The 43,166-nt window shown below is 54.9% G+C and carries 31 protein-coding genes and 2 riboswitches (1 of these 33 only partly in view); of the genes, 22 read left to right on the forward strand and 9 right to left on the reverse strand.

Annotated elements, in window-relative coordinates; translation table 11 throughout:
- From D7024_RS05980 to D7024_RS05990, 3 genes are all read left to right on the forward strand, one after another.
- Positions 1-343 carry the end of an amidohydrolase gene (locus D7024_RS05980; RefSeq protein WP_435374056.1) on the forward strand. The gene continues 959 nt to the left of window position 1, outside the view, so 343 of the gene's 1,302 nt are visible here — the last part of the coding sequence; its start codon lies off the left edge, out of view; its stop codon occupies positions 341-343.
- A 26-nt stretch (positions 344-369) separates the two neighbouring features.
- Positions 370-1,545: a class I SAM-dependent rRNA methyltransferase gene (locus D7024_RS05985; RefSeq protein ID WP_121450974.1), complete on the forward strand. Its 1,176-nt coding sequence runs from the start codon at positions 370-372 to the stop codon at positions 1,543-1,545.
- 126 nt (positions 1,546-1,671) lie between these two features.
- A complete protein-coding gene (locus D7024_RS05990; protein WP_165859291.1) occupies positions 1,672-2,649 on the forward strand; it encodes a copper amine oxidase N-terminal domain-containing protein in 978 nt (325 codons plus the stop codon).
- A 276-nt stretch (positions 2,650-2,925) separates the two neighbouring features.
- On the opposite strand, the gene D7024_RS05995 is transcribed toward D7024_RS05990, so the two are convergent.
- From D7024_RS05995 to D7024_RS06005, 3 genes are all read right to left on the reverse strand, one after another.
- Entirely contained in the window at positions 2,926-3,747 is an 822-nt protein-coding gene (locus tag D7024_RS05995; RefSeq protein ID WP_243113830.1) for an aminotransferase class IV, read from the reverse strand.
- A gap of 72 nt (positions 3,748-3,819) precedes the next feature.
- The gene (pabB, locus tag D7024_RS06000) at positions 3,820-5,385 is read right to left on the reverse strand and encodes an aminodeoxychorismate synthase component I (RefSeq protein ID WP_121450977.1); all 1,566 of its coding nucleotides are present in this window, start codon (positions 5,383-5,385) and stop codon (positions 3,820-3,822) included.
- Positions 5,386-5,410: 25 nt separating this feature from the next.
- Positions 5,411-5,977, reverse strand: a complete 567-nt coding sequence (locus tag D7024_RS06005) for an anthranilate synthase component II (RefSeq protein WP_121452484.1) — start codon at positions 5,975-5,977, stop codon at positions 5,411-5,413.
- A gap of 368 nt (positions 5,978-6,345) precedes the next feature.
- Between D7024_RS06005 and D7024_RS06010 the strand changes: the two genes are divergently transcribed.
- Positions 6,346-7,059, forward strand: a complete 714-nt coding sequence (locus D7024_RS06010; protein WP_121450978.1) for a type 1 glutamine amidotransferase — start codon at positions 6,346-6,348, stop codon at positions 7,057-7,059.
- 103 nt (positions 7,060-7,162) lie between these two features.
- Positions 7,163-7,720, forward strand: a complete 558-nt coding sequence (locus D7024_RS06015; protein ID WP_121450979.1) for an O-acetyl-ADP-ribose deacetylase — start codon at positions 7,163-7,165, stop codon at positions 7,718-7,720.
- Between the two features lie 121 nt (positions 7,721-7,841).
- On the opposite strand, the gene D7024_RS06020 is transcribed toward D7024_RS06015, so the two are convergent.
- The 5 genes from D7024_RS06020 to bioF form a co-directional block, all read right to left on the reverse strand.
- Positions 7,842-9,638 (reverse strand): carbon starvation CstA family protein, encoded by a 1,797-nt coding sequence (locus D7024_RS06020; RefSeq protein WP_121450980.1) that lies wholly within the window; start codon positions 9,636-9,638, stop codon positions 7,842-7,844.
- Between the two features lie 505 nt (positions 9,639-10,143).
- Positions 10,144-10,917, reverse strand: a complete 774-nt coding sequence (locus tag D7024_RS06030) for a LytR/AlgR family response regulator transcription factor (RefSeq protein WP_121450982.1) — start codon at positions 10,915-10,917, stop codon at positions 10,144-10,146.
- A complete protein-coding gene (locus tag D7024_RS06035) occupies positions 10,892-12,619 on the reverse strand; it encodes a sensor histidine kinase (RefSeq protein ID WP_121450983.1) in 1,728 nt (575 codons plus the stop codon). Before D7024_RS06035 ends, D7024_RS06030 begins: the two co-directional genes overlap by 26 nt.
- Before the next feature lie 97 nt (positions 12,620-12,716).
- Positions 12,717-13,502, reverse strand: a complete 786-nt coding sequence (locus D7024_RS06040; protein ID WP_243113831.1) for a 6-carboxyhexanoate--CoA ligase — start codon at positions 13,500-13,502, stop codon at positions 12,717-12,719.
- Between the two features lie 90 nt (positions 13,503-13,592).
- Positions 13,593-14,762, reverse strand: coding sequence for an 8-amino-7-oxononanoate synthase (gene bioF, locus D7024_RS06045; RefSeq protein WP_121450985.1), 1,170 nt, complete (start codon positions 14,760-14,762; stop codon positions 13,593-13,595).
- Positions 14,763-14,965: 203 nt separating this feature from the next.
- A riboswitch (cobalamin riboswitch) is annotated at positions 14,966-15,158 on the forward strand.
- 172 nt (positions 15,159-15,330) lie between these two features.
- Positions 15,331-15,610: riboswitch (cobalamin riboswitch) on the forward strand.
- A 121-nt stretch (positions 15,611-15,731) separates the two neighbouring features.
- Between bioF and D7024_RS06050 the strand changes: the two genes are divergently transcribed.
- From D7024_RS06050 to D7024_RS06130, 16 genes are all read left to right on the forward strand, one after another.
- Positions 15,732-16,559 (forward strand): DUF2162 domain-containing protein, encoded by an 828-nt coding sequence (locus D7024_RS06050; RefSeq protein ID WP_121450986.1) that lies wholly within the window; start codon positions 15,732-15,734, stop codon positions 16,557-16,559.
- The gene (locus D7024_RS06055; protein ID WP_121450987.1) at positions 16,559-17,248 is read left to right on the forward strand and encodes a MotA/TolQ/ExbB proton channel family protein; all 690 of its coding nucleotides are present in this window, start codon (positions 16,559-16,561) and stop codon (positions 17,246-17,248) included. Before D7024_RS06050 ends, D7024_RS06055 begins: the two co-directional genes overlap by 1 nt.
- Positions 17,229-17,546, forward strand: a complete 318-nt coding sequence (locus D7024_RS06060; protein WP_243113710.1) for a DUF2149 domain-containing protein — start codon at positions 17,229-17,231, stop codon at positions 17,544-17,546. Before D7024_RS06055 ends, D7024_RS06060 begins: the two co-directional genes overlap by 20 nt.
- 19 nt (positions 17,547-17,565) lie before the next feature.
- On the forward strand, positions 17,566-22,287 hold the full coding sequence (locus D7024_RS06065; RefSeq protein WP_121450989.1) for a cobaltochelatase subunit CobN: 4,722 nt from the start codon (positions 17,566-17,568) through the stop codon (positions 22,285-22,287).
- A 210-nt stretch (positions 22,288-22,497) separates the two neighbouring features.
- Positions 22,498-24,114 carry an S-layer homology domain-containing protein gene (locus tag D7024_RS06070; protein WP_165859293.1) on the forward strand — a complete coding sequence of 539 codons (1,617 nt, stop codon included), beginning with the start codon at positions 22,498-22,500 and terminating at the stop codon, positions 24,112-24,114.
- A 118-nt stretch (positions 24,115-24,232) separates the two neighbouring features.
- Entirely contained in the window at positions 24,233-27,046 is a 2,814-nt protein-coding gene (locus D7024_RS06075) for an S-layer homology domain-containing protein (RefSeq protein ID WP_165859294.1), read from the forward strand.
- A gap of 257 nt (positions 27,047-27,303) precedes the next feature.
- Entirely contained in the window at positions 27,304-28,077 is a 774-nt protein-coding gene (locus D7024_RS06080; RefSeq protein ID WP_165859295.1) for a DUF4430 domain-containing protein, read from the forward strand.
- 12 nt (positions 28,078-28,089) lie between these two features.
- Entirely contained in the window at positions 28,090-29,019 is a 930-nt protein-coding gene (locus D7024_RS06085; RefSeq protein WP_121450993.1) for an energy-coupling factor transporter transmembrane component T, read from the forward strand.
- A complete protein-coding gene (locus D7024_RS06090) occupies positions 28,983-30,737 on the forward strand; it encodes an ABC transporter ATP-binding protein (protein WP_243113711.1) in 1,755 nt (584 codons plus the stop codon). The genes D7024_RS06085 and D7024_RS06090 overlap by 37 nt, the downstream gene beginning before the upstream one ends.
- Positions 30,704-31,327, forward strand: a complete 624-nt coding sequence (locus tag D7024_RS06095) for an ECF transporter S component (protein ID WP_121450995.1) — start codon at positions 30,704-30,706, stop codon at positions 31,325-31,327. Before D7024_RS06090 ends, D7024_RS06095 begins: the two co-directional genes overlap by 34 nt.
- A gap of 269 nt (positions 31,328-31,596) precedes the next feature.
- A complete protein-coding gene (locus D7024_RS06100; RefSeq protein WP_125185632.1) occupies positions 31,597-32,889 on the forward strand; it encodes an outer membrane protein assembly factor BamB family protein in 1,293 nt (430 codons plus the stop codon).
- Between the two features lie 444 nt (positions 32,890-33,333).
- Complete coding sequence (locus D7024_RS06110) at positions 33,334-33,768, forward strand: DUF3842 family protein (RefSeq protein ID WP_121450998.1); 435 nt, start codon at positions 33,334-33,336, stop codon at positions 33,766-33,768.
- A gap of 34 nt (positions 33,769-33,802) precedes the next feature.
- Complete coding sequence (locus D7024_RS06115; RefSeq protein ID WP_121450999.1) at positions 33,803-35,839, forward strand: putative cobaltochelatase; 2,037 nt, start codon at positions 33,803-33,805, stop codon at positions 35,837-35,839.
- Between the two features lie 27 nt (positions 35,840-35,866).
- Positions 35,867-36,934 (forward strand): magnesium chelatase ATPase subunit I, encoded by a 1,068-nt coding sequence (gene bchI / locus D7024_RS06120; protein ID WP_121451000.1) that lies wholly within the window; start codon positions 35,867-35,869, stop codon positions 36,932-36,934.
- Between the two features lie 70 nt (positions 36,935-37,004).
- Positions 37,005-37,844, forward strand: a complete 840-nt coding sequence (locus D7024_RS06125; protein ID WP_121451001.1) for an ABC transporter ATP-binding protein — start codon at positions 37,005-37,007, stop codon at positions 37,842-37,844.
- The gene (locus D7024_RS06130; RefSeq protein WP_013823280.1) at positions 37,837-38,577 is read left to right on the forward strand and encodes an ABC transporter permease; all 741 of its coding nucleotides are present in this window, start codon (positions 37,837-37,839) and stop codon (positions 38,575-38,577) included. Before D7024_RS06125 ends, D7024_RS06130 begins: the two co-directional genes overlap by 8 nt.
- A 30-nt stretch (positions 38,578-38,607) precedes the next feature.
- On the opposite strand, the gene D7024_RS06135 is transcribed toward D7024_RS06130, so the two are convergent.
- Complete coding sequence (locus D7024_RS06135) at positions 38,608-38,841, reverse strand: hypothetical protein (RefSeq protein WP_121451002.1); 234 nt, start codon at positions 38,839-38,841, stop codon at positions 38,608-38,610.
- Between the two features lie 325 nt (positions 38,842-39,166).
- Here D7024_RS06135 and cobN point away from each other — a divergent pair, with 325 nt between their 5' ends.
- Positions 39,167-43,060: a cobaltochelatase subunit CobN gene (gene cobN / locus D7024_RS06140; protein WP_121452486.1), complete on the forward strand. Its 3,894-nt coding sequence runs from the start codon at positions 39,167-39,169 to the stop codon at positions 43,058-43,060.
- Positions 43,061-43,166: the final 106 nt, after the last annotated feature.

A 43,166-nucleotide genomic window follows, 5' to 3' on the forward strand; every position in this document is an offset into this window, starting at 1 on the left:
CCAGAAGGTGGCCACCATGGATCCCACGGCCCTGGCTGCCTTTGATGCCCTGTCCATGGCCACGGCAAACGGTGCCCGGGTACTGGGACTTCATGATGTGGGCCTGCTTAAACCCGGTTATAAAGCGGATATTATTTTAATTAATCTTGACCAACCCCATTTCTACCCGCGGCATGACCTGGTGGCCCACCTGGTTTACGCAGCCCGGTCGGCGGATGTGGAAACGGTCATCATAGACGGCCGGGTGGTCATGGAGAAAAGACAGGTGCTGACCATGGACGAGGAAGAGGTATACCATGAAGTGCAGAAACGTTCCCAGAGGCTGGTGGGGACAGGTCTTTAAATTACGGAGCAGGTGAAGGTGACTGTATGGCAGTAGTTAAACTGACCCGGGGCCGGCATCACCGGGTCTTAAACGGACATCCCTGGGTTTACCGCACCGAAGTGGAAGATATTCACGGTCATTTTAACCCCGGCGATGTGGTGGAAGTGGTGGATCACCGGGGGCGGTTTGTGGGGCGGGGCTATATTAACCCCTCCTCCCAGATCCTGGTGCGCCTCTTCACCCGCGAGCAGGGGGAAAAGGTTGACCGGGAGTTTTTTCGCCGGCGCTTAATGGCGGCTCTGGAATACCGCCGCCGGGTGGTGCGGCATACCAATGCCTGTCGCCTGGTTTTTGCCGAGGCCGATTTTCTGCCCGCGCTGATCGTGGACCGGTTTGGCGATTACCTGTCCGTGCAGACCCTGGCCCTGGGAATAGACGTGCACAAAGATACGATTGTAGAGCTTCTGGATGAACTATTAAATCCCGCCGGTATTTACGAAAGAAACGACGTGCCGGTGCGGGAACTGGAGGGGCTGCCCCTGGTAACGGGCTTTCTTAAGGGTCCCTTTAACCCATTAGTGGAGATAGAAGAAAATGGGTTGCGCTTTTTAGTGGACCTGGCCGGGGGGCAGAAAACGGGTTATTTTTTAGATCAGCGGGAAAACCGGCTGGCCCTGGAGGGGCTGGCCGGGGGAGCCCGGGTGCTGGATTGTTTTTGCCACACCGGCACTTTTTCCGTTTATGCCGCCCGTTTCGGCGCCAGAGAGGTGCTGGGTATTGATGTGGCGGGCGACGCCCTGGAGATGGCCCGGAAAAACGCGGCCCGAAACGGGTTCGGGCAGGTTTGCACCTTCCGGGAGGGTAACGCCTTTGATGAACTGCGGGCCATGGACCGGGCCGGGGAACGGTTTGACTTGATTATTCTCGATCCGCCGGCCTTTACCAAGTCCAGGGAAGCGCTGGAGGGGGCCATCCGGGGCTACAAGGAGATCAACTTGCGCGCGATGAAGCTTCTGCCTGCAGGTGGTTTTCTGGTTACCTGCTCCTGTTCTTACCATATGACCGAAGAGCTCTTCCTGGAAGTATTGCTGGATGCTGCCCGGGATGTAGGGCGGCAGTTGCGCCTGGTGGAAATGCGCCGCCAGGCCAAAGACCACCCCATGCTTCTGGCTTCCCCCGAAACTTATTATTTAAAGTGTTTTGTTCTTCAAGTATGGTGATAAGATTCTCAAGCGCCTGTTGAAATCAGCAATAATCGGGAAAAAAGGTTGGTTCACCCCTTAAAACTGACTGGCCAATCGTATAAAATGTACGGAAGCAAAAAACAAAAGAATGGAGGGTGGTTCATGAAGAGGTTGAAAAAGTTTTTCTCCCTGGGGCTGGTTACCGTACTGATCTTTTCCCTGGCGGCCGGTGCGTGGGCTGCACCAAAAGGTTGGGGTCAGACCGGCCAGGCCAGAGGACACGCTGAACGGAACATGGAGCAAGAACATGAAAGGAACATGAATGAAGGGGCCACGGTTGAGGAACAGGAAATGAATGAAAAGGAGAAAGAACCGGAACAGGAGAAAAACAGGCTAAAAAAGCAGGAAAAAAAGAAGAGCGTGACAGAACACGTTTATAAGGGTGTAGAAAACGCCCTGCAGCATGTGAAAAACCCGGTGGCCCGGGCCGCTCTGCAGGCCATTTTGGAAGGGAGAAGCGTTGCCCAGGCGGTTTATGAAGCAAAGCAGTACCTTAAGGATTGGAACGACCAGAATGAGATCCTCATCGTAGCCGGGGAATTGAAAGAGGCGCTGGAAGAGGATGTGTCCGCCGATAGCCTTACCAGGGCACAAGGTTATAAGCACCTGGGCGAGATGCTCATTAAGGCCGGAAAAATGGAGGATGCCCGTTCGCTGTTGGAGCAGGCCCTCAGGAACAACCCGGGTGACGATGAAATCTATTCTATCTTAAATAAGGTTTTTGCTAAAGTAAAAGATAATAATAAGGTAAAAGTGTATATAAAAGGAAACATGCCCGTGTTTGATGTGGCCCCCGTTATTGAAAATGGCCGCGTCCTGGTGCCGCTCCGGGTACTGGCAGAGAGCCTCGGTGCCGCCGTTGATTACAAGGACAACACTATTAACATTCAACTCAACAATTCCACCGTTAAACTGGTAGTGGGCAGCGGGAAGGCATTGGTTGACGGAAACCCGGTTATGCTGGAGGTTCCCGCCAGAGTTGTTGACGGACGGACACTGGTACCTCTGCGCTTTATCGGGGAAGGTTTGAAAGCTAAAGTAAATTACTACCGGGAAGGCAATCTTGTGGCGGTAGAATAGTGAATAAAATGCTCACAAAAGCCACCCTGTCGGGTGGCTTCAATTATTATGATACCCAGAACTGGGGCCAGGTTGCCCCGCGATGAGTAAATATTCAGTGAACCCGGGGTGCTGTTACCGGCGCTTCGCAAGTCGTTCGCTCCGGACAGCGCCGCATCCTTGTCATAACGGTTTTACTGAATATTTACTGCGATGAGTACCGCCGGGGTAAGTGGCCTATGCTATGTTTATGGTCACTTACCGTTTATCCGGCCTTTCCCTACATCCACTCCCGGACTATGATATGTGGTCGCTTACCACCGTTTTTATCTCTTCGGTTATGACTCCTGGTTGTCCGCTTCCGATGGGGCGGTCATAAATTTTTACCAGGGGCATTACCATCATTAAAGAATTGGTCAGGAAACATTCGTCGGCATCGAGCAGTTCGTGCGGGGAAACCGGCCGCTCCTGTGCCGCAATGCCCAGCCGGCGGCAGGTTTCCAGCACCACCTGCCTCATGATGCCGGGCAGCAACCCCTGATCCGGAGAGGGAGTAATCACCTGGCTGTTTTTTACCAGAAAGATATTGCTCACTGCTCCTTCTGCCACATAGCCGGCGGTGTTCAAAAAAAGTGCCTCATCCCACCCTCTTTCCCGGGCTTCCTTTTTGGCCAGCACATTTTCCAGGTAGTTTAAAGTTTTGAATTTTACTAGAGGAGATTGTTCATTACGCCGGAAAGATGACCAGCCGGCCCGAAACCCCTTCTGATAGTCCAGGGTGCTGTAAGGCAGGGGGCGGGTGGAGATGACCAGGTTACCGGCGGCTTCGCCCGGGGCCGTTCCGGCGGAAAGGGTTAAACGCAGGGCGCCGTCAATGGTATTGTTTAGTTTTATTGTTTGATGTACCAGACTGCCCAACTCAGTCAGTAACAAGGGCAGGGTCATCCCCAGGGCTGTGCATCCCTTCTCCAGCCGTTTCAGGTGTGCTTCCAGCAACACGGGTTGACCCCTACGTACCAGAATGGTCTCAAAAAGGCCGTAGCCATAAAGGAATCCCTGATCCAGTGCGGGAATTTGAGCGCGGCTTGCCGGTAGAAACTGGCCGTTTATACATATCACGGTGTTCAATTATCTAGTCACCTCACCGCATCCTCGTCATTACGGTTTTGCAGAACATTCACTGATATTCTATCACCGGGTTGAACGATGATCCTCATGCACCACCGGCCTGACGGCCAGGGAAGCGAAAGCCTGCCGGTCATCCAGACCCAGCGCCCGTACCAGTGCCCGGGCCTTGTCCAGCGTTTCTACGTACTCCATGTAAGGATCTGAATCAATGGTAATGCCACCGCCAACCTGGAAATAGATTTGTCCCCCTTTAAATATCATCGTGCGGATCACTATATTTAAATCGGCGTTACCGTCAAAGCCGATGTAGCCGATGGAGCCGGTGTAAATACCCCGGCGTACCGGTTCCAGTTCCTCAATGATTTCCATGGCCCGGATCTTTGGCGCCCCGCTGATGGAGCCGCCGGGAAAGGCCGCCGCCAGCAGGTCCACCACATCTTTATCCGGGGCCAGTTCCCCTTCCACTGTGGAAACCAGATGAAATACGGTGGCGTACTCCTCCAGCCGGTAAAGTTCCGGCACCCGCACCGATCCCGTCCGGCAGACCCGTCCCAGGTCGTTGCGCTCCATATCCACAATCATCACCAGTTCGGCCCGGTCTTTTTCACTGTTCCACAACTCCTCCCTGAACCGCATATCGCTGGCCGGGTCTTTTCCCCGGGGGCGGGTTCCTTTAATGGGCCGCGTTTCCACGTGGCGGCCGGTTACTTTTAAAAAGCGTTCCGGTGAAGAGCAGACCACCTGGAATTCTCCAAAGTTCAGGTAGGCCGCCATGGGGGCGGCATTGATGGCCCGCAGGCGCCGGTACAGGGGCCAGGGCTCCACCACCCGGGGCAGGGAAAAGCGCTGGGACAGGTTGACCTGAAAGATATCCCCGGCGGCAATGTACTCTTTGGCCCGCTGCACCGCCCGGCAGTAGCTGATTTCGTCAAAATGGGCAAAAAGGGCGGGCGCGTTTCGTTTCCCGGGATGGCTTCCATGGTGAGAGCTGTTTACCCGCGGTATACCCGTGTCGCCGGTATGTGACCACGGTCTCCGGCTTGTTTCTACGGGAACGGTTACCATTTGTTGCCGTTGCAGCCCGCTGGCCAGCAAACTGCAGGTTTCAGCCAGCCTTTGCCGCGCCCGCCGTGCGGCAGCTGCGGGACCGGTTTCCGGAAAACCCGTGGAAACCACCCATACTTCTCCCGTAACCCGGTCTACCACCGTGACCACGTCGTAAAACCCCAGGCAGAGGTCGGGGGTTTGTAAATCGTCCACGGCCAGGGAAGGCATTTTTTCCAGTACCCGCCCCAGGTCGTAGCTGAAGTATCCCACCGCGCCGCCGCCGAAAGGAAGGGGACAGCTGCCCGGGGGCAGGCGATAATGGGCCAGTAAATCTTTGAGCTTTTCCAGAGGGTGGCCGGCTAAAGGAGTGGTTTCTCCTTCCCGTTCCAGCCATAAGCGTTTTCCCCGGGAGCGCAACACCAGAAAGGGATCTGCTCCCATCAGGGAGTACCGGCCCAGTCCCTGGACGATCAACCCGCTGTCCAGCAAAAAGCTGTAGGGGCGGGAGGATAGCCCTTCGAAGAGGGCCAATACGTCTGCTGTTACCGGTATTTTTTTTATTAGAGGTAAACACACCGGCATAATCGATCCGCCCTTTCATTGGGATTCAGGCCAGGGTCAGGAAATTTGCCAGCAGTTTTTTCCCTACCATCGTTAAAATGGATTCCGGGTGAAACTGTACCCCCTCCACCGGATATTCCCGGTGCCTCAAACCCATGATTTCCCCCTGACCGGTTTGGGCGGTAATGGTCAGGCAATCCGGGAGGGTTTCTCTTTCCACCAGCAGGGAGTGGTACCGGGCAGCGGCAAAGGGATTGGGTAACCCGCGGTAAATACCCGTGCCGTCATGGTAGACCAGGGAAGTCTTACCGTGCATGGGCCGGCCTGCCCTTACTACCCGGCCCCCAAAGGCCTGACCGATGGCCTGGTGGCCCAGGCATACGCCCAGGATGGGGATGCGTCCGGTAAAGTGTTTGATTGCTTCCAGGGATATTCCTGCTTCATCTGGTGTGCAGGGACCGGGGGAAATCACAATGTGGCTTGGAAAAAGATCTTCCATTTCCTCCAGGGTCACCCGGTCGTTACGGAATACCCGTACCTCTTGCCCCAGTTCCTGCAGGTACTGGACCAGGTTGTACACAAAGGAGTCGTAGTTATCGATTACTACAATCAATTTGCCACCCTCCAGTATACTGAAGAAAAACCTCAAAATCATACGCACAGTGTGCCTTCTTAAAAAACAAAAAACCAGCCCCTGGCTGGTCCTCACCCCAGAATCTCCGAGTCGTCTCAAGCTCCCCCTGGCTCTTCCCTGCTCAGCTCAAACTCAGCTTTCAGTTGCCAAGGTCAGCTTAGCACAGGTAATTAGCGGATGTCAAGATCGTTGTATCCGGTCCGGGTAAGGCTTGCCCGGTACGTGCGGTCATGGTAATATGGGAAGTAAATACGGCTGGAAGGCTTTGACCGTCACTAAAAAATAGCTGCTATTTCAGGGGACTTTAGGCTAAAAATAATTCAAAAAGCGGACTGGAGGTTTATGACTTGCGAGCGCTGGTAGTACAAAATGTGACCATTGAAGGGCCGGGTCTTTTGCAGCCGGCCATGGAGAAGGAGGGCTGGCAGCTTGATATACGGGTGATGGATCAACCGGGGGCACACTTGCCCGCCTCTTTAGATGACTATGGCGCCCTGGTAATCCTGGGCGGCCCGATGAACGTCTATGAAGAGGAGTCCTACCCGTATTTAAGGCAAGTTGATCAACTGATTAAAGAAGCAATCCAAAAAAGTTTACCCGTGCTGGGTATCTGTCTTGGCGGTCAGCTGATTGCCAAGGCCCTGGGTGCACCTGTTGTCCGCAACCCGGTTCCGGAGATCGGCTGGTATAAACTCCGGCTTACCGCCGACGGTTTGAAGTCGCCCCTGTTTGCCGGTTTGCCGGAAGAATTTTTTGTCTTCCAGTGGCACGGCGACACCTTTGCCCTGCCTTCCGGGGTTTCCCACCTGGCTGCCAGCGAGGATTGTGTTAACCAGGCCTTTTCTTTAGGGCGGCATATCTTTGCCCTGCAGTTTCATCTGGAGGTGAACCCGGAGATAATTAATACCTGGGCCGAAGCTTATGCCGATGAGTTGGAAGAATACGGCGGTCCCGGTGCCGCCGGCCGCCTGGTGCAGGAGACCGCGACTGTCTGGGAGGAGTACCGGCAGGTGGCCGGGCAATTTTTGACTAACTGGATGGCTATTTTGTCGAGGCACTAAAACAGGTGTTTTCAGGTTAAAATAGAACGCGAAAAAGAGAGGAAAACTTTGCCCGAACGCGAATTATTTGGGCAAAGTTTTCTGGTTCCGGGAGGGATTTTTCATGGAGGTGCGTTTGGGTTCAACCTTGCTGCGCTTGATGGTGGGGGATATCACCCAGCAGGATACCGAAGCCATTGTTAATGCGGCCAATTCCAGCCTGATGGGCGGTGGTGGTGTGGACGGGGCCATTCACCGGGCCGGTGGGCCGCAGATCCTGGAGGAATGCAAGCAGATTGTGGCCCGGCAGGGCAGCTTGCCCACGGGTCAGGCGGTAATTACCACGGGTGGCAAATTGAAAGCCCGGTATGTCATCCATACCGTGGGCCCCATCTGGTCGGGGGGCAACCGGGGAGAAGACGAGTTGCTGCACAATGCCTATTATAACAGCCTTTCCCTGGCCAGAGAAAAGGGTATCAGATCCATTTCCTTTCCCTCCATCAGCACCGGTGCCTACCGTTTTCCCATCGAGCGGGCGGCGACCATTGCCTTGAAAACGGTGCGGGACTTTATTTTAGAAAACAATTTCTTTACGGAAGTACGCTTTGTTCTGTTCCGTGAAGATGATTTCAAAATCTACCAGAGGGCCTGGGAAAAGCTTTCCGGTGGAGTAGTAGGTTGAAAAATACAGGCGCCAAAGAGGCTTTTCTGCCTAAAAAGCCCGGGATTTTCCCGGGCTTTTTAGGGATTTTTCCTTTTTTAATGTGGAGTAACCTGTCATGATCTATTACTTATTGGCCTGGTCATGCTGTGGGAGCTTTTTCAAGCGTGTGGGTAACTTGCTCCTTTTGGGAGAGCAGCTTTACCCACGTCCTCACGGAATCGGCGATAATCAGGATAACCATGATCAGCATGATTGCCGAAATGGCTGCCAGCAGGTAGTTATGCTTCGGCAGGTAGTTGATGACAATATTTTGATATCCGGCTGTAATGGTGGTTACTGTCAGGAAGACCATAGGGATGAAGGTGGTCCAGGCATACCGGGCCTTGCCCATCCTGATCAGCATGGTGGTGCCGATAGCCAGGGCCATGCTGCCCAGCAACTGGTTGTTCACACCGAAAAGGGGCCAGATGGTGGAAATGCTGCCGCCGTACAGCAGGTATCCCCAGGCCAGGGTGAAAATACCGCTGGTCAGGATGATGCCCGGCCACCAGTTGTGGTCCTTTAACGGCTTGTATACCGCACCGCCGATTTCCTGCATCAGGTAGCGCCCGACCCGTGTGCCGGCATCAATTAAAGTGAGGATGAACAGCGCTTCAAACATGATGGCAAAGTGGTACCAGTAGCCCATCAGATGCCGTAAGCCGCCGATTTTGGAGAAGATGTCGGCCATGCCCACGGCCAGGGACACGGCGCCGCCGGGGCGGCCGGCCAGGTTTTCTGATACCAGCTGGGAGAGTACGGGCAGGTCCTGTACCTGCATACCCAGCTTGGCAAAGACCTCCGGTGGGCTGTTGATGGCAAAATAATCGGCGGCCGGCAGCACGGTGGCTGCGATCAGGGCCATCAGGGCCACAAAACCTTCCGTTAACATGGCGCCGTAACCGATGGGCAGAATGTCGGCTTCGCTGCGCACCATTTTGGGTGTGGTGCCGCTGGAAACAAGGGCATGGAATCCCGACAGGGCGCCACAGGCAATGGTAATGAACATGAAGGGCCATACTTTACCCGGTATTACCGGACCCCCGCCGGCTACAAACTGGGTTACCGGCGGCATCTGTAAAACGGGGTTGACGATGATTACCCCTGCCGCCAGCAATAACATGGTGCCAATCTTCATGTAAGTGCTCAGGTAGTCCCGGGGCACCAGGAGCAGCCACACCGGGAGCACCGCAGCTAAAAAGCCGTAAGCGGCAATCATCACGGAGAGCTGTTTTTTGGTAAAGGTCAGGTACGGGGCCAGGGCGGAATGCTGGACGACCGGTCCCAGCACCACCCCCAGGATGATCAGGGTTACGCCGATCACAGTTGCTTCGGCAATGCGTCCGGGACGGAGCCACTTGAGGTAGATGCCGATGAACAGGGCTATGGGTATGGTTACGCCGACGGTGAAAGTACCCCAGGGGCTCTGGAAGAGAGCGTTGACTACAGACACGCTGGCACCCGCCAGTACAATGATTAACAGGAACAGAATGGCTACGGAAGCCAGCCAGTAGGAGAAATTACCCACTTCCCGGCGGGCTATTTCGGCTAAGGATTGTCCGTCGTGCCGAATGGAAGCAAACAGAATGACCATGTCGTGGACTGCGCCGGCCACCACGGCGCCAATGAGAATCCACAAGAAGCCGGGCAGGTAGCCGAACTGGGCGGCCAGGACCGGACCGATAAGGGGACCGGCGCCGGCAATAGCAGCGAAATGGTGGCCAAATAAAACCCAGCGGTTGGTGGGCACATAATCCCGGCCGTCATTATGCGTTTGGGCAGGGGTGGGGCGATTGGTATCCAGGGCTAAAACCTTTGCCGCCATAAAGGCACCATAAAAGCGATAGGCCAGTACAAATACCAGCGCAGCAATAATTACCAGTGTTAACGCATGCAAGTCCCGTTCCCTCCTTTTAACACGGTGTTTTTTTATTTGTAAAACCGGCCGGTTCGCTTAAATTATAAAGCCCTCCCTTTCACCAGGTAACAAGAACTCAATCAACGGAACAAAAAAGGGGTTCACCGGAAATATGGTGCCATAAACAGAAAAACTCCACCGGCGGTGGAGTTATGCAGGCGTAAATATTCAATGAACCTGGTTGGATGAGACGCTGTCCTCGCTCACTCCAGTGCTTCGCGCCGACAGCACCGCGGCTTGCTTCGGGCCGCCCAGCACTCACTGAATAAGCCATTCTGCGAAGGCCAAATTTTCTACTGCCTTTTGCATTTGCCCTGGAATGAGCATCTTTGCCGGTAAGTGCTGGGTTCGCCGGGTGCTGTTACCGGCGCTTCGCAAGTCGTTCGCTCTGGACAGCGCCTCATCCTTGTCATAACGGTTCTACTAAATATTTACTTGCAGGCTTTTTTTGTCCTCGGACAGTTCGGGTAATGGTGGTCCGGTACTATTCCAGGCCCAGCATGGATTTCAGTTCTTTGACCTGGTTCTTGCTTACGGGGATTTGGGTCCGTTTGTGGTCGGCCATCACCAGCCAGTAAGTTCCCTTGAACCAGGGCAGCACACCCTCGACCCGGTTGAGATTAACCAGAAAACTCTTATGTGTTCTGAGGAAGCCTTCACTTTCGTTATACAATCGTTCCTGGAGTTCGGCCATGGTACCGGTATAGTTGTAATGGTCGTTATAGGTGAAGATTTGTACACTGCCGTCCCTGGCCCGTCCGAAGATAATGTCTTGATAATCCAGAAGTTTGATTTCCCCGTTCTTTTCAACGGGTAGTTTTTTCACCCGGCCCTTTTTATTGTTCAACAGGTCGGCCACCCGTTCCACAGCCTCCGTCCAGTCGTCGGAGCGCTTGTGCAGTTCTTCAATTCGTTTGATGGTCTTGGCCAGCCGTTTGTCTTCAAAAGGCTTCAAAAGGTAATCCACTGCTCCCAGTTCAAAGGCCCTGACGGCATACTCGTTGTAGGCCGTGGCAAAGACCACCAGGGGTGGGTGCGGGGAGGAAATCATTTGCCGGGCGGCTTCACACCCGGACATTCCCCGCATCTGGATGTCCAGGAAAACCACATCAGGCTGCAGTTCGGCCACCAGTTTCAGGGCTTCCTGTGCGTCCTCGGCTTCACCTACCACCCGGCATTCCGGGTATGCCGACAACAGGTATTTAAGTTCGTCCCGGGCCAGGGGTTCATCGTCAACCACAACAGCTGTAAAGGGCATCTTCCTTCACCCCCTGGGAGCTGGTTTCTTTAGGAAAGCGCAAGAGCACTTTGGTACCCTGGCCGGGTATGCTGTGCACCTGCAGCGCATATTCCGGGCCGTACAGGCCCTTTAAACGTTCATTGACAATGAACAGGCCCAGCCCGTGGCCGCGCCCGTAGCCGGGCAGGAGGATTTTATCCAGTTCTTTCGGGAAAATACCCACACCATTATCTTCTATGGTAACTACCACTTCTTCAGGTTGATCTTTAGCTATGATTTTTATCCTCCCGCCCTGCCTCTTGGGTTGCAGGCCGTGCTTAATGGCATTTTCTACCACCGGTTGCAGGGTAAAGGCGGGAACGGGGCATGTTAAAGCTGCGGGGTCTACAAGCTGGACTACCTGTAGCTTGTTGCCGAAACGGGTTCCCTCGATGGCCAGGTAGGCCTCCACATGGGCCAGTTCTTCCGCCAGGGGAATGGGAGCATCATCCTTTCGCAAACTGTACCGGAAGAAGCTGGCCAGCTTGATCAACAGTTCCCGGGCCTTGTCCGGCCTGGTGCGTACCAGGGAGACAATGGTATTTAAGGCGTTAAACAGGAAGTGGGGGTGTACCTGGGCCTGGAGCGCTTTTAGTTCTGCCTGGGAACGCAACCGGGCCTGGTACTCCAGTTCAGCCAGTTCCAGCTGGGTGGAGAACAGGTGGGCCAGACCCCGGGCCAGCTCCAGGTCTACCGGGGTGATGCTGCTCTCCCGGTCGTGATAAAGCTTTAATGTGCCTATGGTTACGTCCCGCCGTTTAAGCGGAACTACCACCGCAGAGCCCAGACGGCATCGTTTTTCCTGGCACCCAATTTCCCCTTTGGTTTGGGCCAGCTGCACTTCCCCGGTTGCCAGGGTCTGCAATGTAGCGCTGGTCAAAATGGGATTCCCCGGGTGGTGATGATCGCTGCCTGTGCCCACATGGGCCAGGATTTCCCGCTCGTTGGTGATGGCCACGGCGGCCAGCTTGACGGAATTATAAATAATCCGGGCCGTCTGCTCGGCTGACTCCCGGTTCAACCCGTGCCGTAAAAAGGGCAGGGTTTGGGTGGCTATGCGCAGCGCCTGCTGCGCCTGGCAGGCGGCGATGCGTTCCCTCTGCTCAGCGGCGGTTTTGACAATGACCATGAAAATGGCCACCCCAATGGAATTGACTATAATCATGGGCAGGCCGATGATCTGCACCAGTGCCCAGGCCTCGCTGAAGGGCCGGGCAGTGAGCAGGATAATACCCATTTGCAACACTTCCCCGGTCAGCCCCGCCACCAGGGCAACGTGCCAGGGGACGGAACCGCGGCGGTAATAATGCTGGACCAGGCCGCCCAGTGTTCCTTCTGCTACCGCGGCCAGGGCGCAGGAAAAGGCGGTGAAACCACCCAGCAGGTAGCGGTGTACACCGGCGATCAGGCCCGCCCCGGCCCCCACCAGGGGGCCGCCCAGCAAACCGGCCACCATTACCCCCACCACCCGGGAGTTGGCCAGGGCGCCGTGGATGGGCACGGCGGCATAGGTGCCCAGTATGCCCAGCCCGCCCAGGACCACAATTAACAACAGCTTGTCCCGGATGGTAAGTTGCCTGGATAATATACGTCCCAAAGCCGGCGTCCGGGAAATAATGAAGGCCGCCGTGGCGATCAAACTCAATCTTTCTGCTAGGGTCAGGGCTAAGGACCAGGTCATGGCCTGTTCCCCCTTTCATACTCCAGCCAATAGTATAGCAAATTGATTATGAATAGTCAGTACGTCTCCGGCAACCAACATTTTACTTTTTTACCCTTCATCCGTTTGAGATTCTGATTTGATCAATTAACACCGGTTCTTCCTGCAACCGGCTTATATATTCTTCGAGATTTATCTCTTGCGAACGGATAAAGAATACCCGTCCTCCTTTAAAAGAGGCATGTTTCAGATGGGGTATGCGCACGTATCCAAAACGTTGGGAGGAGACATACCCGGTGGTATAATGGGGGTCGTCGGAACAGCATATTTCCGCCAGCGTCCCGGCGTAGATTACCTTGGTGGCCAGAGCCAGGGCTTCCCTGACCCTGAAGTGTTCCAGCCCCATTGATTCCAGCAGGCGCGATAATTCCGCTGCGGCCCGGGGCGTGTAATCCATCCGGGAAACGCGTACTCCCCGCCAGGGGTCGGGTTCCAGGCGTCTGCCGCTTGCTGCATCCATTATGACTGCTCCCCGCATGTTTTGACCACCGGGTGCAGGTCCCCGGGCCAGCAACTCCAGGGCCCTTTCAATAGCTGCTGGCTGTACCCCGCTGGCAGAAAGCAATTGCCGGGCACACCAAAGAGCATGTTCATGGTCCTTTGTTTTTGCCGTTTGCAATGGTAGGGCGGTAATATATTTTATGTACTGGAGCTCCAGGCGTTCCACGTTAATGTTTATAAAATCAGGCTCCCCCAGGGCATGGCTTTTTGCCCGGTGGAGCATCTGCTGTATTGTTTGGGCAACCTGTTCGAAAGGGACAATTTTTTCTGCCCCCGAAATGTGCCGCCCGCCCTTTTCGTGGGGTCCCCCCTGGGCGGCCCTCATGCGGACGCTATAAACCATGGTTTTCAAAGGAACTTCTCCTTTCTATCTGCTCTTTCGTTCTTGCCATTATCCTGGTCAATGGCCAGGCCGTGAAGGCCGTATACAGCATTAAATCAGACCTAGTTTTTTCCCGGCCTTTTGGAAGGCATTTAAAGCAAACTGGATATTGTCTTCAGTATGGGTGGCCATAAGGGTAATTCTTAAACGGCTGGTTCCCTCCGGTACCGAGGGCGGGCGAATGGCCGGGACAAATACACCCATTTCAGCCAGGATGGCAGATAACGCCAGGGCTTTGTGGGCATCTCCAACAATCAGGGGAATGATAGCAGACCGGGTGGGTAACACCTCGAAACCCATGTCCTTTAACCCTTGATACAAAAACTGGACGTTAGCATGAAGTTGCCGGCGTAGCTGTGGTTCTTCTCCCAGTACATCCAGAGCAGCCATGGCAGCAGCAATTACGGGCGGGGAAAGGGCTGTAGAATAGATAAAACTGCGGGCGCGATTACGTAAGAAGTCTATTAAACTGGTACTGCCGGCCACGTACCCTCCTTCACTACCCAGGGCCTTGCTCAGGGTACCCATTTGAATAATGCCCCGCTTTTCCAAACCAAAGTATTCCACCGTACCTGCTCCCTTGTCTCCCAGTATTCCGGTAGCATGTGCGTCATCTACCATTAGGAGGGCTTGAAACTCTTCGGCCAGTTCAAACAATTGGGGTAAGGGAGCTATGTCACCATCCATGCTGAAAACCCCATCGGTAACGATTAAGCGCCTGCGAAAGGAAGTGCTTTCCGAAAGAATGTGCCGTAAATCTTCCATATCGCCGTGACGGTATATTCTCACCGTAGCCCGGCTAATCCGGCAGCCGTCAACGATGCTGGCATGGTTAAGCTGATCACTGATAACCAGGTCGCCCCGGCCCACGAGGGCCGATATCACTCCCAGGTTGGCCATATACCCGGTGTTAAAGACAATTGCGTCTTCGGTTCCTTTGAACCGGGCAATTCTTTTTTCTAAAAGACGGTGCAAAGTAAAATTACCTGTGGTCAGGCGGGAGCCCCCGCTGCCGGTTCCCCATCTTTTTACGGCGGCTATTGCTGCAGCCTTTACCCGCGGGTGGGTAGCTAAACCAAGGTAGTTGTTAGAAGAAAATAATAGCATTTCCCGACCGTTAATAATGGTTTTGGGTTCAGAAGGGCCGTCTATAAGGTACAATGAACGATACAGATTATGTTCTTTCATTAAACGCAATTCTTCGCTTAAGAAATCAATCAATTTTATTCCCTCCCCGAAACTTAAAGCAATGCGCGGGTTAAATGTTATTCTCCACCGTTAACCGTTATTCCTGCATAGGTTAACGTTTTTAAGCCGCTCTGCCACGCCCCGACTGCACCCTATAACGAAAAATGGTTTTCTATTGTCAATTTACTATGGACAACTTATCAGAAATGTGTTACTGTTTCATGTAAAGGGATTTAACCGCATAGCCGTGTCCGGGTTCCCCTGCCAATCAGGCAGGGGTAAAAGGGAACCAGGTGAAAATCCTGGACGGTGGGGCCACTGTGAATGGGTAGCAGCTTTCCACAGGGCCACTGGACCGGAGAGTCCGGGAAGGCGGGAAGCAGGCGATGACCCATGAGTCAGGAGACCTGCCCGGGCACGCGGCACGGAAAGCCTCCCAGGGAACAGGGGTTTGTGCCGGTGGTAATCTTACCATTTTTTACGTGGGATTATAGCCATTGTAAACAAACCCCGGTCTCTGACAGGCCGGGGTTATTCGTTTTAATGTGTACCATTTTCGGTTAAATGGCAGCAAATGGTTTAATGTCCTGCTGCCTGATGACAATTTCATACCGGAACGGGTGCTTTTACCCCGAGGGGTGAAAGTGAAAAGGGAAGCCGGTGCAAATCCGGCGCGGTCCCGCCACTGTGAGGGGGAGGGACTCCACAGCAAAGTCACTGTCCAGCACTCAGTAAGATTGCTTTCTGCTTTGATAGAAATTTGGTTACTGCTACGATAAGGTTACGGCGAAGGAAACCATAACATGGCTGAGTGCTGGATGGGAAGACGTGGAGCTCCGGTGAACCCGAGCCAGGAGACCTGCCCGTTACCGGAACGACCGGACCAACCTGCGCGGACGGGGGGTGGTTTAATTTGTCGTGGCATGATTGTGGTGCCAGGGCTAATCCTCCATCTGGGTAGATGGGGGATTTTTTATTAAGGCAAGATGGGAAGGGGTCTGTATGTCAATTTATGGTGGACTTCTGCTGGCAACTCTTGTTCTCAGTATTAAAACAGGATTGATCCTGGGTGCCTCGTGGCTGAGCCGGTGGGGGCTGGTGCTGACATCTTTTTTGTTCGGGAGTATCCTTTACGGGCTGGTTGTATTCTTTGGTACACATCAACAAACCCTGATTTCCTTTCTGGATCGTTACACCTTTGCAGGAGCCTTGCTGGTAGCCATATTTCTGATTTACCTGGGGCTGCAGGAGGAAAAGGGAGCAGGGAGTTCCTCCCCGGGTTGCTTGCGTGAAGCAAGTTTTCGCTCCAGGGGAGATGGGGAATTTGCCGGTAAGGCGGTTGCCTCTAACAGCTCCTGTCATTTCCTTGCAGGACAGCCGGCGCCAGGGGCTGTTATTTCTCCTGCTCTGGAGCGGTTTAAGTATGCCCTGGGTTTTTTACCCTGTCCTTTATGCCTGGTTGCCCTGGCCTTTTCAGTCATTGTAGCCAGTTCCATGGTGGGTACAGGGCTTTCTCGCCTGGGACTGTTTGTTGCGGTGCTGTTTTTTATCCTGGTTATTGTGACCAGCCTTGCCATGAGAAGAGCGATCCGTTTGACCGGGTATAAGCCTGTAGCTATTTTTAATCCGTTGTTGTTGTTTACCGGATTGATGACGCTTATCTTTGCTCTTTTTATTCCCAACTTTGTCCAGGCCATGACCATGCCCTTAACTCCCGTGAACATTGATTCGCCCCGCTGGCTGGCGGCGGTGTTAGCGGGGTTGGTGATCTTAAGCCTGGCGGGTTATTTTCGCTATCAGATCAATTTTTTAAAGGAACGTGATGATTGATGACCATTCCTGGTTCCGAATATTTAACCAAAATTTTGCATGCCGCATCCCAGAGCCTGCTAATTCCCGATATTATGGGTCTGCTCTTCTTTCTCGTTTTTGCCTTCATGGAACTGGGTAGTTTTGTGGCTGAAATGAGGAGAAGAAAAGTTATTCAGCCAGTCAACCTGCTGGAAGTAATTCATGACGTGGGAGGGGTTTCCCTCTGGCAGATGCGTAACCTGCAGCAGGTGCTTGATAGCAGTGCTTTAAATCCGCGCCAAAAAAAACTGGTATCGGATCTTTTGGCAAAACCCGGACTGTCCCCTGAGGTCAGGAGGCTGGTGGCTCAGGACATACTGGACCGTGAAGAATTCCGGTTTAAACAAACACTGGACAAAACGGATTTACTGGCCAAACTCAGCCCGGTTTTCGGGTTGATGGGCACTCTTATCCCCCTTGGTCCCGGGCTGGCTGCTCTGGGGCAGGGTGATGTGCGGGGATTGTCCGAAGCAGTGATCATTGCTTTTGATACTACGGTGGTGGGTGTGGCTGCCGGAGCGGTGGGTGCTCTCATTTCCAGGGTGCGTCGTCGCTGGTACGAGCAGGATTTAAGGTATCTGGAGTTGCTGCTGGAACTGGTGGTGGGGGGTGAAAGCCGTGCTGTTCAGGAGACGGAGGCGGGAGCGGTTGTCCGCAGAAGAAGTTGATCTCCTGGGCGGGCTGGCCAATCTGATTGATGTGATGCTGGTTTTTTGCTGCGGTTTGATGGTCGCCCTGGTACTTTCCTGGAACCTGCAGAACATTATCTTTGCCAAAGTAAAGCCCGAGGAAAAACAGCGACTCATGCAAAGCATTCAGCGGGTGATTAACGTGGAACGGGGTAAGGAGCTTAAGGAGATACCCGGGATAGAACAGGGGGGCGGCTTTGGTTACCAGGAGATGGGTACGGTCTATCAGGACCCGAAGACCGGGAAGTTGATCATGATTGAGAAGAATAGCCAATAAGTGAGGTGGCAGTGGATCAATGCCCACAGGTAAAGCAAAATGGAAAAAACACCCGACCTTGCTATTCCTGAGCCTGATAGTCCTGATTATTGTTTTCTTAATAAGTGCTTCCGGGGCTGCAGCAAATGAAAATGCACGCACAAGGGTGGTCATGCTTTTGGGCAGTGAGGGGTTTCTGGTACCCCTGGTGGATGCTTACGGCCAGCTGCAGAACTATCCTGTTGAGCTGAAGTTATTTAGCTCCAACGACCTGAAGAGCGAAGAAAAAATCCAGCAGCTGAAGCAATCGTTGCAGGATGCAGATGTATTCTTGATGGAAATGATTGGAGCCTCAACCATTCAAACAGTTGGGCCTTTATTGCAGGACCTGCCTGAAAAGTGCGAGGTGCTTTCCACCCGTAGCGGTTCTTTTCCTGAATACCCCCGTATTGATGAAAGTCAAAATACTTTCCTGGCTCAATATTTTGTAAATGGCGGCGTGGAAAATATGCGGCGGCTGGTATTGTATCTGGCCTCCAGATACGGACAGGTAACAACCGGAGAACAGTTAGATCCGGTTAAAATGCCCGTCCGGTTCATCTACCATCCTGATGCTGAGGGACTTACCTTCAACGTGGATGGGCTGTACCAGACGGTATGCAATGCTGTATACGCGGCGGGTGATAGTGCGGCTCAGGGCCTGGCGGTAAATGAAGTTCACCGGGCAGTTTATGACAGCGTTTACGCTTCCGTGTACCAGCCGGATAACAGTACGAACTGGACACTGGCCCGGCTGGCGGTGAACCAGGCCGTGTACGACCGGTGCGGGGGGGCTTCTACCCTGGATACCAGTGGTCTGTACCGAACTGTGGCTGAAGCCGTATACCTGGCGGAGCAGGGAGAAACGGGATTACAGGCCCTTTATGATACCGTGCGCCAGTCTGTTTACCAGGCGGTATATCATAGCGACGGGCAAAGTGCCGGTTTGGCCGTAGATACAGTTTATAATGCCCTTTATGACCGGGTTGCGGCCGCTTATCTGGGGGATGCTCAGGCTACAGTCTACCGGGCGGTATATGATGCCCTTTGGGGGCCGGAGCTTTCCGGGTTTGACCTTACCCAGGTATATCAGAGCGTGCATGATGCCGTATACCTGCCTACCGGCGGTGGAGGCGGTACGGGACTGCCGCCGGGCACTTTCGGTACTTCAGGTGGTTATCTTGCCTGGTATAAAGCCAGCGGACATTTAAAAGAGGGAGCTCCGTGGGTCGGCATTATTAGCTACGATAGCTTCTTTAAAAATAGTGATATCGACATGTATCTGGCCGTCCAGAGGGAACTGGAAGCCAGGGGAGTCAATGCGCTTTTGGTTTTCAGTGACAGCAGCAGCCGCAAAACGGCCTTTCAGGACTTCTTTATGCCCGGCGGCAAAAGACAGGTGGACTTTCTCATTGCCGGGATTGGATTTAACTTCATTTACGGCCAGCCGGAAGCCGGTATCGAGTTGTTTAAACAGTTAAACGTACCGGTTATGGCACCGGTTTACAGCAGCGATTTAGAGGATTGGCAGAGCAACCCGGCAGGTATCAGCAGTGAGGTGGCCTGGCAAATTGCCTATCCTGAACTGGACGGACGCATTGAGCCGGTATTCATGGGTGGCAGTACGCTGGTAAGGGTGGATGAAAGTACGGGGGCTCGCATAGTCAAAAAAGTACCCCTTCCCGATCGTATTGACCGCCTGGTAGGCCGGGCATTGGCCTGGGTAAACCTGCGGCAGAAAAGCAATGCAGACAAAAAAATAGCCCTTGTTTACTATAACCACCATGCCGGTAAGGATGATATCGGCGCCGCTTATTTAAACAGTATCGCCAGCGCAGCGGTTATTTTGCAGGCATTGCGGGACAATGGTTACCGGGTGGAAGGCGACCTCAGCCCCCAGGCAATAGAAGAACTAATTCGCAGGCAGGGCAGAAATGTCGGCAGCTGGGCGCCGGGAGAACTGGCCGAACTGGTGCAGGCGGGAGCCTTAGTCCTGCCTGTGGAAAAATACCTGGAATGGTACGCTACCCTGCCCGGGGAGCTGCGGGCGCAGGTGGAAAAGGAATGGGGTCCACCTCCGGGTAACATCATGGTTTACGAAGGCAACCTGGTTATTCCCGGTGCCACACTGGGTAACATTTTCCTTGGCCCGCAGCCCGTACGGGGGTGGGGGGATGATCCCGACAAGATTGCCCATTCCCCAGCTTTGCCTCCCCCCCACCAGTATATAGCCTTTTACCTCTGGTTGCAGAAGGAGTTCTGTGCCGATGCGGTAATTCACCTGGGTACCCACGGCACGCTGGAATGGCTGCCCGGCCGGAGTGTGGGGCTGGGAGAAAATGACTGGCCGGATGTTTTGATTGGGAACATGCCGGATATCTACCCTTACATCGTGAACAATCCCGGTGAAGGAACTCAGGCCAAGCGCCGGGGTTATGCAGTAACCATCGACCACCTGATACCGCCCATGATCCAGCCCGGGCTCTACGGTGAGCTGGCCGAATTGCAGCAGCTGGTGGTGGAATATCAGAATGCCTTAAGCGGGGGCAATACAGCCAGGGCGGCCAGCCTGCAGGAACAAATTATGGAAAAGGTTAAGGCAAATAGTCTCGACCAGGATCTGGGCATTGATCTTCAGGCGACTGAATTTTCCCGGGTGGCTTTCCTTCTCCATGAGTATCTGGAGGAGCTGGCAACGGAGCTCATGCCCTACGGCCTGCATACCTTCGGTCTGCCGCCCCAGGGAGAAATGCTGGATTTGATGGTTGATTCCATTGTGGCCTACGATAAGGAAGCCAGAGAAGGCAGCCGGGAGGAAATCAGAGAGCGCCTGCTTTTGACCATCAACGAGATAACCAATTTACTCCGGGCTCTTTCAGGTGAATTCATCGAACCCGGTCTGGGCCGGGACCCGGTGCGTGTACCCGATGCCCTGCCCACAGGCAGGAACCTGGTTTCCTTTGACCCGCGCATGGTGCCCGATGCGGCAGCCTGGAAAACGGGTAAAGAGGCTGCTGATCAACTGGTGGCAAGATTCTACGCGGAAAACGGACGGTATCCGGAAACGGTGGGGGTGGTACTGTGGGCCATCGAAACCATGCGCACCCAGGGAGAAACTGTGGCCCTGATCCTGCGGTTAATCGGCACTGAACCGGTATGGGATAAAAGCGGCCGGGTGAGCACGGTGAAAGTCATCCCCCTGGAGGAACTGGGAAGGCCACGGATTAACGTGCTGGTGACCATCTCCGGCCTGTTCCGGGATACCTTTTCTCATGTGGTGGGTGTGCTGGATGAGGCCTTCAGGAAGGTTGCTCTTTTGAACGAGGACCCGGAAAGCAACCTGGTGCGCAAGGTTTACCTGGACTTGAGGGACAAGCTGCAGGAACAAGGTCTATCAGAACAAGAGGCGGATGCTCTGGCGCTGGCCAGGATCTTTGGCGACGCTCCGGGAACCTACGGTACGGGTGTCTCAGAACTGGCCCAGGCCACCAGCGCCTGGGAGGACAAAGGGGATCTGGTGGATACTTACATGAACCGCATGTCCTACATTTACGGCAAGACTGCTTATGGCGTGCCGGCGCGGGATGTTTTCCGGGAAATCCTGAAAAGCGTGGATGTGGTTACCCAGGTGCGGGATTCCCTGTGGGGCGTACTGGACAACGATGACGTGGCCCAGTATCTGGGCGGGCTGAAACTGGCGGCGGAAGCGGCCTCGGGCGAGAAAGTGCAGTCGTATATCGTCAACACGCGTACAGGCAGTGCCCGGGTGCAGACTTTAAGTGAGTTTGTGGGTACGGAATTGCGGAGCAGGTTGTTGAACCCCAAATGGATCGAGGGGATGCTTAAGGAAGGTTACGCCGGCGCCCGGGAGATTGGCGACCACGTTGCCAACATGTTCCTCGTGGATGCCACTCTGGAGGGTATTGGTGATTGGGCCTGGCGGCAGGTTGCCGAAACTTTCATCTTTGATGATAAGATAAGAAGCCAGCTGGACCCCTTTGTAGTGCAGTCCATCATCGGCTGGAGCTTAGAGGCGGCGCGGCGGCAGATGTGGCAGGCCGATCAGGAGACGTTGACCAGACTGGCCGACATTTACATGCAAACGGCCGCCCAGTATGGCGTGGTCTGCTGTCACCATACCTGTGCCAACATAAAGTTCAACGAATGGGTGGCCAGTTATTCCACCCTGGACAGCAGTATGCTGAACAGGTTCAAAGAGGTCTTCAGCAAAGCTACAAAAAGGGATCTGAACCTTAAAACCGAGGTCTCGGCACCCAGTTCCAGGCACCAGAGCCCCAGCCGGGCGGCGGAACAGGTTCGGGCACAGGAACCTCCTGTGCAGCAGCCTGTTACTCAACCGGTACCCGTACAGCAGTCTGTAGAGCAAAAACCAGAAACCACACAGGTCCTACCGGCTGCATCAACAGGTGCGGGTGAAGGAGAAAAGGCGACGGAGGGATCGCCATCCAGACAGGAGCAGCAAGTGTCTCAGAATACTGGTGCGGCCGGAGCCGGTCCCCAGCAGGTGACCAGCCGGGAAATGCCGCAGCAAAAGGCAGATGAGCAGGCCCAAAGGCCAGGGGGCAGGGCCTATGAGCTGGAAGTAGAGAAAAAAGCGCAGGCTACAGCAACTGCCCGTAAGGCCGTTTCCTTCGTAGCCATCCTGGGCGCTTTAGGGCTGCTGGCCCTCTTTATCAAGGGTTATTTTGCCGGAAGGACGTAACATAAGGCCAGTCCCGCGCCTGGTTACCGTGTTGATGGCGCGATCCGGGCGCGGGCCAGCTAACAAATTTATGGAATACAAACAGAATTTGCTTTGAAAACCCATTCTCCTTTCCGGGAGTTGATATATCCGGCAGAAATTGTGCCGGATCCTTTTTTAAAATAAGCTGTTTTAATCATAACAAAATTGCAAATGATGGAGGCGGTTTCTATGAAGACCCGTCACTTTTGCAGACGTTTGAGTGTCCTGGCCGTAGCGGTTTGTTTTTTCGCTGGCCTGCTGATGCCGCTTGGGGTACCGGGCCGGGTGGAAGCGGCAGTTTCACCCCTGGCTGATAAGGCAGTGCAGTTTCTGCATCGTGACTATTTAAAAAACGGGTTGATTAACTCGGAGGTGGGTGTGGGCTCGTATGCCTTTTATGTGCTAAGCCAGGCCGGTGTTGATGCCGGTGCCTGGGTACGCCAGGGAGTAAGTTTCCGGGAGGCAGTGCTAAAGGCGGTCAGAGATGATCTGGATAAAGCAGGTGAAGTGCGGGCAAAGCAGCTTGCCCAGGACCTGGTGGCCATGCAGGCGCTGGGAGAAAAGGATCTGGCCGGCCGGTTGCTGCAGGTCTTGAAGAACAGGCAGACAGACAAAGGATTTGAAGACATTGGGCCGTTAAGCATCTACAGCAACATGCCTTCCTTTGATCTTTTAAGCAGAGCCGGGTTAATGGATCAGATAAACACCGGCCTGGCCAGGAATTACATCCTGGAAAAACAGTATGTCAAGGCACAAAATGCCCAGTACGGAAGCTGGGGGTCACTGGATGGTAATGCATATTACGCCGATTTCATGGCCACGGCCCAGGCGGTGAGGGTGCTGCACTACCTGGATCCGGAAAAGAAAGATCCTCAGGTGCAGGAGGCCATTAAAAACGGCCTGGCCTGGATACAAAAGCAGCAGAAGGCAGACGGCAGCTTTGTGGCCGGTATGGACGACCCGGTGATCGATACTGCGGAAGTAATTGTGACCCTGAAAACCCTGGGTATGGACCCGGCGGCCTGGAAAAGCGGCACAGGAAAGAGCGCTGTTGATTATCTGATGAGTAAGGCACTAAACGCCGATGGGAGCTTCGGTACGTCGGGGAATGCCATGGACGCCACCTGGGTGCTGTGGGCCTGTCTGGCGCTGGAAGGGAAGGCGAAGAACCAGGCAACACAGCCACAACCCGGCCCGCAGGAGGAATCCGGCCGGCAAACGCAACCCGGTATGGTGGCCAGTTTTACGGATTTGAAAGGCCACTGGGCGGAAGGGGCCATCAACAGGCTGGTTCAAATGCAGGTTGCGTCGGGTTATCCAGACGGCACCTTTAAACCCGAAGAGCAGGTAACCCGCTATGAAATAGCCTCCATGATGGTGCGCCTGCTAAAGCCGGCGGCGGTTTCCTGGCAAGACCTGCTTATGCTCGACCGGGAGTTTAAAGATAGCCGGTATATTCCGCAATGGGCCCATGAGGCCGTGGCCGTGGCCTTGAGGGAGGGACTCATCTCCGGTTACCCGCAACCGGACGGTACCCTTATTTTTAAAGGGGAGGAACCGGTAAGCCGGGCCGAACTGGCCGCCGTTATGGCCCGGATTATTGAAAAGAAATGCGGGGAGGTGGCGCCGAAAGAGCTGGATTTTGCCGATGCGGATCAAATTCCGGCCTGGGCGAAAGAGGCCGTGGGGGTGGCTTACGCTAAAGGGGTTGCCGGCGGCTATCCCGACCGGACCTTCCGGGCTGAAAAAAAGGTCACCAGGGCCGAGGCGGCCGCCATGCTTTTGCGCCTGACTGATGTGCTGTAAGAGGGTATCGAAAAGGCCCTGAAAGGCAAAAGAAGGAATTTGTTCCTGCGGGGGACAAGCTGCCATGGTGGAATTTTACAAGGCTCTGCATGAGAAACATCGTAAGGGGGTCAGGAAGTTGTATAATCATAAAAGGATGATTAAAAAGCTGAGTTTGTTACTGGTTTTAGTCATGGCCGTAACCATGCTGACACCGGTGGTAAATGCCGGCGCCAGCGGGATGCCGGCCTCACCGGCCAACAATGCCGTGCAGTTTCTGTACAACGAATACATCCAGAAAGGAATCAATAATTCGGAGTATGGGGTCGGCTCCTACGCCCTGTATGTATTGAAGCAAGCCGGGGTGGATGTCAGTTCCTGGGAGTACAACGGTGAAAATCTCAATGATGCGGTTGTAAAAGCTGTCTACAGCGATATTTCACAGCCGGATAAGGTTCCGGCCAAGATCCTGGCCCAGGACCTGCTGGCCGTTCAGGCGCTGGGGCGAAGCGATCTGACCGATCAGCTTGTGGAGATCTTGAAAGACAGACAGACGGAGAACGGCTTTGATACGGGAACTTACAGCCTTTTCAGCAACCTGCCGGCCTTTGACCTGCTGGGCCGGGCGGGGTTTATGAGTGTTGTTAATGCGGTATACGCGAAGGAGTACATTTTAAGCCAGCAACTTACCGTCAACGAAGAGGTATATGGGAGCTGGGGCGGGAGCTGGACCGACAAAGATGGCACCCATTATTTTGCCGACTTCATGGCCACGGCCCAGGCGGTGAGGGCACTTTACTACCTGGACCCGGAAGGAAAGGATGCTGATATTCAGGCCGCCATCAGCAAGGGCCTGGCCTGGATGCAGAAGCAGCAGCAGGCCGATGGTAGCTTTGTGGCCGGATGGGACGACCCGGCCATTGACACCGCTGAAGTGGTTGTGACCTTAAAGGTACTGGAAAGGGATCCAGCTGATTGGAAGACCAGTGACGGAAAAACGGCCGTTGATTATCTGATGAATAATGTCCTCAATCCGGATGGTAGTTTCGGCACCTCAAAGAACGCCATGGATGCCATCTGGGTGCTTAGTGCCTGTAATTCACTGGAGATACAGCCTACCGTCTGGCGTTTTTACCTTGACCCTTCAACCAACACTTTGAATATAGGCGCCCAGCAACAATTCCGGGCCGTCTGGCAGGACGCCTGCGGCCAGTCTGACGTAACGCAGTGGGCCATCTGGTCCGTGGCCGACAGCAGCATTGCCAGCGTTGATGACAGTGTTTATGGTCTGGTCAAAGCGATAAAGGCCGGCCAGACGGTGGTGAAGGCCGTATACAACGGGCTTACGGCTTGGGCTGCCCTGACCGTGAAATCTGCGGCTGGAGGCGGCGGGACCGCTACAGCGGTAACGGTGGGAATGGCCGTCGTAGGAATGAACAACGAGCTCTTATTTGGCCCTTCTTACGTCACGGTGACCAAAGACAATCAATGGGGCCTCACCGCCCTGGGCGCCCTGGATGCATCGGGCGTTCCCTACCATACCTCCACGTGGTCCTGGGGCATTCTGGTAGATGAAATTGCCGGGCAGGCCAACAGCGGCATGGCCGGCTGGATGTATACGGTGAACGGGCAGGTTCCCTCCTATGGTCCCGAAAAGTACAACATTAAAGAGGGCGACAGGATTATCTTCTATTACAGCAAGAGCATGGACCAGCAGCCCCCCAAATGGGACGACCTGATGAAGCAGGTTTCTGCCGGGAATATTCAAACGGGCAATCTGCCCGCTCCGGTGAGCGATTCCACCTTAAATGCGGCCATCGAGGATGCCGGTTCTGCCGGCCGGGTCGTTCTGCAGGCGGAAGATAATCAAACTGTTCTGGCTCTGACGGTGGACCAGCTGGCTAAAATAACCGGTGTCAATAAACCGCTGGCCGTTACCGTTCAGGGCGTGCAGTTTATACTCTCGGTGGACAGCCTGAAAGTGCCGGAACTAACGGCTGCCGGTATGGCTCAGTTGCAGGTTAAGGCCCAAAAGTTGAGCAGTACCGAAGCCCATGAACTGGTCAAGCCTGTTGCCGGCGAACTTAAACTGGTGGGCGATGTCTATGAGCTGGACGTGCTGGCGGTGAAGAAAGACGGCACGGTGCAAAAGATCGGGCAGTTCCCCGACTGCCGGGTGCTGCTGCCGGTACCCGCTGAAGCCAGGGAAGCGGCGGCGACCGGCCGGGTGAAAGTATATCGCTATGATGAAAGCGAAAAGACCTGGGACGAAGTGGGCGGAACCTATGACCCGGCGGCAGGTGGCTTGGCTTTTAAAGCCGATCATTTCAGCAAGTACGCCTTGATGGAAACCACCGCCCCGCCTGCAGTAAAAACCTTTGCCGACATTGCCGGGCACTGGGCGCAGAAGGAGATCGAAATTATGGCCACGAAAGGGTTCGTGGCTGGTGTAGGCGACAACAAATTTGCACCGGAAGCCACCGTTACCCGGGCCGAATTTGCCGCCATCCTGGCCCGTATGGCCGGCCTGACGGCCGATCCGGACGGGGCAAAGCGCTTCAATGACGTGCCGCAAAACGCCTGGTACTGCGGCATGGTGGGTGCGGCGGCGAAAGCAGGATTGGTGCGGGGAACCGGCGAACACAGTTTTGCACCAAATGAGCCCATCACCCGGGAGCAAATGGCGGCCATGATGGTGCGGTTAATGGCCCGGGAAGGACAGGATATGGGTATTGGTGAGGCCGATGCGGCCAGAATACTGGCCGGCTTTGAAGATGCTGCCTCTATTTCTCCCTGGGCGCGAAACTCTGTAGCCCTGGTGGTACGGGAGCAGGTCATGAAGGGCCGGGCGCAGGCCCGGTTCATCCCTGCAGGCAATACCACCCGGGCGGAAGCTACTGTAGTGTTGTACCGGGTGTGGCAGAAGTTACAGCCGTCTGCTCAAAACAAGTAACAGAAAAGATAAAACCTCCATTCTGCATTTAGCAGAAATTAGGGCATGGAAGAACGGGCGGTGGTCGTTCCGGAGCCCAGGAGCGACGGAGGACGACTGCCGCCCGGGTGATTTGGCAGCAGTACCTTTTAAGGATGCCGGGTGAACCAGGAGCATGCTGCCGGCCGCGTGCCGCCCTTGTGCGGGAGCGGATGCCGTTCCGCTCCCTCGGGCGCTACAGCATGAAATGCTTACTTCTGTTTACATGGGGTGATTCCATGAAGCGCAAACTCATTTATGTTACTGGTCTGCTGGTGATTCTGGCCGGGGTGCTGGGCCCAGCCCTTTACATGCACAAAGTTTTCAGCTCTCAGCAGCAATACCGGCAGGCTTATAGCAACCAGGTAACCGACAGCCAGACAACTAACTACAGTGCAACCGAACAGGAAAATGCTCCTGCGCAGAGCCAGCCCGCCGCCGGTTCCGGTCAACCTTCTGCCGGAATAAGTACAACCCGGCCTTCCGGCGAATCAACACCAAGCCCGTCACCTGCGGCCAAAGAAAAAGCCGGGGCGGCTGGCGGCGGCCAGAGCAAGCAGTCTACCGCTGCTTCCCGGCAGAGTACGGCTTCTGGCGGGCCGGATGAAAGTGCTTCTTCTGGTGAGCCGGCTAAAAATGCTTCTGCTGCGCCGGAGAGTGAAGCCGCATGCAGGGTCTGGGTGGCCGTCATCGGGAAAAATGATGAGTTCCTTTTCAGACCGGCGCAGGTTACAGTTAAACCGGACAACAAGTGGGGGATTACCGCCCTGGGCGCCCTGGATGCCACCGGTCTTCCCTACGCCATGAAACCGGCCTGGCCCGATTTTGTGGATTCCATTGGCGGCCAGGCCTGCAGCGGTATGGCCGGGTGGATGTATTCGGTAAACGGTGAGGTGCCCATGCACATGGCCAGCAAGCACCCGGTAAAAACGGGGGACAAAGTAATCTGGTGGTACAGCAGGAGCATGGACCAGCCACCTCCCCGGTGGGAAGACCTGGTAAGCAAAAAGTAAAGGGGTGCCGGGATGTTTGACAGGCTTTTTTACCGGGAAAAGGGGCTTTTCCTGCAGAGCTTTCACCCGGCCACGGTCCTGGTTTATCTTCTGGTGCTCCTCATCCTGAGCCTGATCTATGATCATCCCCTGTATCTGCTGGCGCTCTTTCTCCTGCTTGCCCTCCTGATCAGGGAAGTGGACGGCCTGGATGCCTGGGAGGGATTTTTAAAAGCAGGGGTCTTTTTAATGCTGGTGGTGATGATGGTCAACCCCCTGGTGATCCGGGCCGGCAAAACCATTATCTGGCACGGTCCTGCAGTTCCCTTTCTGGGGAAGCTGGACATATCCATGGAGGCACTTTATTTCGGCGCCGCTTCCAGCCTGAGGCTTCTGGTCATCATCAGCATTTTTTGCCTATATAACCTGATGATCAACCCGGACAGGGTGTTGAATCTTTTTTCCAGAATAGCCGGTAAATCAGTCCTGGTGATGACCCTGGCCACGCGGCTGTTTCCCACCATGGTCAGGGACCTGCAGAGGATCAGGGAAGTGCAGCAGCTGCGGGGCGTCGACTTTGACACGGGCAGCCTGTGGCAGCGGGCAAAGAAATACTCCGGTTTATATAACGTGCTGCTTTTATCCTCCCTGGAGGGCGCCATGGAGATTGCCGAGTCCATGCAGGCCAGGGCCTTTGGCAGCGGCAGGCGTTCCGTGTACAGCCGGAATATCCTCAGGCCCCGGGATCTCTTCTGTCTCGGCAGCAGCCTGCTGGCTCTGCTGGCGGCAGTATGGGGGTTGCGTTACGGCTACGGCCGGTACAGCTTTTACCCGGAGGCGGACTTTCTTATTAAAGACGGCACGACTCTGGCGGTCCTTTTCATTGTGTTATTTTACCTGTCAGTACCGCTTATCCTGAGCAAGGGGTGGAAGCATTGCCGCTTTTTAAAGTCGAAAATCTGACCTATTACTATCCCGGAACGGAAAAACCCGCCCTGAAAAATATCAGCCTGGAAATCCGGGAAGGAGAGTTTCTCCTTGTTACAGGCGGTTCCGGTTCGGGCAAATCCACCCTGGCCAGGGTGCTGGCGGGCCTGATCCCTGATTTTTACGGGGGGCGTATCGGGGGCAAGGTTTTTTTCAGGGGTAGAGAGATCCGGACGCTGGACCGCCGCAAACTGGCCCGGGAAGTGGGCATGGTCTTTCAGGATCCGGAAAAGCAAATTGTACAGAGCTGTGTGGAGGCGGAAATAGCCTTTGGCCTGGAAAACCTGGGGTTACCACCTGACGAGATGTCGCGCCGGGTTGCCGAAGTGGTCAGTTTCATGAATCTATCCCCGGTTCAGGATGCCTTTACGGCCAATCTCTCCGGCGGCCAGAAACAGAAGCTGGCGCTGGCTTCCGTGCTGGCCATGCAGCCCCGTGTGCTTATTCTTGACGAACCTACCTCTCAACTGGACCCCGTCTCGGCGGAAGAAATCCTGAATGTGGTGAAAAGGCTTAATGAAGAAATGGGCTTTACGGTAATCATGGTTGAGCAGAGGCTGGAAAGATGTTTTCATTTAGCAGACCGGGTGCTGCTCATGGCCGGGGGCGAAATTATCTGCCACAGCAGTGCCGCCGAGGGAGCCCGGGAAGCAGTCAGAAGGGGACTTCCTTTTGTGCCGTCTGTGGCCAGGTTTTTTGCCTGCCTCAACTCGCCGGTTGTACCCGTTACGGTAAAGGAAGGGCGGGAACTCTTACAGTCTTACCTGAAAGGAAATATAGCCGTTACGAAACCAGATGTTCCCCGCCGTAACCATAATTCTAATATAAAAGAGCATGAGAAAAATAGCATTATCAGCTTGAAAAATGTATGGTTTGGTTATCCGGGCGGTCAAGAGGTTTTAAAAGATATCAGTCTTGATATAAAAGAAGGGGAATTTGTAGCCATCCTGGGGGAAAACGGCGCCGGTAAATCGACCCTGCTCAAGATCATGGTGGGTTTGCTCAGACCTGGCCGGGGCAGGGTTTATGTGCAGGGAAAAGAGGTAGGCCGGAATGGTTTTAAAGAGATCAGAAAGTTTACCGCCTACTTATCCCAGAACCCTAACGACTATCTCTTCCAGGAGACGGTGGAAGATGAGCTGCTTTTCACCATGCGTAATTTCGGCTTAAAAGACCGGGGGCAGGTGGAGGAAATCCTGCACAGACTGCAACTGGAGCCCTACCGCCGGCGAAATCCACGGGACCTGAGCAGCGGGGAAAGGCAGAGGGTGGCTTTAGCTTCCGTTCTGGTTACCGACCCCGGTTTGATCATTTTAGATGAACCCACCAGGGGGGTTGATTTGGGTTTAAAGTCGGAACTGGGACATTTTCTGCAAGAGGAGGCCGCAAAGGGCAAAACGGTAATCGTGGTGACCCACGATGTGGAGTTTGCGGCCGAGTTTGCCGGAAGAGTGGTGATGATGTTTGCGGGAAGGATTGTCGCCGACGGGGAAAAGCACGCGGTGTTGGGAAGATCTGTATTTTATTCTCCGCAGATCAGCAAGTTGTGCCGGGGCATTTGCGATGGAGTGCTCACCTTTGCCGAAGCGCAGGAACAGCTTGGGCCGCTTCTGGCCGCTAAACCGGCCGTCTTAATCAAAAGCACGGGAGAGAAGGCCATATGGGGACGAGCTGGGGGCTGTACACCACATTGACCGGCATTCTTGCCGTTTTATTGCTTTTGTCCGCCATGGAGAAAAAAGGAGCGCTGGACTCCCGGCAGGTATCGGTTATTGCCGTCCTGGCCGCCCTCTGTGCGGCCGGCCGGGCGGTGACGGGAGTGGGTCTTTTATTTCTGCAGCCCACCATGTTTCTGGTGGAGATAACGGGATTTGTCTATGGTGCGCGGGTCGGCTTCTTTACAGGGGCCATGACCCCTTTGATTTCCAACTTCTTTATGGGGCAGGGATCCTGGACGCCCTGGCAGATGCTCTGCTGGGGGCTGGTGGGTGTTTCCGGAGCGGTGGTCAAAGCCCTGTTCCCACAGGCGGGAAACAAAACCCTGACCGCAGTCTGCTTCCTCTGGGGCTACCTTTACGGGGCCATCATGGATGTCTGGCAGTGGACCGTCTTTATGCGCCCCCTGACCTGGCAGACTTATCTGCTCACCTGGGCGGCGGGTTTTAGCTTCGATTCCCTGCGGGCTGCCGGCAATCTTTTCTTCTGTGCCGCCCTGGGGCACCAGACCTTGAAGATTCTGCAATATTTCCATAAGAAGATGAACATACAATATCTGGAAAGGTGATAAGGAGAAGAATCCGCATACATCCTTGAGAGCTGAGCCGCCCAGCACTCACTGAAAAAGCTATACTGGAAAGGCCTGCACTTACTATCTTGCCATAGCAGGCTTGGAATGAGCATCTTTGCCGGTGAGCGCTGGGTTGCCGGGTGCTGTTACCGGCGTGTGCCTGCGTCATTCGCTCCGGACAGTGCATCCTTGTTATAACGGATTGCCAAATATTTACATGTTTTAGAGAAGGAGGGCAGAATGCTTTGTTTATGAGAAGGCCGTTTTTGTTTTTGCTGATCTTACTGCCCTTTTGCCTGGCCGCTGCAGGATTAATTTTTCCCGGGCAGGTAGAAGCAGCTCCCGGGCGGGCTCCGGCGGTAGAGTGGGCCTTTTCCCCGGGTAAGGGTGAGGCCCGCTGTGTGGCCCAGACCGGGGACGGAGGATATGTTTGCACCGGCTGGATCGAGTCCAGGGAAGGGGGTTCTGACGTTTTCCTTGCCCGGATGGACCGTAAAGGGAACAGGCTGTGGCAAAAAGTATTCAAGGGCAATGGCTACAGCTGCGGGTACTGTGTAAAAGAAGTCCGCGGCGGCGGTTTTATCATTGTTGGGGATACAAAATCCAAAAACGGCTATGACCACGATGTTTATGTGGTGCGGACGGATGAAAAGGGCGAGCCCTTGTGGGAACGTAACTTCGGCGGCCGGTATTGTGACTATGCCTGGTCCGTGCAGCAGACAAAAGACGGTGGCTTCATCCTGGCCGGGGGTACGGAGTCCTTTGGCGCGGGTATATATGACGTCTACCTGATCAAACTGGATTCTTCCGGTAAGAAGCTCTGGGAAAAAACATACGGCGGTAAGGGTTCCGATTGCGGTTATGCCGTGCTGGAGATGGGTGACGGCGGTTATCTCATTGCAGGTAATGCTGAATCCTTTGGTAACGGAAATCCCGACGTATACCTCCTGCGAACGGACGGAAACGGGCAGGTGATCTGGCAGAAGACATACGGCGGCAAGGGGTCGGATTACGGCTGGTCTCTGGCTCCATCCCGTGACGGCGGCTATGTGATTGCCGGCGAGAAGGAGATTACCGGCGGGCAGGGCGGGATTCTGGCGCCTTACCTGGTCCGGGTTGACTCTGATGGAAATTTGCTCTGGGAAAAGACGTACGGGGGCCAAAGCGCCGGTTCGGCTTATGCCGTCCGCAAGACCGGGGATGGCGGGTATATCCTGGCGGGTAAAAAAGAATCCGCCGGGGGCGGCTACGATACCTGGGTGGTGAAAACAGACAAAAACGGCGATCCTGTCTGGGAGAAGACCATCGCCGGCGCCGGATGCAACAGCGGCTACAGCATCCTGCAGTCAAAAGACGGCGGGTATGTTGTGGCGGGGAGAAAGGGGATGGAAAAAGGTGCCGGGAGTGAGATTTTGTTACTGAAATTAGAGGGGACCGGAACATTGAATACTCCCTTATTGCTGTTCACCGGTGCAGGAGCCGCCATTGCCGGCCTGGCTTTGATTTTTACCCTGAAAAGGAGGGGAGCAAAATTGGGGATAAAAAATTTGCAAGGGTAGCAGGAACTTTGAACTTGATGGCGAACAACTTTTATGAAATTAATGGGCGGCAGAAGCCGCCTGGCTTCAGGGACCATTTAGGGATCACTATTCGGCAATTGAATTCAAAGTTTAGAGTACTGGCAACCATGAAGGTGCTGTTTTCCTCCAGGGAGGAGGGCAGGCTTTCATGGTTTTCTTATTTTTGCCTGCCCGGGGCAGGCAGTGCGGCATCAGCCGCGGTTTAACTGCGGGGGTCCTGAGCTAAACCTTGGCGTTAGCTTTTAACCCTAACCTGTTTGCCGGATGGGATCCCCGGTAAACGGGTCCGACCCCTTCCCAACGAGTATGCAGTGGTCTGGTCAACCCTGCATGCTGGACCTCCTTTCGTCCTGGCATGTGGGGACTGGTCACCCCCACATGCCCCCACTTCTTTTTTTAAAATTTGGAGGAGCAGCAAAAGACATGCGTATAGCAGTAATTGACGGGCAGGGCGGGGGCATTGGCCGGGTCATCGTGGAAAAGTTGCGGAAGGCCCTGCCAAAGGACGATGTGGAAATCATCGCCCTGGGTACCAACGCCATGGCGGCGGCATTGATGCTCAAGGCAGGGGCCAACGATGCAGCCAGCGGCGAAAATGCCGTTATTTACAATGCGGATAAGGTGGACATTATTGTGGGCACCATTGCCGTGCTGATGCCCCACAGTATGCTGGGGGAATTCACCCCGGCCATGGCCGAAGCGGTGGCGAAGAGCCCTGCGAGAAAGATTCTTTTGCACCTGAATCGTTCCAATGTAGAGATAGTGGGGGTAGTTGCCGAGCCGCTACCCCATTTGATTGATTTTCTGGTAGAACGGGTGAAGACTATAATGGCTGCCAGGTGCGCGGGAAAGGGTTAAAGCCGCTGTTTATTTTCACATGGGGGGTCCATTTATGTCGGTTTTTCAGCGGGTAACATACCCTTTTACGGCCATTGTCGGCCAGGAAAAAATGAAAAAAGGGTTAATCTTGAATGCGATTAACCCCCGCCTGGGGGGAATCATCATCCGCGGGCAAAAGGGTACGGCCAAGTCCACCGCCGTGCGGGCATTGGCTGCCCTGTTGCCGGAAATTGAAGTGGTGGTAGGGTGTCCCTTTAACTGCGATCCCAATGACCTTGCTCGCCTTTGTTCCGGGTGTAGAGAACGGTTGGCGGCCGGCCGGAAGCTGGAAAGAACCAGCCGCCGGGTACAGGTCATTGATCTGCCTGTTTCGGCCACCGAGGACCGGGTGGTGGGCAGCCTGGACTTTGAATACGCCATTAAGCACGGCCGGCCCCGTTTTGAGCCGGGGGTGCTTGCCCGGGCCAACCGGGGGATCATCTACGTTGATGAGGTCAACTTGCTGGATGATCATATTGTGGATGTTTTACTGGATGCGGCGGCTATGGGCGTGAATGTGGTGGAAAGGGAAGGCATCTCATACTCCCACCCGGCGGAGTTTGTCCTGGTGGGCACCATGAACCCGGAGGAGGGAGAACTGCGGCCCCAGCTGCTGGACCGTTTTGGCCTTTGTGTGCAAATTGAGGGGGTGGACGACCCGGAGCAACGGGTGGAAATCATCCGCCGCCGGGAGGCCTTTGATGCGGATCCAATGGGTTTTTTGGCCTGCTGGGCGCCTGAAGAACAAAGGTTAAGGGAGAAAATCATTGCCGCCCGCGCTATGCTCCCCCGGGTTACCATCCCGGAGAATCTGTTACACCTGGCTGCCCGTTTGAGCATGGAAGCCCTGGCGGCCGGGCACCGGGCCGACATTGTCATGGCCGCTGCTGCCCGGACTATTGCCGCCTTCGACGGCCGGATAGAGGTAACCGAAAATGACATCCTGGAAGCGGCAGAGCTGGTTCTTCCACACCGGGCGAGGGAAGCTCCTCCACCGCCTCAGGAGCAGCCGGAACCGCCTCAAGAGGAACCGGAACCGCCGCAAGAGGAAGATCATCAGGAACAAAACCCGGAACAAAGCGAAGAGGCCCCGGCCGGGGAGTCTTTTGAAGATAGCCGGTCGGCAGAACAACAGGAATCGCGGGACCAGGAGCCGTCCACACAGGATCATGAGCCGGATCAGGCTTCCGCTCCTCCCGCAGTTGCGCAGGATGTGGTCTTTGCTGTGGGGCAGCCCTTTCCGGTCCGGCGCATTACTTATGACCGGGACCGTCTGTTGCGCAAAGGCTCCGGGCGCCGTTCCCGCACCAGGACGGCCACCCGGGCCGGGCGATATGTGCGCAGTACCATGCAGCGCAAAAACAACGATCTGGCCTTTGATGCCACCTTAAGGGCGGCGGCCCCCTATCAGGTTTATCGAGAAAAGAATGGCCTGGCTGTGGCGCTCACACCGGCAGACATCCGGGAAAAAGTGCGGGAAAAGCGCATCGGGAACTTTTTGCTTTTCGTCGTAGATGCAAGCGGCTCCATGGGGGCGCAGCAACGTATGGTGGAAACCAAGGGTGCGATTCTCTCCCTTTTGATGGATGCCTATCAGAAGCGGGATAAAATCGGTCTGGTGGCCTTTAAGGGGGATACGGCAGAAGTTTTGCTGCCGCCCACCGGTAGCGTGGAGATGGGTTATAAGCTGCTGGAAGAACTGCCCACCGGCGGGAAGACCCCGCTTTCCGCCGGTCTGCTCAAGGCTTATGAGGTAGCCAGGGCCCACCTGTACAAGGACCCAAACATATCGCCTCTCTTGATTCTTATCTCCGATGGGCGGGCGAATGTTAGCATGGGTCAGGATAGGCCTCAGGTTGAGGTCCGCCGCGTGGCAGAGATAATCCGGGAAGAAGAGCGAATTAAAACTTTAGTCATCGATGTAGAAAAAGATGGTTTTATTACCTTTGGCCTGGCCCGGGAGCTGGCTTTTGCCCTGGGGGCTGAATATTACAAAATAGATGATTTAAAGGCAGATACTCTGGTACAGGCAGTGCGAGAAATAATTTAAGAATTCTAAAATACAGGAGATGGGAAGATGAAATATATCTACCCTTTTTCAGCCATTGTCGGGCAGGAGGAAATGAAAAAAGGCTTGTTGTTAAATGCCGTTAACCCCAAACTATCTGGTATTCTCATCCGGGGTGAAAAGGGCACCGCCAAATCCACCGCCGTACGGGCTCTGGCAGCATTATTACCGGAGATTGATGTGGTTGCCGACTGCCCCTTTAGCTGTGACCCCGATGATATCACCACCATGTGTATGGACTGCCGGCAACGCCTTGCCGCGGGCGAGGAACTGCCCCGGGCCAGGCGAAAAATGCGGGTGGTGGACCTGCCCGTATCTGCCACTGAAGACCGGGTGGTGGGGACGCTGGACATTGAGCAGGCCATCAAAAAAGGAGAAAAGCACTTCGAACCGGGTGTTCTGGCCCAGGCCAACCGGGGTATTCTTTATGTGGATGAGGTAAACCTTTTAGACGATCACGTGGTGGATGTGTTGCTGGATTCCGCAGCTATGGGAGTAAACACTGTGGAGCGGGAAGGGGTTTCCTTCACCCACCCGGCACAATTTATTCTGGTGGGCACCATGAATCCGGAGGAAGGTGAACTGAGACCCCAGTTGCTGGACCGTTTCGGCCTTTGTGTACATATCACCGGTATTATGGACCCGGAGCTGCGGGTGGAGGTGATCAGGCGCCGGGCTGCTTTTGAAGAAGATCCCGAAGGGTTTACCAGGCAGTGGGAGGGGGAAGAAGAAAAGTTACGCCGGCAAATCGTGGCGGCTAAAAAACTGCTGCCGGAAGTAGAAATCCCGGAGGAAATGCTTTATCTGATCGCAAAGATAGCCATTGAAATGGGTGTGGACGGCCACCGGGCCGATCTGGTGATGATGAAGGCGGCCAGGACCATGGCCGCCCTGGCCGGCCGTACCGAGGTTACCCGCGATGATGTGCACAGTTCGGTGAACCTTGCCCTGCTCCACCGCATGCGCCGCAAGCCTTTCCAGGAAATGGATATTGACCGGGAGAAGCTACAGGTGATCATGGGCGGACAAAAGGCACGCCATGCTCACGATTATCACCACGGCCACAGCCACCGGTAATATGACGACGCGTGCAGGGAGGGTGTGGCCGGTTTTTACGTGCAGTGACATTGAGCCGGAGGTTTGCAGAGTGATTGAGCTTCGCCAGTTGACCAAACATTACGGAAACATTGTCGCCGTGGATGGCCTGGACCTGCATATTGAGAAAGGGGAGATCTTCGCCCTGCTCGGTCCCAACGGTGCCGGTAAGACTACCACTATAAGGATGCTGACCATGCTCACCAAACCTACCGGCGGCGCGGCCTTAATTAACGGCTATGACGTTATGCGGGATCTGGACAGGGTGAAAAAGGAAATCGGCGTGGTGCCCCAGCATATGAACCTGGACCAGGAGTTGACCGCCCGGGAAAACCTGGAACTGCACGGGCGCCTGCACAGGATTCCTGCTTCCCGCCGGCGGGAGAGAATCGAGGAACTCCTCGACTACGTGGAACTCCGGGAGCGGGCAGGGGATCTGGTGAGCAAATTTTCCGGCGGCATGAAGCGCCGGCTGATGATTGCCCGGGCATTGATGCACAACCCAAAAGTTCTTTTCTTAGACGAACCTACCGTGGGTCTTGACCCCCAGACCCGCCGCAAGATCTGGGACTTAATCCGGCGGATGAACAGTGAAGGCATGACTGTCCTTTTAACCACCCATTACATTGAAGAAGCAGAAGTACTCTGCCACCGTGTGGGCATTATGGATAAAGGCCGGTTGATTGCCCTGGGGACACCCCGGGAATTAAAGCAAAAGGTAGGAGAAGTGGTGGTGGAATCTTTTGGAGGTAAGGATACCGGTTATAAACTTTTTCCCAGCCGTGATAGGGCCCTGGCCTATGCCGGCCAGCTGGATGGAAATGTTTTAATCCGGGAATCCAACCTGGAAGATGTTTTCGTCGAGCTAACCGGGCGTAAGGTGGGTGATTGAGATCGATTTCTACACCGTATTCTGGCGGGAAATGGTGGTTTTCAGGCGCACCTTTGTTAAATTCTTTGCTTCCCGGCTGGTCAGCCCCCTTTTATATCTGGTGGCCTTTGGCTGGGGGCTGGGCCGGGGGATTCAAATGAATGGGGGCAACTATCTGGAATTTGTAGTGCCCGGGATTATCGCTCTTTCGGCCATGAATACCAGCTTTAACGCCGTGGGCGTTTCCCTGAATATGAGCCGCCTGTACCACAAAACCTTAGAGGAATACCTGATTGCTCCCATCGGCGCCGGTGCTTTTGTGCTGGGCAAAGTGCTGGCGGGCACCGTGCGCGGGCTGGTTGCTTCTCTGATCATTCTGGCACTGGCTTTTGTGTTTGGAGCCCACCTTGCTATAAATGGGTGGTTTTTCCTGGTGGTCATCCTCACCTGTTTTCTCTTTGCCGCCCTGGGGGTGGTAGCGGCCATGACCATCAACTCCCACGAGGATATGGCCAACTTTTCTACTTTTGTTATTTTGCCCATGTCCTTTCTGTGCGGTACCTTCTTTTCCCCCGACCGCCTGCCCGGGGCCGTAGCGTATATAATAGAGGTGCTACCCTTAACTCACTCCAGCCATGCCTTACGTGCCCTGGCCCGCGGGGACGGGCTTCTGCCCGTATCCCTGGCAGTGCTGGTGGGGTACGCGGCAGTGTTGTTTGTTGCTGGCGTAATGGTGGTGAAGAGGGTCAGGTAAAAAAAGGGGGAGCTGTATGGACTCCCTCATTTAATGCAGGTGGAGCGATTTAATTTCCTGTAGCAATTTTTCGCCGTCGCTTATATGTGCCTGCAGATGACTGATGCGGCCCGGATCGGCATTTGTGCGTTGCAGGTCTTCCAGTTCCAGGCGGTGCGCGGCCAGCGAACCTTCCACTTCCCGGTACATTTCCATGGCCCGTTCGAAGGTTAAACCCTTTTGTCTTTCTTCTTCAAAACGGTGTTTGATGCTGGAACAGCTCATTTGCATATCCTCCTTAAAGTATTTTTATCCTGAAGTTTGCCTCACCCTGCGGGAAAAGATACCTGAAAAATTTTAATTAGTAAAATTTTTATTTCGGGAGGAATTTTTCACTTTGCGTAGAATATTTCCACCATAAGTGGAATAGAGGGAAACTAAGCCAGTATTATTACAAAGGCGACCGGAGTCGCCACCTCGTGACATTTTCAAATAATAACCACTTTTAAAGCTTAATATTTTAAGTAATAAGCCACGAAGGCGGAACTTTCCTTTACGAAGGAGGGTTAATGTCTTCGTGGCTTTTATTTTATGGACGGGGGGTGGTTTCATGAAAAAAATTGCCGCTGTAATGTGGCATAGCCACACCACTACCATGCGGCGGGCCGCAGAGCTGGTCAGGGACGAGCTGGAGGTTAAGGTTTACTCGGCCCGCTTTTTAGATGAAGGTAAAGAAGACCTGGCTTTAGCTTTGGATGACCTGGCTCGTGCCGACCTGGTGTTTCTTTACCGTTCCATGGCCGAAAGCATCTGGAGTGAGCTGGAGAGGGCGGTAAAAGAACTGGGCAAACCGGTAGTCTGTGTGGCCCATGACCCGGCTTTGTGGGTCCTTTCCACGGTGGGGCCCGATGTGGTTTCCAGATGCTACACATATATAGTTCAGGGCGGTAAAGAAAACTTTGCCCACATGCTCCGGTATCTGGCTGTCGAAGTTCTGGGTGAACGGCTGGAGTACAGCGAGCCGCTTACCTTCCCCTGGGAGGGTATTTACCACCCGGCCGCTTCTGGTTGTTTCGCTACGGTAGAAGATTATCTGTCCTGGTACGAGACATACCTCAGTCAAGCCGGTTGGCCCCAATCATTGGTCGCTTCCGCTCCCACCGTGGGCCTGCTCCTTGCCCGCAACAACTGGGTAAACGGCAACCTGGCTGTAGAGGACTTATTAATTCGCCTGATGGAAGAAAAAGGATTAAAGGTAATTCCTGCTTTTTGTTATTCCCTGAAAGATGCCGAATTGGGCACCAGGGGTTCCGGAGAAGTGGTCAGGGAGTATTTCTTCGACTCCGGGGGACGGTCCCGGATCAGCGCTTTGGTTAAGTTGATCTCCTTCTTTTTGGAAGCCCGCACCAGAACCGATGACTTCCTGCGCGAGGACGTGGCCTCCTCAGGAGTAAGTCTTTTAAAGCAGTTGGGCGTACCCGTTTTTCAGCCGGTAACATCTTTTTACCGCACGGTCGAGGAGTGGGCTGCAGATCCCCAGGGCTTAAACCGGGACATCTCCTGGTGCATAGCTCTGCCCGAGTTTGAGGGGGTTATTGAGCCGATTTTCATTGCCGGAGCCAGGCGGGAAGGGGAACTGGAAATCCGCGTTCCGGTGGAAGAGCGCTGCCGGCACCTGGTGGACCGGGTGGCCAGATGGGTTGGGTTGGCGCAAAAGCCGGTGCAGGAGCGAAAAGTGGCGTTTATCCTGCACAACAACCCATGTGCCTCAGTGGAAGCCACGGTGGGCGGTGGGGCCAACCTGGACACCCTGGAGAGCGTGGCCAGGATTTTGCGCCGTATGAAGGAAGCGGGTTATTCCGTGGAAGTTCCTGCCAGCGGCAAAGAGTTAATTGACACCATTATGAACCGGAAGGCCATTTCGGAATTCCGCTGGACTACCACCGATGAAATTATCAGCAAGGGCGGGGCGTTAAAGCTCATGTCCGTGGAAGAGTACCGGCAGTGGTTTGATCATTTATCTCTGCGGGTGAAGGAACGGCTTACTGAAGCCTGGGGTGCCCCGCCTGGAGAAGCCAAAAACGGCGTACCCGCGGCCATGGTCCACGAGGGGAAAATCGTCATTACCGGAGTTCAATATGGCAACGCTGTGGTATGCGTGCAGCCGAAGCGGGGCTGTGCCGGTGCCCGCTGCGACGGGCAGGTCTGTAAAATCCTGCACGACCCGGACATCCCGCCGCCGCACCAGTACCTGGCCACTTACCGCTACCTGGAGCGGGACTTTGGCGTGGACGTAATCGTTCATGTGGGCACCCACGGCAACCTGGAATTTCTGCCCGGCAAAGGCGTGGGACTCTCCGGCGAGTGTTACCCGGATTTAGCCATCGGATCCATCCCTCACCTTTACATCTACAACGCGGATAACCCGCCGGAGGGCACCATTGCCAAAAGGAGGAGCTATGCCACCCTGGTGGACCACATGCAGACGGTGATGACCGGGGGTGGTCTCTACGACGAGCTGGCCGAGCTGGAGCGCTTCCTGGAGGAGTACGAAAAGGCCAAAATAGCCGATCCGGCCCGGGCCCATACTCTGGAGCATTTAATTATTGAAGAAATCAAAAAGACCAACCTGGACAAGCAAATTCCCGTGGAAGGCGGCCATGACAATTTTGCCGCCATTGCCGAAAAAGCCCACGCCGTGCTTTCCACCATCCGCAATACGCAGATCCAGGACGGGCAGCACATCTTCGGCGAGATACCGGAAGGAGAGCGGCGGGTGGAATTCATCAGCTCCATCCTGCGCTTTGACGCCGGGGAAAAGGTCTCTTTGCGTCGGGCCGTGGCCGGCCTCATGAATCTGGATCTGGCCGGGCTTTTGGCCGACCAGGGAAGGTTCTCGACTCGCTACGGAAAGTCCTATGGTGCCCTCATGGAAGAAATTGATGCTGCGGCTAAAGCCTTTATTGGCCGGTTCTTAAAGGGACAGGAAGTGGATCCGGGTTTTGCTCAGGAGGTCCTGGGGGATAAGTTTGTCCGCCCCGGGGCTTTGCCGGAAGTAAACGCCCTTTTACCCCGGGTGCTGGATTTGAACGAGCGCATTGAAGGTTCTAAGGAGATCGAATCGCTGCTTTCCGGTTTTGACGGCCGGTATATCCCCGCCGGGCCCTCCGGGCTGATCACCCGCGGCAGGGACGATATACTGCCTACTGGCCGCAACTTTTATTCCCTGGACCCCCACCGGGTGCCCACCCGGGCGGCCTGGGAAGTGGGCAAGCGCCTGGCGGAAAAAATTCTGGAAAAACACCTGGCTGAGGAAGGCCGCTATCCGGAGAACATTGCCCTTTACTGGATGTGCAACGACATCATGTGGGCCGACGGCGAGGGCCTGGGGCAGATGTTCTACCTTTTGGGTGTGAGGCCCCGGTGGCTGTCCAACGGTCGGGTGGCGGGTATCGAAGTAATCCCGCTGGAAGAACTGGGACGCCCCCGCATTGACCTGACCGTGCGGGTATCCGGCATTACCCGGGACAACTTCCCCAACTGCGTGGAGCTTTTAGATGAGGCCATTCAGACCGTGGCCGCCCTGGACGAGCCGCCGGAGCAGAACTACGTCCGCAAGCACACCCTGGCCCAGCTGGACGGGCAGAACGACCCGCAGGCCTGGCGGGACGCCACTTTACGCATCTTTGCCTCGAAGCCCGGCACCTACATGGCCGGGGTAAACCTGGCCGTTTACGCTTCGGCCTGGAAAGAGGAAAGGGATCTGGCCGATATCTTTATCTACTGGAACGGCTACGCCTACGGCAAGGGCGTCTTTGGCAAGGAGGCCTTCCGCCAGTTGCAGGCCAGCCTGAAGACGGTGGATGTAACCTACAACAAGGTGGTTACCGACGAGTACGACCTCTTTGGTTGCTGTTGCTACTTCGGCACCCACGGCGGGATGACTGCCGCTGCCCGGGTGGCCTCCGGCAGGGAGGTGCGGACGTACTACGGCGACACGCGGGAACCGGAGCACGTGGAGGTCCGTACACTGGCCGACGAGATCCGGCGGGTGGTCCGGACGAAGCTTTTGAACCCGAAGTGGATCGAGGGGCAGAAGCGGCACGGTTATAAAGGCGCCGGGGACATTTCTAAACGTATTGGCCGGGTCTACGGCTGGGAAGCCACCACGCAGGAGGTCGACGACTGGATCTTCGACGACATCACCAGAACCTTTATCCTGGACGAAGAAAACCGCCGTTTCTTTGAAGAACACAACCCCTGGGCGCTGGAAGAAATCGCCCGCCGGTTGCTGGAGGCCCACCAGCGCGGCCTGTGGAATGCCGATCCCGAAGTGCTGGAAGGATTGAAAGAACACTACCTGGAGATCGAGGGCTGGCTGGAGGAAAGAATGGGCGACATCAAGGGCGACTTCCAGGGCGGCGCCATCGACATCCTCACCGCCGAGGAGGTGGCCGACTGGGGCGCCAAGATGCGGGAGATAAAGGCGAAGCTAGGCGGGTAGCCAACGTGGTGGACCGTAAAGAATCATGCGACGGAGGGTCTTTAATGCCAGGGATTAAAAAAGTTGTACTTCTTTTCTTATGTCTGGTGTTTCTTTTTGCCCTGTC

It is taken from the genome of Desulfofundulus salinus (assembly GCF_003627965.1).
In the GTDB taxonomy this organism is placed as follows: Bacteria; Bacillota; Desulfotomaculia; order Desulfotomaculales; family Desulfovirgulaceae; genus Desulfofundulus; species Desulfofundulus salinus.

Excerpts from the sequence above, each read along its gene's own strand:
- D7024_RS05985 (WP_121450974.1), top strand. The coding sequence starts at position 370 with ATGGCAGTAGTTAAACTGACCCGGGGCCGGCATCACCGGGTCTTAAAC.
- D7024_RS05990 (WP_165859291.1), top strand. The coding sequence starts at position 1,672 with ATGAAGAGGTTGAAAAAGTTTTTCTCCCTGGGGCTGGTTACCGTACTG.
- pabB (WP_121450977.1), bottom strand. The coding sequence starts at position 5,385 with ATGCCGGTGTGTTTACCTCTAATAAAAAAAATACCGGTAACAGCAGAC.
- D7024_RS06015 (WP_121450979.1), top strand. The coding sequence starts at position 7,163 with ATGGAGGTGCGTTTGGGTTCAACCTTGCTGCGCTTGATGGTGGGGGAT.
- D7024_RS06030 (WP_121450982.1), bottom strand. The coding sequence starts at position 10,917 with ATGCCCTTTACAGCTGTTGTGGTTGACGATGAACCCCTGGCCCGGGAC.
- D7024_RS06035 (WP_121450983.1), bottom strand. The coding sequence starts at position 12,619 with ATGACCTGGTCCTTAGCCCTGACCCTAGCAGAAAGATTGAGTTTGATC.
- D7024_RS06040 (WP_243113831.1), bottom strand. The coding sequence starts at position 13,502 with ATGGTTTATAGCGTCCGCATGAGGGCCGCCCAGGGGGGACCCCACGAA.
- D7024_RS06050 (WP_121450986.1), top strand. The coding sequence starts at position 15,732 with ATGTCAATTTATGGTGGACTTCTGCTGGCAACTCTTGTTCTCAGTATT.
- D7024_RS06055 (WP_121450987.1), top strand. The coding sequence starts at position 16,559 with ATGACCATTCCTGGTTCCGAATATTTAACCAAAATTTTGCATGCCGCA.
- D7024_RS06065 (WP_121450989.1), top strand. The coding sequence starts at position 17,566 with ATGCCCACAGGTAAAGCAAAATGGAAAAAACACCCGACCTTGCTATTC.
- D7024_RS06070 (WP_165859293.1), top strand. The coding sequence starts at position 22,498 with ATGAAGACCCGTCACTTTTGCAGACGTTTGAGTGTCCTGGCCGTAGCG.
- D7024_RS06080 (WP_165859295.1), top strand. The coding sequence starts at position 27,304 with ATGAAGCGCAAACTCATTTATGTTACTGGTCTGCTGGTGATTCTGGCC.
- D7024_RS06085 (WP_121450993.1), top strand. The coding sequence starts at position 28,090 with ATGTTTGACAGGCTTTTTTACCGGGAAAAGGGGCTTTTCCTGCAGAGC.
- D7024_RS06095 (WP_121450995.1), top strand. The coding sequence starts at position 30,704 with ATGGGGACGAGCTGGGGGCTGTACACCACATTGACCGGCATTCTTGCC.
- D7024_RS06110 (WP_121450998.1), top strand. The coding sequence starts at position 33,334 with ATGCGTATAGCAGTAATTGACGGGCAGGGCGGGGGCATTGGCCGGGTC.
- D7024_RS06115 (WP_121450999.1), top strand. The coding sequence starts at position 33,803 with ATGTCGGTTTTTCAGCGGGTAACATACCCTTTTACGGCCATTGTCGGC.
- bchI (WP_121451000.1), top strand. The coding sequence starts at position 35,867 with ATGAAATATATCTACCCTTTTTCAGCCATTGTCGGGCAGGAGGAAATG.
- D7024_RS06135 (WP_121451002.1), bottom strand. The coding sequence starts at position 38,841 with ATGAGCTGTTCCAGCATCAAACACCGTTTTGAAGAAGAAAGACAAAAG.
- cobN (WP_121452486.1), top strand. The coding sequence starts at position 39,167 with ATGAAAAAAATTGCCGCTGTAATGTGGCATAGCCACACCACTACCATG.